The organism is Streptomyces sp. NPDC056061, from assembly GCF_042266885.1.
In the GTDB taxonomy this organism is placed as follows: Bacteria; Actinomycetota; Actinomycetes; order Streptomycetales; family Streptomycetaceae; genus Streptomyces.
This window is the reverse complement of record NZ_JBHJWQ010000016.1, coordinates 1-55,239: the sequence shown is the minus strand read 5'-3', so window position 1 is coordinate 55,239 and position 55,239 is coordinate 1. Positions and strand designations below refer to the sequence as shown.

Annotated in this window: 55 protein-coding genes, 1 tRNA gene, 2 pseudogenes and 1 riboswitch (1 of these 59 only partly in view); of the genes and pseudogenes, 26 read left to right on the top strand and 32 right to left on the bottom strand. The window is 69.9% G+C overall.

The window, feature by feature from the left end; all coding sequences use genetic code 11:
- Window positions 1-442 carry the 5' end (the start) of an ABC transporter ATP-binding protein gene (locus tag ACFC79_RS22350; RefSeq protein ID WP_376242689.1) on the bottom strand. It extends 500 nt beyond the left edge of the window, so 442 of the gene's 942 nt are visible here — the first part of the coding sequence; it begins with the start codon at window positions 440-442; its stop codon lies off the left edge, out of view.
- A gap of 107 nt (window positions 443-549) precedes the next feature.
- On the opposite strand from ACFC79_RS22350, the gene ACFC79_RS22345 reads away from it, so the two are divergent.
- A complete protein-coding gene (locus ACFC79_RS22345) occupies window positions 550-1,764 on the top strand; it encodes a sensor histidine kinase (protein WP_376242687.1) in 1,215 nt (404 codons plus the stop codon).
- Between the two features lie 115 nt (window positions 1,765-1,879).
- Window positions 1,880-2,542, top strand: coding sequence for a response regulator (locus ACFC79_RS22340; RefSeq protein WP_376242685.1), 663 nt, complete (start codon window positions 1,880-1,882; stop codon window positions 2,540-2,542).
- Window positions 2,543-2,742: 200 nt separating this feature from the next.
- On the opposite strand, the gene ACFC79_RS22335 is transcribed toward ACFC79_RS22340, so the two are convergent.
- The 9 genes and pseudogenes from ACFC79_RS22335 to ACFC79_RS22295 all read right to left on the bottom strand — a co-directional run bounded on the left by ACFC79_RS22335 (window position 2,743) and on the right by ACFC79_RS22295 (window position 11,198).
- Window positions 2,743-3,459 (bottom strand): class F sortase, encoded by a 717-nt coding sequence (locus ACFC79_RS22335; protein ID WP_376242683.1) that lies wholly within the window; start codon window positions 3,457-3,459, stop codon window positions 2,743-2,745.
- Between the two features lies 1 nt (window position 3,460).
- Window positions 3,461-4,066 (bottom strand): hypothetical protein, encoded by a 606-nt coding sequence (locus ACFC79_RS22330; RefSeq protein ID WP_376242681.1) that lies wholly within the window; start codon window positions 4,064-4,066, stop codon window positions 3,461-3,463.
- Between the two features lie 110 nt (window positions 4,067-4,176).
- Entirely contained in the window at window positions 4,177-4,965 is a 789-nt protein-coding gene (locus tag ACFC79_RS22325; protein WP_376242679.1) for an HAD-IIA family hydrolase, read from the bottom strand.
- A 313-nt stretch (window positions 4,966-5,278) separates the two neighbouring features.
- A complete protein-coding gene (locus tag ACFC79_RS22320) occupies window positions 5,279-6,340 on the bottom strand; it encodes a 2-aminoethylphosphonate ABC transporter substrate-binding protein (protein WP_376242677.1) in 1,062 nt (353 codons plus the stop codon).
- Window positions 6,341-6,521: 181 nt separating this feature from the next.
- Window positions 6,522-7,310 (bottom strand): ABC transporter permease, encoded by a 789-nt coding sequence (locus ACFC79_RS22315; RefSeq protein WP_376242676.1) that lies wholly within the window; start codon window positions 7,308-7,310, stop codon window positions 6,522-6,524.
- Window positions 7,297-8,247: a 2-aminoethylphosphonate ABC transporter permease subunit gene (locus tag ACFC79_RS22310; protein ID WP_376242674.1), complete on the bottom strand. Its 951-nt coding sequence runs from the start codon at window positions 8,245-8,247 to the stop codon at window positions 7,297-7,299. Before ACFC79_RS22310 ends, ACFC79_RS22315 begins: the two co-directional genes overlap by 14 nt.
- A pseudogene (locus ACFC79_RS22305) lies at window positions 8,240-8,635 on the bottom strand (TOBE domain-containing protein); the annotation flags it as partial. The gene ACFC79_RS22310 and the pseudogene ACFC79_RS22305, both read right to left, overlap by 8 nt.
- Before the next feature lie 266 nt (window positions 8,636-8,901).
- Complete coding sequence (locus ACFC79_RS22300; RefSeq protein ID WP_376242672.1) at window positions 8,902-9,672, bottom strand: GntR family transcriptional regulator; 771 nt, start codon at window positions 9,670-9,672, stop codon at window positions 8,902-8,904.
- Between the two features lie 134 nt (window positions 9,673-9,806).
- Window positions 9,807-11,198 (bottom strand): hypothetical protein, encoded by a 1,392-nt coding sequence (locus ACFC79_RS22295; RefSeq protein ID WP_376242670.1) that lies wholly within the window; start codon window positions 11,196-11,198, stop codon window positions 9,807-9,809.
- A gap of 139 nt (window positions 11,199-11,337) precedes the next feature.
- On the opposite strand from ACFC79_RS22295, the gene ACFC79_RS22290 reads away from it, so the two are divergent.
- Complete coding sequence (locus ACFC79_RS22290; RefSeq protein WP_376242668.1) at window positions 11,338-11,475, top strand: hypothetical protein; 138 nt, start codon at window positions 11,338-11,340, stop codon at window positions 11,473-11,475.
- A 223-nt stretch (window positions 11,476-11,698) separates the two neighbouring features.
- The gene (locus ACFC79_RS22285) at window positions 11,699-12,913 is read left to right on the top strand and encodes a Gfo/Idh/MocA family oxidoreductase (RefSeq protein ID WP_376242666.1); all 1,215 of its coding nucleotides are present in this window, start codon (window positions 11,699-11,701) and stop codon (window positions 12,911-12,913) included.
- Window positions 12,914-13,098: 185 nt separating this feature from the next.
- Here ACFC79_RS22285 and ACFC79_RS22280 read toward each other — a convergent pair whose 3' ends face one another.
- From ACFC79_RS22280 to ACFC79_RS22260, 5 genes are all read right to left on the bottom strand, one after another.
- Window positions 13,099-13,869, bottom strand: a complete 771-nt coding sequence (locus ACFC79_RS22280; RefSeq protein WP_376242664.1) for a YidC/Oxa1 family membrane protein insertase — start codon at window positions 13,867-13,869, stop codon at window positions 13,099-13,101.
- 311 nt (window positions 13,870-14,180) lie between these two features.
- The gene (locus tag ACFC79_RS22275; RefSeq protein ID WP_376242662.1) at window positions 14,181-14,525 is read right to left on the bottom strand and encodes a DUF6412 domain-containing protein; all 345 of its coding nucleotides are present in this window, start codon (window positions 14,523-14,525) and stop codon (window positions 14,181-14,183) included.
- A gap of 122 nt (window positions 14,526-14,647) precedes the next feature.
- A complete protein-coding gene (locus tag ACFC79_RS22270) occupies window positions 14,648-16,351 on the bottom strand; it encodes a sodium:solute symporter (protein ID WP_376242661.1) in 1,704 nt (567 codons plus the stop codon).
- Window positions 16,348-16,506 (bottom strand): DUF3311 domain-containing protein, encoded by a 159-nt coding sequence (locus ACFC79_RS22265; RefSeq protein ID WP_376242905.1) that lies wholly within the window; start codon window positions 16,504-16,506, stop codon window positions 16,348-16,350. The genes ACFC79_RS22270 and ACFC79_RS22265 overlap by 4 nt, the downstream gene beginning before the upstream one ends.
- Before the next feature lie 138 nt (window positions 16,507-16,644).
- Window positions 16,645-17,445: a class E sortase gene (locus ACFC79_RS22260; protein ID WP_376242903.1), complete on the bottom strand. Its 801-nt coding sequence runs from the start codon at window positions 17,443-17,445 to the stop codon at window positions 16,645-16,647.
- Between the two features lie 93 nt (window positions 17,446-17,538).
- Between ACFC79_RS22260 and ACFC79_RS22255 the strand changes: the two genes are divergently transcribed.
- From ACFC79_RS22255 to ACFC79_RS22235, 5 genes are all read left to right on the top strand, one after another.
- Window positions 17,539-18,540 (top strand): SEC-C metal-binding domain-containing protein, encoded by a 1,002-nt coding sequence (locus ACFC79_RS22255; protein ID WP_376242659.1) that lies wholly within the window; start codon window positions 17,539-17,541, stop codon window positions 18,538-18,540.
- Window positions 18,541-18,736: 196 nt separating this feature from the next.
- A complete protein-coding gene (locus ACFC79_RS22250) occupies window positions 18,737-19,240 on the top strand; it encodes a GNAT family N-acetyltransferase (protein WP_376242657.1) in 504 nt (167 codons plus the stop codon).
- A gap of 57 nt (window positions 19,241-19,297) precedes the next feature.
- A complete protein-coding gene (locus ACFC79_RS22245) occupies window positions 19,298-20,251 on the top strand; it encodes a NaeI family type II restriction endonuclease (RefSeq protein ID WP_376242655.1) in 954 nt (317 codons plus the stop codon).
- Window positions 20,252-20,508: 257 nt separating this feature from the next.
- The gene (locus tag ACFC79_RS22240) at window positions 20,509-20,706 is read left to right on the top strand and encodes a hypothetical protein (RefSeq protein WP_376242653.1); all 198 of its coding nucleotides are present in this window, start codon (window positions 20,509-20,511) and stop codon (window positions 20,704-20,706) included.
- A gap of 149 nt (window positions 20,707-20,855) precedes the next feature.
- Complete coding sequence (locus tag ACFC79_RS22235; RefSeq protein ID WP_376242901.1) at window positions 20,856-21,287, top strand: very short patch repair endonuclease; 432 nt, start codon at window positions 20,856-20,858, stop codon at window positions 21,285-21,287.
- On the opposite strand, the gene ACFC79_RS22230 is transcribed toward ACFC79_RS22235, so the two are convergent.
- Window positions 21,222-22,433, bottom strand: coding sequence for a DNA cytosine methyltransferase (locus ACFC79_RS22230; protein ID WP_376242652.1), 1,212 nt, complete (start codon window positions 22,431-22,433; stop codon window positions 21,222-21,224). The two genes, ACFC79_RS22235 and ACFC79_RS22230, sit on opposite strands and share 66 nt — an antisense overlap.
- Before the next feature lie 158 nt (window positions 22,434-22,591).
- Here ACFC79_RS22230 and ACFC79_RS22225 point away from each other — a divergent pair, with 158 nt between their 5' ends.
- From ACFC79_RS22225 to ACFC79_RS22200, 6 genes are all read left to right on the top strand, one after another.
- On the top strand, window positions 22,592-23,356 hold the full coding sequence (locus tag ACFC79_RS22225) for an HNH endonuclease (protein WP_376242650.1): 765 nt from the start codon (window positions 22,592-22,594) through the stop codon (window positions 23,354-23,356).
- A 279-nt stretch (window positions 23,357-23,635) separates the two neighbouring features.
- Window positions 23,636-23,947 carry an ArsR/SmtB family transcription factor gene (locus ACFC79_RS22220; protein ID WP_376242648.1) on the top strand — a complete coding sequence of 104 codons (312 nt, stop codon included), beginning with the start codon at window positions 23,636-23,638 and terminating at the stop codon, window positions 23,945-23,947.
- Window positions 23,948-24,082: 135 nt separating this feature from the next.
- Entirely contained in the window at window positions 24,083-25,270 is a 1,188-nt protein-coding gene (locus tag ACFC79_RS22215) for an MFS transporter (RefSeq protein ID WP_376242646.1), read from the top strand.
- Window positions 25,271-25,306: 36 nt separating this feature from the next.
- Complete coding sequence (locus ACFC79_RS22210) at window positions 25,307-25,915, top strand: DinB family protein (protein ID WP_376242645.1); 609 nt, start codon at window positions 25,307-25,309, stop codon at window positions 25,913-25,915.
- Window positions 25,916-26,525: 610 nt separating this feature from the next.
- Window positions 26,526-27,593: a hypothetical protein gene (locus ACFC79_RS22205; RefSeq protein WP_376242643.1), complete on the top strand. Its 1,068-nt coding sequence runs from the start codon at window positions 26,526-26,528 to the stop codon at window positions 27,591-27,593.
- A gap of 630 nt (window positions 27,594-28,223) precedes the next feature.
- Window positions 28,224-28,778, top strand: coding sequence for an NADPH-dependent FMN reductase (locus ACFC79_RS22200; protein WP_376242641.1), 555 nt, complete (start codon window positions 28,224-28,226; stop codon window positions 28,776-28,778).
- Window positions 28,779-29,011: 233 nt separating this feature from the next.
- Here ACFC79_RS22200 and ACFC79_RS22195 read toward each other — a convergent pair whose 3' ends face one another.
- On the bottom strand, window positions 29,012-29,818 hold the full coding sequence (locus tag ACFC79_RS22195) for an alpha/beta fold hydrolase (protein WP_376242640.1): 807 nt from the start codon (window positions 29,816-29,818) through the stop codon (window positions 29,012-29,014).
- A gap of 369 nt (window positions 29,819-30,187) precedes the next feature.
- Here ACFC79_RS22195 and ACFC79_RS22190 point away from each other — a divergent pair, with 369 nt between their 5' ends.
- Entirely contained in the window at window positions 30,188-30,772 is a 585-nt protein-coding gene (locus ACFC79_RS22190; RefSeq protein WP_376242638.1) for a MepB family protein, read from the top strand.
- Between the two features lie 78 nt (window positions 30,773-30,850).
- On the opposite strand, the gene ACFC79_RS22185 is transcribed toward ACFC79_RS22190, so the two are convergent.
- The 3 genes from ACFC79_RS22185 to ACFC79_RS22175 all read right to left on the bottom strand — a co-directional run bounded on the left by ACFC79_RS22185 (window position 30,851) and on the right by ACFC79_RS22175 (window position 33,886).
- Complete coding sequence (locus tag ACFC79_RS22185; protein WP_376242637.1) at window positions 30,851-31,402, bottom strand: hypothetical protein; 552 nt, start codon at window positions 31,400-31,402, stop codon at window positions 30,851-30,853.
- A gap of 76 nt (window positions 31,403-31,478) precedes the next feature.
- Complete coding sequence (locus tag ACFC79_RS22180) at window positions 31,479-32,249, bottom strand: TetR family transcriptional regulator (RefSeq protein WP_376242635.1); 771 nt, start codon at window positions 32,247-32,249, stop codon at window positions 31,479-31,481.
- Between the two features lie 14 nt (window positions 32,250-32,263).
- Entirely contained in the window at window positions 32,264-33,886 is a 1,623-nt protein-coding gene (locus ACFC79_RS22175) for an MFS transporter (RefSeq protein WP_376242633.1), read from the bottom strand.
- A 210-nt stretch (window positions 33,887-34,096) separates the two neighbouring features.
- Between ACFC79_RS22175 and ACFC79_RS22170 the strand changes: the two genes are divergently transcribed.
- Window positions 34,097-34,399 (top strand): hypothetical protein, encoded by a 303-nt coding sequence (locus ACFC79_RS22170; RefSeq protein ID WP_376242631.1) that lies wholly within the window; start codon window positions 34,097-34,099, stop codon window positions 34,397-34,399.
- A gap of 245 nt (window positions 34,400-34,644) precedes the next feature.
- On the opposite strand, the gene ACFC79_RS22165 is transcribed toward ACFC79_RS22170, so the two are convergent.
- The gene (locus ACFC79_RS22165; RefSeq protein WP_376242629.1) at window positions 34,645-36,102 is read right to left on the bottom strand and encodes a DUF445 domain-containing protein; all 1,458 of its coding nucleotides are present in this window, start codon (window positions 36,100-36,102) and stop codon (window positions 34,645-34,647) included.
- A gap of 150 nt (window positions 36,103-36,252) precedes the next feature.
- On the opposite strand from ACFC79_RS22165, the gene ACFC79_RS22160 reads away from it, so the two are divergent.
- Window positions 36,253-37,587 carry a GDSL-type esterase/lipase family protein gene (locus ACFC79_RS22160; protein ID WP_376242627.1) on the top strand — a complete coding sequence of 445 codons (1,335 nt, stop codon included), beginning with the start codon at window positions 36,253-36,255 and terminating at the stop codon, window positions 37,585-37,587.
- A 99-nt stretch (window positions 37,588-37,686) separates the two neighbouring features.
- Here the strand turns inward: ACFC79_RS22160 and ACFC79_RS22155 are convergent, their stop codons facing one another.
- From ACFC79_RS22155 to ACFC79_RS22140, 4 genes are all read right to left on the bottom strand, one after another.
- Entirely contained in the window at window positions 37,687-38,400 is a 714-nt protein-coding gene (locus tag ACFC79_RS22155) for a DUF1707 domain-containing protein (RefSeq protein ID WP_376242899.1), read from the bottom strand.
- A gap of 53 nt (window positions 38,401-38,453) precedes the next feature.
- Complete coding sequence (locus ACFC79_RS22150) at window positions 38,454-39,641, bottom strand: ATP-binding cassette domain-containing protein (protein WP_376242625.1); 1,188 nt, start codon at window positions 39,639-39,641, stop codon at window positions 38,454-38,456.
- 122 nt (window positions 39,642-39,763) lie between these two features.
- On the bottom strand, window positions 39,764-40,678 hold the full coding sequence (locus tag ACFC79_RS22145) for an ABC transporter permease (RefSeq protein ID WP_376242623.1): 915 nt from the start codon (window positions 40,676-40,678) through the stop codon (window positions 39,764-39,766).
- Window positions 40,671-41,471: an ABC transporter permease gene (locus ACFC79_RS22140; RefSeq protein WP_376242621.1), complete on the bottom strand. Its 801-nt coding sequence runs from the start codon at window positions 41,469-41,471 to the stop codon at window positions 40,671-40,673. Before ACFC79_RS22140 ends, ACFC79_RS22145 begins: the two co-directional genes overlap by 8 nt.
- Window positions 41,472-41,641: 170 nt before the next feature.
- On the opposite strand from ACFC79_RS22140, the gene ACFC79_RS22135 reads away from it, so the two are divergent.
- Window positions 41,642-44,152, top strand: coding sequence for a transglycosylase domain-containing protein (locus tag ACFC79_RS22135; protein WP_376242620.1), 2,511 nt, complete (start codon window positions 41,642-41,644; stop codon window positions 44,150-44,152).
- Window positions 44,153-44,162: 10 nt separating this feature from the next.
- Here ACFC79_RS22135 and ACFC79_RS22130 read toward each other — a convergent pair whose 3' ends face one another.
- The 3 genes from ACFC79_RS22130 to ACFC79_RS22120 form a co-directional block, all read right to left on the bottom strand.
- Entirely contained in the window at window positions 44,163-44,483 is a 321-nt protein-coding gene (locus ACFC79_RS22130) for a DMT family transporter (RefSeq protein ID WP_376242618.1), read from the bottom strand.
- 39 nt (window positions 44,484-44,522) lie between these two features.
- Window positions 44,523-44,586: riboswitch (guanidine-III (ykkC-III) riboswitch) on the bottom strand.
- A 213-nt stretch (window positions 44,587-44,799) separates the two neighbouring features.
- Entirely contained in the window at window positions 44,800-45,138 is a 339-nt protein-coding gene (locus ACFC79_RS22125) for a co-chaperone GroES (protein ID WP_189545184.1), read from the bottom strand.
- A gap of 61 nt (window positions 45,139-45,199) precedes the next feature.
- Entirely contained in the window at window positions 45,200-45,520 is a 321-nt protein-coding gene (locus ACFC79_RS22120; RefSeq protein ID WP_376242616.1) for a DUF3618 domain-containing protein, read from the bottom strand.
- Between the two features lie 128 nt (window positions 45,521-45,648).
- On the opposite strand from ACFC79_RS22120, the gene bcp reads away from it, so the two are divergent.
- The 5 genes and pseudogenes from bcp (at window position 45,649) to ACFC79_RS22095 (ending at window position 49,506) form a co-directional block, all read left to right on the top strand.
- Complete coding sequence (bcp, locus tag ACFC79_RS22115; protein WP_376242614.1) at window positions 45,649-46,116, top strand: thioredoxin-dependent thiol peroxidase; 468 nt, start codon at window positions 45,649-45,651, stop codon at window positions 46,114-46,116.
- 281 nt (window positions 46,117-46,397) lie between these two features.
- Window positions 46,398-47,894 carry a glycine betaine/L-proline transporter ProP gene (gene proP, locus ACFC79_RS22110; protein ID WP_376242612.1) on the top strand — a complete coding sequence of 499 codons (1,497 nt, stop codon included), beginning with the start codon at window positions 46,398-46,400 and terminating at the stop codon, window positions 47,892-47,894.
- A 162-nt stretch (window positions 47,895-48,056) separates the two neighbouring features.
- Window positions 48,057-48,712: pseudogene (locus ACFC79_RS22105) on the top strand (HNH endonuclease).
- The gene (locus tag ACFC79_RS22100; RefSeq protein ID WP_376242610.1) at window positions 48,709-49,374 is read left to right on the top strand and encodes an HNH endonuclease signature motif containing protein; all 666 of its coding nucleotides are present in this window, start codon (window positions 48,709-48,711) and stop codon (window positions 49,372-49,374) included. The pseudogene ACFC79_RS22105 and the gene ACFC79_RS22100 overlap by 4 nt, the downstream one beginning before the upstream one ends.
- A gap of 49 nt (window positions 49,375-49,423) precedes the next feature.
- Window positions 49,424-49,506 (top strand) — tRNA-Leu (locus ACFC79_RS22095).
- A 44-nt stretch (window positions 49,507-49,550) separates the two neighbouring features.
- Here the strand turns inward: ACFC79_RS22095 and rdgB are convergent.
- The 4 genes from rdgB to ACFC79_RS22075 all read right to left on the bottom strand — a co-directional run bounded on the left by rdgB (window position 49,551) and on the right by ACFC79_RS22075 (window position 52,099).
- Window positions 49,551-50,153, bottom strand: coding sequence for an RdgB/HAM1 family non-canonical purine NTP pyrophosphatase (gene rdgB / locus ACFC79_RS22090; protein ID WP_376242609.1), 603 nt, complete (start codon window positions 50,151-50,153; stop codon window positions 49,551-49,553).
- 70 nt (window positions 50,154-50,223) lie between these two features.
- On the bottom strand, window positions 50,224-50,625 hold the full coding sequence (locus ACFC79_RS22085; RefSeq protein WP_376242607.1) for a hypothetical protein: 402 nt from the start codon (window positions 50,623-50,625) through the stop codon (window positions 50,224-50,226).
- A 172-nt stretch (window positions 50,626-50,797) separates the two neighbouring features.
- Entirely contained in the window at window positions 50,798-51,535 is a 738-nt protein-coding gene (gene rph, locus ACFC79_RS22080; RefSeq protein ID WP_376242605.1) for a ribonuclease PH, read from the bottom strand.
- A gap of 330 nt (window positions 51,536-51,865) precedes the next feature.
- Complete coding sequence (locus tag ACFC79_RS22075; protein WP_014046255.1) at window positions 51,866-52,099, bottom strand: glucose PTS transporter subunit EIIB; 234 nt, start codon at window positions 52,097-52,099, stop codon at window positions 51,866-51,868.
- 221 nt (window positions 52,100-52,320) lie between these two features.
- On the opposite strand from ACFC79_RS22075, the gene ACFC79_RS22070 reads away from it, so the two are divergent.
- Both ACFC79_RS22070 and ACFC79_RS22065 read left to right on the top strand, forming a co-directional pair.
- Window positions 52,321-53,637, top strand: coding sequence for a PTS transporter subunit EIIC (locus ACFC79_RS22070; RefSeq protein ID WP_376242603.1), 1,317 nt, complete (start codon window positions 52,321-52,323; stop codon window positions 53,635-53,637).
- A gap of 264 nt (window positions 53,638-53,901) precedes the next feature.
- Window positions 53,902-55,167, top strand: coding sequence for a PTS transporter subunit EIIC (locus tag ACFC79_RS22065; RefSeq protein WP_376242601.1), 1,266 nt, complete (start codon window positions 53,902-53,904; stop codon window positions 55,165-55,167).
- Window positions 55,168-55,239: the final 72 nt, after the last annotated feature.

Sequence of the window (55,239 nt, the reverse complement as noted above, 5' to 3'; positions counted from 1 at the left end):
GATCCCCGAGCAGCGCAGTGGCGATGCCGAGCCGCTGGCGCATGCCGAGCGAGAAGGTCTTGATGCGGCGGTGTGCGACGGCGGTGAGGCCGGTCTCCTGGAGGACGTCGTCCACGCGGCGTGCCGGGAGGCGGTTGCTGACGGCGAGGAAGCGCAGATGGTCACGGGCGGTGCGGGAACCATGGGCCGCCTGCGCGTCCAGGAGGGCGCCGACCGTCCGCAGGGGCTCGTCCAGTGTCGCGTAGGGGCGGCCGCCGAGCGTGGCGGTGCCGGAGGTGGGGCGGTCGAGGCCGAGGACGAGTCGCATGGTGGTGGACTTGCCGGCGCCGTTGGGGCCGAGGAAACCGGTGACCCGGCCCGGTTCGACGCTGCACGTCAGGCGGTCGACGGCCCGGGTGTCGCGGTACTCCTTGGTGAGCTCTTTGACGTCGATGCTGGTCATGGACTCAGCGTGGCCGGGAGAACGCGGGCGGACATCCCCCGGCCGAGGAGAGCGTCTCCCCCGCACGGGGGAGACGGCCGTCCCCGCCGTTCTGGCACGATGACGGCATGCCGGGCATCCTGCTGCCGCTGACACGTGCAGTGACCTACACCCGCTGGCTGCACCTGCTGGTGGGGGCGATCGTGCCGCTCGCCTGCGCCATGGTCCATCCGGGGCTGAGCGACACGTCGCCGCGCGACTGGTTGCTGATCGCGGCGCTTCCCGTCACTCTGGCCCCGGTCGCCGCCCTGGTGCCGTCGGTCCGTCATGCGGAGGGGCTCCAGGCGCGGTTGATGCTGTTTCCCGGGCCGCACGCACGTGTGAGGAACGCCGAGGACCCCGGCATCTCCACCGTTTTCTCCGGCTCGTGGACCGACTGGGGCAGGACCGGTGCCTGGCTGGTGCTGCGTATGGAAGCGGGGCTCGCCGTCGCGCTGGTGACCAACGGGTTGATGGCGCTCGCGCTGTCGCTCGCCGGGGCGGCCGTCGGGGATCCCGGCGTCGCCGACTCGTTCATGCCGGTCACGGGTTCGGGCTGGGCGTACGGCCTGTTGGTACCGGTACCCCTGCTGGTGCTGGTCATGGTGGCCGCCGGCGCGGGTGCGCTCATGGCCCGTGCCGCTCGCCGGCTCCTCGGGCCGTCGGTCGAGGAACGGCTTGCCGAATTGGAGAAGCGCACCGAGCAACTGCTGGAACGCAACCACATCGCACGGGAGTTGCACGACACCCTCGGCCACGCACTCACCCTGGCCGTGGTGCAGGCGGGTGCCGCCCGGGCGGCGGGCGACCCGGATTTCACCGACCGAGCGCTGGAGGCCATCGAGGAGACGGGGCGGGCCGCACTGGAGGACCTGGACCGGGTCCTGCTCGTACTGCGCGAGACGGGGCAGCCGGTCGGTGCGCGTCCGGCTCTCGACGAGGCGGACCGTCTGCTGGATTCCGCGCGGTCCTCGGGTGCGCAGGTCGACGCCGAGGTGACCGGACCGTTGGAGCACCTTCCGGGGCCGATCTCCCGCGAGGCCTACCGGATGCTCCAGGAGGCCCTCACCAACGTGCTGCGGCACGCGGGTCCCGTCCGCATCGGCGTGCGCATCGCCGTCGAGGAGGCGCGGCTGCGGCTGGAGGTGCACAACCCGCTGCCCGCGCAGGCACCGATGGCCGACATGGGCGGTGGCAGAGGGCTGCGCGGAATCCGTGAGCGTGCCGCGCTGCTCGGCGGAAGCGCCCGGGCGGGCCGGGACGACGGCCACTGGCTGCTGCAAGTCGATCTGCCGCTGCGGTGATCCGAGGGGCGGGCAGCAGGCGCCCGTCGAGGAGCGGCGTGGGATGCGTGCTGCGGGACAGCCCGTGAGCGCCCGTGCCGGTCAGGGGCTGCGGAACGGGCCGTAGGCTGACCGGGTGCCACTCACTGTTCTCCTTGTCGACGACGAGCCGCTCGTGAGGGCGGGGCTGCGCGCCGTGCTGGGGGCTCAACCGGACATCGACGTGGTGGGCGAGGCCGCCGACGGGGCCGCCGTGATCCCCTTGGTGCGGCAACTGCGCCCCGATGTCGTCGTCATGGACGTGCGCATGCCGCTGATGGATGGCATCGAGGCCACCCGGACGGTGCTGCGCACGGTGGCGGACCCGCCGAAGATCGTGGTGGTGACCACCTTCGAGAACGACGAGTACGTGTACGGGGCGTTGCGCGCGGGCGCCGACGGTTTCCTGCTCAAGCGGGCGCGTCCGGCGGAGATCGTGCACGCCGTACGGCTGGTGGCCGAGGGCGACTCCCTGCTGTTCCCGGCGGCGGTGCGGCAGTTGGCGTCCTCCTACGGCCGGGACCACGGCAACGCCGCGGCCCGGACCGCCATGGAGCGTGCCGCGCTGACCGAACGCGAGGGCGAGGTGCTGCGTCTCATGACGCGAGGTCTGTCGAACGCGGAGATCGCCGCCCGCATGGTGGTGGGGACCGAGACCGTCAAGTCGCACGTGAGCTCCGTACTGGCGAAACTCGGCGCACGGGACCGCACCCAGGCGGTCATCGCGGCATACGAGTCCGGCTTCGTCTCTCCGGGCTGAGGGCCGGGTGGTGAGCGGCGCGACGGCCTGTGGACCGTCCACCGCCGCCCACCGCGCGGCCGCGTCCGGGTCCGCATCGTGCCCGGCGACCGCATCCGGTGTGCCGTAGGGCGCCTCCGCCTCCGGCCGACGCGCCCCGCCGTCGGCAGGGCGGTCCGCCGCGGCTCCGGCGCCCGGGAACGGGGACGGCGCCGACGGAGTCAGGATCTGCCGTGCGTCCCGGACCGCTCGCCGGTCAGATAGGCGGAGACGATCACATTGGCGTCGTAGGAGTGGGACGCCCGGTCGTAGGTGCCGCCGCAGGTGATCAGGCGGAGTTCCGCGCGACCGTTCCTGCGGGGGCCGTATGCCTTGTCGGCGTCGAAGCGTTGCCGGGTGAGGACCTGGACGTCGTCGACGGTGAACTCGACGACGCTGCCGTCGGTCCGGGTCACCTCGACCCTGGCACCGGGGCGGGTCGCACTCAGCCCGTAGAAGACGGCCGGTCTGGTCTCGGTGTCGACGTGGCCGACGAGGAGGGCGGGGCCCTTGGCGCCGGGCCGGGTGCCGCCGCCGTACCAGCCGACGGTCCGGGGCTCGTCGAAGGGCAGCGGCTCGACCGCCCCGTCCGTGTCCAGGCCGCGGGCGACCACGGGTGCCTCGACGCCGATCGACGGGATCTCGATCCGCTGCGGCGCGACGCCCTCGACCGGGGCGTGCGGCGGCGGCAGGGGAACGCCCAGGGGGCGGCCCACTGCCGCGATGTCACCGGTCGTGGGGGCGGAGCCGACGCCGGTGCCGTCGGCGATGTCCCGGCCCCAGAGCCACAGGCCCAGCAGCAGGACGGCCCAGGCCACCCCGGCGAGCAGCCGGCCGTGCCCCGGGGAGGGCGGTGGAGCCGGTGCCGCGGCGCCCGTGGGGCGGTCGGGGGCGGGCACGTCAGTCCGCCGCCGGGCGGCGGCGTCGCGCGGCGCCGCGGAACGCGACGGCGACGACCGCGACGGCGGCCAGGGCCAGGCCGATCACGGCGTGCACGGCACCGGGGCCGCTCTGCCGGGTCTCCTGGTCGGTGAGGACGGAGGTGCCGCCGCCGCCCGCACGGACCGGGGCGAGCGGGGTTGCCGCGTCGCGGTCGACGACCGTGACCGTGCCGGAGATCCCGGCAGCGGTGTCGTCGCTGCAGACGATGCGGATCTCGTGGTCGCCCGGCGAGGCGTCGGGGCCGATCCGGGCGTGTGCGACGAGGCCGCCGCCGTCGGCGGCGGGCGCGAAACGCGCCTCGGAGGCGAGGGCGTCGGAACTGCCAGTGGCCTCCTCGCCCTCGCAACCGTCCAGCCCCAGGGCGATCTCGCCCCCCGGGGCCGCGGAGGACGGAGTGACGGAGAGGGAACCGCGGGAGTCCGCCCCCCGGCCGGAATCGGTTCCGGTTCCGGTTCCGGTTCTGGAACCGGTACCGGGGCCGGATTCGGCAAGGGCGGCGGGGGCCGGTGTCAGAGTCGCCGCGACGACCGCGACGGAACAGAGCGTGAGGGATGTGGAACGCATCGTGAACCTCCTCGGATGAAAGGTTCGCGCGTGCTCCGGCGTTCCGCATCCGCAGCGGGGGCCGGGAGGGGCTCCGGGCGGTGCCCCTCCCGGCCGGTGTCCCGCCGGGTTCAGGCCTTGTCGACGAGGTCGACGAGATCGGCGATGGAGTCGACGACCGTGGACGGCCGGAAGGGGTACTTGTCGATATCGGCCACCGTGGTGAGTCCGGTGAGGACCAGGAAGGTCTGCATGCCCGCCTCCAGACCGGCCAGTACGTCGGTGTCCATCCGGTCGCCGATCATGGCGCTGGACTCGGAGTGGGCGCCGATCGCGTTCAGCCCGGTGCGCATCATCAGCGGGTTGGGCTTGCCCGCGAAGTACGGGGCCTTGCCGGTCGCCTTGGTGATCAGGGCGGCCACGGACCCGGTGGCGGGCAGCGGCCCCTCGGCGGACGGGCCGGTCTCGTCCGGGTTGGTGCAGATGAACCGGGCGCCGCCGTTGATCAGCCGGATCGCCTTGGTCAGCGCCTCGAAGCTGTAGGTGCGGGTCTCGCCGAGGACCACGTAGTCGGGCTCGTGGTCGGTGAGGACGTAGCCGATGTCGTGCAGGGCGGTGGTGAGCCCGGCCTCGCCGATGACGTACGCCGTGCCGCCGGGCCGCTGGTCGTCCAGGAACTGGGCGGTGGCCAGGGCGGAGGTCCAGATGTTCTGCACGGGCACGTCGAGGCCCATGCGGTCGAGGCGGGCGTGCAGGTCACGGGCGGTGTAGATCGAATTGTTCGTGAGGACCAGGAAGGGCATCCCCGAGTCCCGCAACCGCTTGATGAAGGCGTCCGCCCCGGGGATCGGGGTCCCCTCGTGGATCAGGACTCCGTCCATGTCGGTGAGCCAGGATGAGATCGGCTTGCGCTCTGCCATGTGTGGAACTCCTGCCGTACGCCGTGTGCGGGGACGCCGGCGGCACCGCGTTGTGCAGCGCCGACGCCCCCGATTTTAGAGCGTGTGTTCCGGCGCTCCGGTTTCGTCCCGCACTGCGGGCGGGCGCCGCCCGACCTGCCACCACCCGGCCACCACCCGACCGGCGAACGACCGGCGAGCGACCGGGCGAGCGGACGACCGGACGGGCAGCCGGCCGGGCGGACGGACGGCTGGGCGGACGGACGGCTGGGCGGACGGACGGCTGGGCGGACGGACGGCTGGGCAGTGGCCGGGCCGGTGTCAGCTGCCGGTGTCAGCTGCCGGTGGCCGACTTCCAGGCGCCGACGTAGGTGTCCAGGTTGGTGCCGATGTCCGACCAGTCGGGCCGGAAGACCTCCACCCCCTGCGTCAGCTTGGCGAGCTCGACGGCATTGGCGTCGGTGGCCTCCACGTCCTTGCGGGCGGCGAAACCGCCGCCGACCGCGCTGACGTCCTTCTGGGCCTGCTCGGAGAGCATGAAGTCGAGCAGCTTCTTGCCGTTGTCGCTGTGCGGGGCCTTGTCGACGAGGCCGGCCGCGTACGGCAGGGCGAACGTGGTGGGCTTGCCGCCCTGCTTCGCCGGGAACCAGATGCCGAGGTTCGGCATCTCCTTGGACTGGGCGAAGTTCATCTGCACGTCACCGTTGGCGATGTGCAGCTCGCCCTTGTCGACCTTGGGCGCGAGCTTGCCGGTGGACGCGGACGGACCGACGTTGTTGGCCTGGAGCTTCTTCAGGTACTCCATCGCCGGCTCCTTGCCGCCGAAGTCGTGCATGGCCTCGATGAGCACGGCCGTGCCGTCGCCGGCGACCCCGGGGGTGGAGTACTGGATCTTGTTCTTGAACTTTCCGTCGAGCAGCTCCTCCCAGGTGGTGGGCGCCGACTTCAGTTCCTTCTTGTTGTAGATGAAGCCGAAGTAGTTGTTGACGACCGAGGTCCACTTGGAGTCGGCGGCCTTGTCGGCCCCGTCGACCTGGTCCGAGCCCTTCGGCGCGTACGCGGCCAGCAGGCCCTTGTCGTCGGCCTGCTGGATGAACGGCGGCAGCGTGATCAGCACGTCGGCCTGGGTGTTGGACTTCTCGCGGACGGCGCGCTGGACCATCTCGCCGGAGCCGCCCTCCACGTACTTGACCTCGATGCCGGTCTTCTTCTCGAAGTCCTTGAAGACCTTGTCGTACCAGCCGTCGCCGTTCTCGCCCTTGAGGCCGTCGGCACTGTAGACGGTGACCACCTTCTCGTCGGAGGCGGCCGAGGAGCCGCCGCACGCGGAGAGGGTGGCGGCGAGGGCGAGCGCACCGGTGACGGCGGCTATCGGCTTGAGGTGGCTCTTGCGCATGGCAGTCGGATCTCCTGGAAGTCGGCCGGGGAGCCGGCCGGAGTCGATACGGGGGTGTCGGTATGGATCGGGGGTGCCGACCGTGCGGCGCGGGGCCGGTGGTGCGACGGGGGACGCCGATGCCGGTGACGGGGATTCCGGCTGTGCGGCAAGGGGTGCCAACGGACGCGACGGAAGTACGTCAGCGGTACGAGGCCCTGGTCCGGATGCGGGAGACGCCGAGCAGCACGAGCAGCGTCGTTCCCATCAGGACCACGGCGACGGCCGCCCCGGTGAAGAGCGAACCGCGGTCGGTGGCCGCGAAAATCTGCACCGGAAGGGGCGTCCAGTCCGGCGGGTAGAGCATCATCGTGGCGCTCAACTCACCCATGGACAGCGCGAAACAGAGTCCCGCGGACGCCGTGAGGGACGGCAGCAGGAGCGGCAGCTTGACGCGCCACAGGACGTACGAGGGACGGGCGCCGAGACTGGCCGCCGCCTGTTCGTACATCGGGTCGAGACGCACTATTGCCGCCGAAACCGACGAATAGGCAAACGCCGTGACAAGAATGGTGTGCGCCAGGATCACGATCCAGCGCGTCCCGTTCAGCAGCATCGGCGGCTTGCTGAACGCCACAAGTACGGCGAGGCCCACGACGACGGACGGCACGGCGACCGGCAGCATGAACAGCGCGTCCAGCAGTCTCCTGCCCCGGCTGCGCAGCGAGGCGGCGGCGAGCGCGGCCCACGATCCGATGGTCAGGGCGAGCAGGCTGGCGGTGACTGCGGTGACCAGGCTGGTGGTCAGGGCCTGGAGGGAGTCGCCGCTGGTCGCCGCCGCGTAGTGGTGGCCGGTCGGTCCCGAGGGGAAGGCGCCGGACCAGTTGATGGCGAACGATGCGGCGAGGATGACCAGCAGCGGCAGCGCGAACAGCGGGACGAAGAACACGGCCCAGGTGGCCCACCTGCCCGTACGGCTATGCACCAACACGGCGGCTCACCATCCGATACAGACTGTAGAGACCCACGGAAATCGCGATGTTGACGACGGCGACGACGCAGGCGGCCGGGTAGTCGGACTCCAGGATCGCCTTGCTGTAGACGAGCATCGGCAGCGTCGTGACGCCCTTCGCGCCGGTGAACAGCACGATGCCGAACTCGTTCAGGCACATCACGAGAACGAGGCTGCCGCCCGCGGCGAGCGCCGGAAGCGCCTCGGGGAGGATCACCTGCCGCACGATCCGGGCCGGCTTCGCGCCCAGCGAGGACGCCACCTCCAGTTGCGCGCTGTCCAGTTGCGAGAACGCGGCGAGCAGCGGGCGCATGACGAACGGGGTGAAGTACGTGATCTCGGCGAGCAGCACGCCCCACGGGGTGGTGAGGAAGTCGAAGGGACCGCTCGACGCCCCGGTCACGTCCGTCCACACGCCGTTGGCCATGCCGACACTGCCGTAGATGAACAGCAGGGCGAGCGTGATCAGGAAGGACGGGAAGGAGAGGAAGACGTCGATGAACCTGGCGACCGCCCTGCCGCCGGGGAACGGCACGAACGCGATGACCACGGCCAGGACGAAGCCCAGCACCAGGCATCCGGCCGTCGAGGCGACCGCCAGCCAGACGGTGGTCGTCAGCGCCGAGCGGAACGACTCGGAGGCGAACACGTCGCCGTACGGGGCGAGCGAGGTGCCGCCCGTGTCCGGGCTGACGGACTGCTGGACGACGAGGGCCAGCGGGTAGAGGAAGACGAGGGCGAGCACGGCCACCGGCGGCAACGCCCAGACGAAGCGGGGGATGCCCCGCGCTCCGGTGCCGCGCCGGTCCTTGTCGACGTCGCCGTGCCCGGGTCGGCCCGTCCCGGATTCGGTGCGCCGGTCGTCGGTGGACGCGGCGGGTCCGGTACGCAGGGCCGTGGTCGTCGCGCTAGCCATGGGTCCCTCCCGCGGTTCCCGGGGCCGTTCCCGCGGGCAGCAGCACCGCGTCCTCGGGGGCGAAGTGCAGGGTGACCTTGTCGCCGAGCGCGGGGGTCTCGCGCAGTTCGCGCAGGTCGGCCTTGATCCGGTGCCCGTCGACGTCGACGTACAGGCGGTGGGTGGAACCGCGCCACTGGACCTCGACGATGGTGCCGTGCAGCGCGTTGGGTCCGTCGCCGAGCCCGACCAGGTGCGGGCGGACGCACAGGGTGGCGGTGGCACCGCGGGTCGCGTCGCCGGTCGCCACGTCGAGGACCCGGCCCGCGAAGTCGACGCCGCCGGTACCCGTGCCGGTGCCGGTGCCGGTGCCGGTACACGTGCCGTCGGTGACGGTGACCGGCAGCAAACGCTCCTCGGAGTCGGTGACCCGCAAGGATCGGCTCGGCAACGGGATGGTGAACCGGATCCCAAACTCGGCCTAGACCCGTTATGTTTTCGTTACCTTGCGGACGGAGTGGCCGACCGCCGTCCCGGCAGCCCGCCTGCCCGTGCGGGACCGTGGCCCCTGTGCCGTCGTCCGGGCGCCGTGACCCGAGCGTCATGACCCGAGTGCCGTGACCCGAGTGCCGTGACCCGGTCGTCGTCCGCGTGCCGTCGTCCGGACGCGTCGCGTCAGTGTCCGGCCTGGGGGCCGAGGCGCGTGGTGAAGGAGAAGCGGTCCCCGCGGAAGAGCGTGCGTACGCGTTCCAGCGGCGCCCCGGCCGTGTCGCGCGAGATCCGGTGCATCAGCAGCATGGGCAGGGCGGGCGGCGTACCGATGAGCAGCGCCTCGCGCGGCGTCGCGAGTACGGTTTCGATCCGCTCGTCCGCGTCACCGAAGGCGATCCCGAGCCGGTCTCGCAGATAGGCGTAGAAGGACGAGTCGGGGTCGAATTCCACGTCCAGGCGCGGCAGTCGGGCGACGGACACATAGGTGCTCTCCAGGCCGACCCGGTCGTCGTCGGCGAGCAGCACGCGTTCCAGGTGCCAGACCGGTTCGCCGCGCCCCACCCCGATATCGGCGGCCAGTGCCTCGGGGCAGGGAAACCGCTCCAGCCCGATGAGGTGACGGCCGGGAGTACGGCCCTGACGCCGCACCCCCTCCGTGTAGCTGGCCAGCGAGAGCGGCTGTTCCAGCTTGGGACCCGCGACGACGGTGCCGCGCCCCTGCCGGGCGAGCCGCCCTTCCAGCAGGAGTTCACGCAGCGCCTGGCGCACCGTCTCGCGCGAGACCTCGTAGCGCTCGGCGAGATCGCGTTCGGTGGGCAGCATGCCCCCCTCTCCCAACTCCTCTATGAGGAGGGATACACGGGCCTTGACCGCGTAGTACTTGGGAATACGGCCGTGCTCCGGGATGCCGGAGCGGATGGGGGCGCCAGGTGTCTGGTCGTGCGGGTAGTCCACGCCTGGATGGTGACAGACGGACATGAACACTCGCGGACGAACATGAACACCCGGGAACGGGCACCGCCCGATCTGGGGACGGACGCCTCCCGGTCGGGGACGGAAACCCCCGGATCGAGGACGAGTGCCCCGGGTCAGGAGCGCGGACGCCGGGCGCGACGTGACCAGACCACCGCAGCCCCTCCACCGAGCAGGAACCCGGCAACGGTGACGCCGGGATACGGCAGGCCGGCCGGCCCGGTGGTGGCCAGCTCGGGAACGGCATGCCCCGACTCCGGCGCCGATTCGGGCTCCGGCACCCGCTCGGGCGCCGCTTTCGTTTCCGGCGCCATTTCCTTTTTCGGCGCCGCAGTGCGGCCAGGCACGACCGGACGCACGGTGTCGCCGGTGACCGCGGGGGCACTGGGGCGGACGGAGTCGGTACGGGGCCGATCCGGAGACGGGCGGTCCTGAGACGGGCGGCCCGGAGACGGGTAATCCGAGGGCGAACGGTCCGAGGACGAACGGTCCGGAGACGGAAGCGGACGGGCGGCCCGGTCTGCACCACCGGCATCACCGCTATCCCCGGTACCCCCGGTATCACCAGTGCCACCGCCCTCCGCCGCGTCCGCCCTGCCCACCGCGTCCGCCGCATCCGCCTCACCGGCTCCGGTCCCACCCGTTCCGGTCCCACCCGTTCCGGTCTCGCCGCCGTCGCTCTCGCCGTCCCCGACGATGGCGAACACGTAGTCGTCGGAGTCCCCGACCCAGGCCCCGTCGTCCGCGCCCTTCCCGCCGTCGGACGTCGACAACCGCTGGACGATCGCCGCCCCGGCGGTGACCCTCCCCGGTCCGGTGTCGGAGGTGAAGGCCATCCGGATCCGGACGGTGACGGTACGGCCCGCGGGAACGGTGAAGCCGTCGAAGGAGTCGGCGTCACCGTCGAAGACACCGATGTGCTCGTCCTGATCCGTGGTCTCCCAGGCGACACGGTGCTCCATGTCGGGCCGACTGTCCTCGGAGAACACCAGCTGGATCTGTTCGTCGGTCAGCTTCCGTGCCTCGTCGACGAGAACGAGCACCGGGTGGATGGCCCGGCAGGTCTCGTCCGTGGTGTTGGTCAGGTCCAGGAACCAGGTCCCGTAGCCGCCGCCGGACGCATAGGTGTCCGGACCTCCGTGGATACGGGTCCTGATCGGGAATTCGTTCGCCTTCGCATCACCGCAGTCGGCTTGCCGGCCGGTGCTGGGGATGCCCGGTTCCGCGGCCGCGGCGGCCGACGACGCGTCGACGGCACGGGCGGCGGACGCACCGCCGAGGACGGCGGGCACCACACTCGCGGCCACCAGTCCCAGCGCCAACCCGTGCCGCTTCCGCCCGGCGTGCGGGGCCGCGTGCAGGGCCGCGTGCGCAGGCTCGGGAAGGGGCGGCGGCGAGGAAGGGCGCGCGGAGGCACCGGCCGCTCGGCCCCGTCCGGAACCGACAAGAAATCCGTACGCGAAGGGGGTGGCGGAAGGCTCGGCGGACGGGTACGGCGTGTGGGACATACGGGGTTCACCTTCGTTGAGCGCCGGACGGCCGACGTCCCCGCCGACCGCCCGGCGCTCCGGGCCGAGCGCTCCCACGGGAAGTCCGGGCCCCGACCGGAGGGCCGGGCCCCGACCGGCCGGGCGAACGTTGAAGACCTTGGCCGGACCTGGAACGGCGGCCGGCACGTACAGCTACAAGGCGCCGGAGATGTGCGCGTCGGCAGCCGTGGGCCCGGCCAAGGTCTTCAGCACCCGCCCGGCCTGTGCGCCGGAGTTCGCCGGTTCTGAGCCGTGACGTTGCCACGCACGCGCGAGACGACGGGCATCGGCATGCCACGGGTGCACCCGGTCGGCCGCCGGAACCGCCCGATCGGCCCAGCCACGTGCCGTCGTTCCCCCGCTCCCCTCCCCCGTCCACGGCTCGGCCTTCCCCGGTCTCCTCCGGCCCGCGTCGCCCGTCCGTCGTATCGCCCGCCCCGCCCTCGCGCGTCGGCGACGCCGTTGTTTAAGTGGCGTCCATGACTGGCCATACGACCCACGACGCGCCTTCGACATCCGAGAGCTTCCCGCCCACCCCGGCCGCCCGGACCGGTCTGCGCACCCCCGCCGCCGCCGCGCACGACCGGACCGGCCTGCGGGTCGGTCTCGTCGGCTACGGCCTGGCGGGGTCCGTCTTCCACGCCCCGCTGATCGCCGCGACCGAGGGCCTCGTCCTCGACACGGTCGTCACCTCGAACCAGGAGCGGCGGGCGCAGGCGCACGCCGAGTTTCCCGCCGTGCGGTTCGCCGCGTCGCCGCAGGAGCTGTGGGCGCGGGCGGACGAACTCGATCTGATCGTGATCGCGTCGCCGAACAGGACCCACGTCCCGCTCGCCACCGCGGCGATCGAGGCCGGGCTGCCGGTCGTCGTGGACAAGCCCCTCGCCGGGACGGCAGCCGAGGCGCGACAACTCGCGGCGCTCGCGCGCGACCGCGGAGTGCTGCTCTCGGTCTTCCAGAACCGCCGCTGGGACAACGACTTCCTCACTCTCGCCCGGCTGATCGAGGGCGGCGAACTGGGCACCGTACAGCGCTTCGAGTCCCGTTTCGAGCGGTGGCGACCGCAGCCGAAGGGCGGCTGGCGTGAATCGGGTGATCCGCAGGAGATCGGCGGGCTGCTGTACGACCTGGGCAGCCACGTCGTCGATCAGGCGCTGGTGCTGTTCGGACCGGTGGTACGGGTGTACGCGGAGTCCGATGTGCGCCGTCCGGGTGCCGCCGCCGACGACGACACGTTTCTCGCGCTCACCCATGCGAACGGGGTCCGCTCGCACCTGTACGTCAGCGCCACCACGGCCCAGCTCGGCCCGCGTTTCCGGGTGCTCGGCTCGGCCGCGGGCTATGTGAAGTACGGCCTCGACCCGCAGGAGGCCGCCCTGCGCGCGGGTGTGCGCCCGGCGGACAGCGGTGACCGGCCGTGGGGCGAGGAGCCGCCGGAGCTTTGGGGCCGGATCGGTTCCGGCGAGTCTCCGCTGACGGGCGGCGGCGCCCCGGTACCCACCGTGCCCGGTGACTACCGCGCGTACTACGCGGCAGTCACCGCCGCGCTGCGCGGCCGGGGCGACAATCCGGTGACCGCTCTCCAGGCCGCTGCGGCCCTGGACGTTCTGGAGGCCGCCCGGCGTTCGGCACGCGAGGGCGTCACCGTGACCCTGCCCGCCGCGGCCCCGGCAACCTCCCCCGGCACCGAGTAGTGCGCGGACGATCGCAGCACGAGCCCTCGAAGCAGCTCATGACGAACCTCGACGACCCGGAACGGCCCTCGGGGCGGGTCTGACACATACGCGGAAGGGGTGGGGTGCCGCACCCGCACCACCACCGGACCGCGTGCCCCGAACCGGCCGCACGCCCCGTCGCGTGCCCCGTCGTCGGGCCGACGTCACACGGACGTGGCCGCGGCGGCACCCGCGACGGGCATGTCGCGGTAGAGAACGGCACGCTCGACCGCGGTCCAGGTGGTGCTGGTGACGACGTACAGGGCTGCGGCGAGCGGCACGACGGACACGGTGAAGAGGGTGGCGAACGACATCAGCGGCATCAGCTTCGTCATCGCCCCCATGCCCGGAACCGGTTGGCCGTCGAGGCCGGTGGCCGGGGTTACGGGGTTGGCGGCCATCTGCCGCTTCGTACGCCGGAAGTTGAACGTGGCCACGGCGGCGACGATCGCGAACAGTCCGAGGTAGACCAGTCCCTGCGCCCCGAACAGCCCGCCGTGCGCGAGCGCGTCGTACCAGCGCTCGCCGAGCGGGGCGTCGAACAGTCGGTGGCCGAGCAGTTCGTTGGGTCCGTCGCCGATCGTTTGGCTGGAGAAAAGGTGGTAGAGGAGGAAGAAGGCGGGCATCTGGAGCAGGCTCGGCAGGCAGCCGGAGAGCGGCGACACCTTCTCCTCCTTGTGCAGGTCCATCAGCGCACGCTGCATGCGCTCGGGGTCCTTGCCATGTTTCCTGCGCAGTTCGGCGATCTGCGGCTGAAGCCGGGTGCGGGCCTTCTGCCCACGCGCCGCGGCCCGCGACAAGGGGTGCACGGCGAGCCGTACGAGTGCCGTGAACAGCACGATCGCGGCGGCGGCGGAAGCGGTCTGGAAGAGCGGGTGCAGTACATCGGCCAGCGCGCCGACCAGGGCGGCGAACGCGGACATGACAGCGGACATCGGTGAGCCCTCCGAGGGTTCTCGTCGTGCCAGGAGTGAGGAACGAACTCGGCATGACGAACCGCGAGGGGCAACCACTGCTCGGGGGCACGCATCTGCCGCGCACCCCGGCGACACCTGTCACACACCTGTCGCGCACACGCACACAACACACATGCACGCACGGGACTCGCACACGGAACCAACGGGCTCACGAAGCGCACAGAACGCACGGAGCGCATGGATCGCACAGAACGCATGGAACGCGCGGGGCGTACGGAGCGCACGGAGCACACGAGTCGGGACAGGGCGGAACGGACGAGGACGGGCCCCTAGACGGTCGTCGGCAGGGCGTGACCGGGCGCTCGGGGGCGTCTGCGGCCCTTGGCGTCCGGGTCCCGCTGTGGAAGGAACGCTGTGCGTCTCTCCCGGTCGCGTATCGCCGTACGGACGCGGGTACGGGGCACCGGGGTCGCGCACCGGGCGCTGATGACCGCGGCGACGACCAGCGCGGAGCCCGCCGCCGCGGTCGCGGCGAGGGCGACGGCCGCGGAGAAGCTGCCGCCCTCGGCGAGCTGGATCTCGGCGAGGAGCTCGATGACGACGAAGAGCAGCAGCCCGACGGGGCGGAGCAGCCAGGAGAGACCGTCACGCAGACGGCGTGTGTCACCGCTCATCGGCCCCTCCCTCTTCACCGCACGGTCGGATGGTGTCCGCGGGCCGACCTCGCACGACGGGCCCACGAACGACGTACGCGTCCACAACACTCGCACACACGCACGTTTCACTGCTCCAGCCGTTATACACGACGGCTCCGACAGTGCCACCGTTCCCGGTCACCGATCACGGACGAGCAGCGGCTCGGCCGCCCGCCTTCTCCCGCGGTCCGCCCGGCCCCACCGCCCGACTCCGCGGCCCCGGACCCCGCCCCCGCACGGGACGCCGCACCCGCACCGGATTCCCTATCCGCACCCGCACCCGCGCCCGTATCCGCACCCGCACCCGCATCCGCACCCGGCCCATCGATCTCGTCCCGGGCGAGCACCTCGTCGTCGGGCCGGTCGTCGTGCTCGCGCGGTCCCGCGTACGTGACGGCGAGCGCGACGAGGAGATTGGCGCCCAGCGCCACGATGCCCGCGTTCACCCCCCACACCGGATCGTTCTCCGTGAACACGAACCCGCACACCGTGCCCACCCCCACGACCAGCCCGCTCAGCGCCCCGGCCAACGACAACCGCCGCCACACCAACCCCAGCAGCACCATGGGAAGCAGTTGCGCCATCCCCTCGTACGAGATGAGGGAGAGCCGCACCAGAGTGTTGGGCGCGGTGTACGTGAGCACCAGGGCCAGGGTTCCCGCGACCACGACCACCACCTGCGCGGCGCCCTTCTGCCGCCGCTCCCACCGGGGCACCAGGGACAGCACACTACGCCCCCACATCGTGCCGATGACCAGCATGAACACGGCCATCGGCACGATCGACGACAGTGCCGCCGCCACCCCGATGACCCCGACCGCCCAGGCCGGCAGCGAGTCCACGACGAGCTTGAAGAGCGCCAGGTTGGAATCGGCACCGACCAGCCCCGGCACGACGAAGAGGGCCGCCATGCCGAGCAGCATCGGCACGAAGAGCAACACGTTGTAGGCCGGCAGCAGCATCGCGTTCCGGCGCAGCACATCCGCGTTCTTCGCCCCGAGGTAACCGGCGACGGTCGTCGGGAAGATCACCACGGTGAGCGAGTTGAGGAACGACGTGGTGATGAACCACGCCTGGCCGAGCCCGCTGTCCCCGTGTCCGGGGAAGGTCAGCCACTCGCTCTTCTCGGTGACGAGCCGGTCCAGGAACGGCCCGTAACCGTCGAAGTAGTGCAGCGGCACGTAGAACGCGAGGAAACCGAGCGTGGCGATCACCAGCACGTCCTTGAGCACGGACACCCACGCGCTGCCGCGCAGCCCGCTCACCACGACGAATCCGGTGGTGACGGCGAAGGCGATGAAATAGGCCCAGTTCAGACCGATCGCGCCGTAGGAGATGGTGGAGACGACCACACCCATGCCGGTGATCTGGAGCTGGATGTAGGGCAACAGGAAGACCGTCGCCAGGACGGCGACCAGTGCGCCGAGCCAGGGCCTGCCGAAACGGTGCGCCACCATGTCGGTGATCCCGACGAGCCCGTGTCTGCGCGCGTACGCCCAGAGCATCGGCCCGACGACGTAGCCGAGGGCGTACCCGCAGGACATGTATGCCACCACGTAGAGCACGGGCGCCCCGTAGTTGTACCCCCATCCCGCGGCGCCCAGGTAACTGAAGCTGGTGTAGCCCTCGCCGGCCATCAGCACCCAGATGAACACGGTACCGAGGCTGCGCCCGCCCACGGACCACTCCGCGAGCCCGCCGCCCTCCCCGCGCCCGGTGCGCCGTCCGCGCATCGCGAGCAGCCCGAGGGCGACAGTGATCACCATGAAGACCCCGAAGACGGAGGTCGCCACCGCGGCGTTCATCGACGGTCACCTCGCCTGGTCAGCCATACGGCGACGGGGGTCAGCAGGGTGGCCCCGAGCAGCCACACGAAGAGCAACGGCAACCCCAGCACCACCGGGTGGACCCGGTTCACCCACGGCAGCACCCCCAGGTACAGCACGTAGGGAACCAGCAACCACAACAACTGCGGACGTCGTCTCAGCACGTCAGCGAACCCTAGTGCGGCCGACGCACCGGAGGTACCTCGTCACCGCACCCGCACCGGTCGCCGGGCCCACGCCCGCGCCCGCGCCTGTCACCGTGCCCACCCCCGTCACCGCGCCCGCACCGCGGTGAGCCTGCCCCACACCACGAGCCGGTACCGGGAGGTGAACTCGGGCGTGCACGTGGTCAGCGTCACGTATGCGTCGGCCGCGGTGTACCCGGCGGAGGGCCGTACCTCGCTGCGCGGCACCGCCGCGATGACACCACTGTCGCGGGCGCCGGTCTGCGGGAGCGTCCGGTCGACGGTGTACGTGTACACGGCGTCCCGGGTCTCGATGCCGATCCGGTCGCCGCGGCGCAGCCGGTTGATGTACCGGAAGGGTTCGCCGTGGGTGTTGCGGTGCCCGGCGAGCGCGAAGTTGCCCACCCGGCCGGGCTGCACGGTGTCCGGGTAGTGGCCGACGTACCCCTTGTCGAGGACGCCGCGCTTGTCGATCCCCTGGGCCACGGGGGCTACCAGCCCGATCCGGGGAATCCGGATGACGGCGTACGCCCGGTCCCGGCGGGGCTCGCCGGACCCGGTACCGCCCGCGGCCGCACGCCCGTCGGCAGCCGCACCGGCCCCACCCCCCTCTCCGCCTTCCTCTCCTGTCCCTTCTCCTCGCCCGTCCACCGGCTCTGCCCCGTCCCGCCCCTCCGACTCCTGCCACGTCTTCCGCAGGGCCCGCACCTGGTGCCCGGCATCGGTGCGCGCCTGGCGGTTGGTCCACCACAGCTGATGAACAACGAGCAACAACAGGACGACGCCGAGGGTCACCACCACCTCGGCGCCCGTCCACAGAGCGCGCGCGAGGGCCCTGCGTCCACGCGCGTCCCGCTGCACCACCACCGGAATGACCGGTCTCCGCATCCGCACGGCCCGCACGATAGGGCCGCGCCCCCCAACTCTCCAGAGCCGGAGCGACTCTCCGTCCATGTCACGCACGGCAGTACCGTGTGGTGCATGCGTCCCGACACGCCTGCCGACCACACCACCGAAGCCGAACGCCTGTTGCGCACCGCGGAGCGCTACCCCGAGGACCGCGAGCCGCTCCTCCTCCGGGCCGCGGCCCATCTGGAACTCGCCGACGACCGCGCCCGTGCCACCACGCTCTACGACGACCTGCTCGGCTCCCCCGGTCTCGACCACCCGCACCTGGTCAAGGCCCTGAACGCGGCCAACCTGTGGGAGTACGGTCACGAGGCCGAGGCCCGCGCGATCCTCGACGGCATCCGTGCCGCGAGCCCGCTCGATCCCGCGCCCTGGGAGATCGTGGCGGAGACCTTCGAGGCCCACGACGAACTGGACACGGCCCACGACACCTTCACGGCCGCCCTGACCCTCCTGCTGACGCCGGGCGAGGAAGTCCCCTACGCCGCGCAGTCGCTGCTGATCGGCCGCCACCGCGTCCGCAGGCTGCTGGGCACCGACCACGACGCCTGGGACGAACTCGCCGACGCCGTCCACACGGCAGCCGTCCCGCTGGACGAACTGCACGACCCGAAGCGCCTGTGGGCACTGGGCTCCTCCGACCCGGGCGAGCTCCGGGCCGAGATCACCCGCCTCCGCGCCGAACTGGGCACCTACCGCTCGGCGCTGTCCCGCCCGTTCCCGGTGGCGGTGCTGCACTGGACGGCTCCGGAACTCGACGAGCTCCTCGCCGCCTACCCGAACCTGCGCAACGAGTACCCCTCCCACCCCGACCACCTGGCCCGCCTGGAGGCCGCCCTCCGCGACCTCCACCAAGCCGGCACCCCGAACCTGGGCATCGTGACGGGCACCGTCCCCTCCTACGAGGCGTTCGCCGCCTCGGAGGCCGCCTCCCCGGCCGACCCGGACCTGCTGCCCCAGTACGCCACGACCCTCGCCGCCCGCGGTCGCGCCGTCCCCTGGCCCCCGGCCCGCACCGCCCCCTGCTGGTGCGGCTCGGACCGGACCTACCGCGAGTGCCACGGCGCGGACTGACCCCCTGCACGCGAGGACGGGCCCGCCCGCACGCCTCTTCGGCCGCCACCCCCGGGCCCGTCCCTCCGCACCCTCGCCCCATACCCCCATCCCCACCCGTCCCCTGCCCGTCCCCGCCCGTCGCCGGCCCTCTCAGCGCCCCTTCCGCCGCCTCAATCCTTGTGACGTCCCCTCCCCCGTTCCGTAGGGTTTCGCCATGCCCGAACTCCAACGCCTCCGCGCCGACCACGCCCCCGCCCTCCGCGCGTTCGAGCGGGAGAACCGCACCTTCTTCGCCGCGTCGGTACCGGACCGCGGCGACGACTACTTCATCCACTTCGAGGCCCGCCACGCGGCCCTGCTCGCCGAACAGTCCACCGGCCTCGGCCACTTCCACCTCCTCGTGGACGCCGACGGCGCAATACTCGGCCGCTTCAACCTGGTCGATGTCGCGAACGGCTCCGCCGAACTGGGCTACCGCGTCGCCGAGAAGGCCACCGGCCGCGGCCTCGCCACGACCACCGTCCGCCGCCTCTGCACCCTGGCCGCCGAGGAGTACGGCCTGACCACCCTCCGCGCGGCCACCACCCTCGACAATCCGGCCTCCCGAACCGTCCTCGCCCGCGCCGGCTTCGTCCCCACCGGCGAGGAACTCCTACTGAACATGCGGAGAATTATCCGGTATGAACGAATGATCCCAGGGGAGCTGACAGGCGCCTAACGGAGACGAAAAATGATCCAGCCGCCATACACCTGCCCTCCCACACTGGAGCCCTGAATGACCTTGTTCGACATGCCAGGACCCGCAGCGGGCGTCTGCGACGACCCCGAACTCATGCTGGTCAGACAGCACCTTCTAAAACTCTCCCCCGACGGGGCGCGTTTCGGGCGCGTCCTGCGCAACACCATTGATCAGCTACTCAACGGAGAAATCACCGGAAGATACGACTGGAGCAGCCTGTACAAGACCGAGAAGACACATGCCGGAACGCTTGTCGAGATCAACCTGCAACGCGAATTTAAATTTACCGACGGAAGCCAGATGGACTACCTCATCGAAGGCATCGATGTGGACTGCAAGTATTCACAGCAATTCGGTGGATGGATGATTCCCCCCGAAGCCATTGGCCATCTATGCCTACTGGTCTGGGCAGATGACAAAAAGAGCCGCTGGAGCGCAGGAATTCTTCGCATAAAGCAAGAATTGCTCAACGGGGGCAATAATCGGGACATGAAGCTCACAATTAAAGCCGGGTTCCGAAAAAATATCACCTGGCTCTGGAAGGACACCGAGCTTCCCGAGAATTTGCTGCTTCACATGAGCGCATCAGACCGAGAGGCGGTCTTTTCCTGCACATCAGGACAAGCGCGCCTCAATGAGCTATTCCGGCGCGCACAAATGCGTCGCATCAATCGCAATGCCGTCCGGACAGTAGCACAGCAGAAGGACTATATGAAACGCGTACGAGGCAATGGCGGCTGCCGGTCCGCCCTCAGAAAAGAGGGAATCATCATCATGGGAGATTCTGGCAGCCACCGGGCTATCGCAAAAGGGTTAAACCTTCCGGAACCGCAAGAGGGAGAGTTCGTCAGTGCGCGCGTCACCCTGGCCGACCCACAGCATGAGCCCAAGCCACAAGTCTTTCTCGATGGTGCGCACTGGGTATTGGCATCTCACGATGACCCGCCAACCCAAGCCCCTCTTCTACCGAGTCGCAGTTTCACCCCATAAATAGAAGAAAATAAAATCGAATACCCCTAACTACCGGTGGACACAAGGTTCGAGCAGGCAAGCAAAACTCGGACATCAATTATATATATTCCTGCGGCAGCCAGGGCGTCCCGATCAGGCTATGGGACGCTTGGGAGAGGCTACGAAGGCCAGCGGTCGAGATGGCCCCGGCACCGGGCGCCCTGTAAGCCCGGTGCCCAGCGGTGGCCAGCGGTGGCCAGCGGTGGCCAGCCAGGATGAACTACCACATATTTGGTATGGAGGCCATCTTCGATGCAGCTTTTCTCGCCATCACCTCAAGTCGGCACCGGAGCTTGGCCGAAGCTACTGAAATCCTGATTCAGTACGTACCTCAAGGCAAGGGCCGTGAGGTGATGGAGTCGGCGAGGAAGCTGCTCAGCAGAGAACAGCGCCTCTCCGTCAAAATCCTGTACGGCTTGGTACTAAATGGCTGACGGCCCCCGTCGGCTGTACGCACAGGCTGCAATACTTCGCCTGCAACGAACCACGGAAGCACGCTCCACCGTTCACTCCAAGATGAAGGTGGCGCAGACTGAGATTTCCTACACGAAGGCATCCAGTGCAAAACGACGAATGCCAGCCCCTGCCATCCGGCTCTTGGGCGTCATCGGCCGCCCGGCGGCGAAACATGCAGTCGATCAAAAGCCGGGACACCAAACCGGAACTACTGATCCGGCGGCTTCTGCACGCCCAGGGACTGCGCTATCGGGTAGCAGCCAAACCACTTCCCGAGCTTCGCAGGACAGCGGACATTGTCTTCCGTCCTGCGAAACTGGCTGTTTTTATCGATGGCTGCTACTGGCACGGCTGCCCAGAACACTACGTCTCGCCAAAAACCAATCCCGGCTACTGGTCAGACAAGGTGGCCCGGAACATAACCCGTGACCGGGACACGGACGATCGTCTCCGCGCAGCGGGATGGACCGTGCTCAGATTCTGGGAACATGAGTCACCCAACGACTGCGCCCTCACGATCGCCTCTACGGTCAACGGCCTCCGGAATGACAGGCGCTGAAAGGTCAGCCAGCCTGAACAACAACTCACTGTCGCGTTCCGTAGCCAGGGCGCGCTCTTTGCCCACCGATGCCACCACCCCGGCCTCACGAGCTTCCTTGAGAGCAGCGATGATTTGTTCTCCCACTGCCTGAGCGACTGGAGGAGGGAAGGCGTTGCCTACTTGCCGGTATGCAGCAGTCTTCTTCCCAGAGAACTCCCAGGTATCCGGGAAGCCCTGGATAATGGCCGCCTGCGTCACTGTGAGCTTCGGCCCGTCCTTAGCAAAGAGATCACGGTCTTGACTCTTCAAGCGGACCATGTCTTTGTGATCATTCGCGACTCCGAGCCCACACACACCGAGCGCGGCCCACGCCTTCTTGGCCCGGGTCGGACCAAGGTCAGCACCACCGTGCTTCTTTGAACCGCCAACAAGCGTCGGCGCAACCCCCTTCGACGCCATGTCCAACCATTCCTGAAACCGCTCACCAGCCCGAGGGTCATCGACGTCTCCGTAGCGCTTAGCCATGGAATCCTTCAACGCCTCGCCTACTGTAACAAATGGCCGCTTCAAGGGTTTCGTGGCGGCAAAGAAAGGGATGTACGCCTTCTTCATTGCCACGAGAATAGCGCGTGGCCGAAGTTGCGGAACTCCATAATTCTTGGCTTCCAGAACTTCCCAGTAGCACTTCTCGTAACCCATGGATTCAAGACGCTCAAGAAGCTCTTCCCGATACCCCTGAAACTTCTCCCTTGGTTCGAGAAGCCCTCGGACGTTCTCGATCATTACAGCCTTAGGCTCAAGCTCATCGACGAGGTCGAGCATGGTCGGGAAAAGATCCCTTTCGTCATCCTTACCCAATTGCTTTCCTGCGACCGAGAAAGGCGGGCACGGCACGCCGCCAGCGAGCAGATCCAAGTCACCCGCTTCGAGCCCTAGTTCCAACCTCAAATCCAATGGATTGAGCTTCGTCAAGTCAGCCTGTTTGACCGCACACCCCTCCCACTCCGCTTTCCCCTCCACGTTTTTTTTGAGGGTGGCCACTGCATTCGGATCGATTTCAATCAACGCAAGGTGCCTGAACATTGCGTTGTGCAGACCCAGCGCCTGCCCACCCGCCCCGGCGCAGATCTCCACCGAGGTGTACTCCCTCTTGGTGCTGGCCATGCACCCTCCTTCCAGACTTGCCCAGCTGACACCGATTGTCGCCAGCCATCACAGAGGGTGACAGACCCCACTGACAATGCCGCACCCAAGTGTGCGTCACACAGCATTACGCCCCGACCGACCCACACGTGAGAGAGGACACTCGTACGATATGACCTATGCCGAGAAGCCCTGCGTGGACCCACGACGAGCTGCTGCTGGCCTGCGCTCTTGTGGTCGAAAACGGTTGGGATGAACTCCGCGAGGGAGACCTTCGCGTGCTCGATCTCTCCGAACTGCTCCGATCTCTGCCCATCCACGGAGATGCCGCACAGACCGTCCCAAAGTTCAGATCCATCGGCAGTGTCAGCCGCAAGACTTCCGACCTGGCCTCGAACCACCCCGCCTACAACGGCACCCCGACCAAGGGCAGCCGGCTGGACCGGGAGATGATCGCCGCCTTTATCGCGCGGCCTTCCGAGATGCTCGCGGCTGCCGCCGCGCTGCGCCAGGGGATCAGTACGGGCGAACTGCACAGGATCCCGGAAGACCCAGATGAGCTCGACGAACATGGACGCTCCGCAGTTGAGGGTCGCCTGCTCGTGCGCTGGACGCTGCACCGCGAACGTGACCGAGGCCTCCGGGCCCGCAAGATCGCACAAGCGGAAAAACTGGGACATCCTCTGCAGTGCGAAGTCTGCACCTTTGATTTTGGCCGTTCCTACGGGCCCCTTGGCGAGGGTTACGTCGAGGTTCACCATCGACTGCCCCTCCACGTTTCCGGGCCCCGTGAAACCAGACTTGATGACCTGGCATTGCTGTGCGCCAACTGCCACCGCATGTGCCACAGGAGCAACTCTGGGACATCCTGGCGCACTCCTAGCGCTCTGCGGGCAGAGATCGCGCAGATCCCTTCCAGCCCTTGGCCCGACACCCCGCCCTGACCGGGCAGTTGCACGGACGCTCCCAGTTCAGCTTTGTAACGCTGCTGAACGCAGTTAACCAGTCAACGACACGGCACGTCGCCAGTCAGGGTCGCCGCCGGTCCACTTGCGGGACCTGCCTCCTGGAAGGCCGTTGCCTTGATGATGGAGCCGCACCTGCCACTTCATGCAGTAGCGAGGGGATTCATCCGCAGCGTCAGGTTAGGCAGCTTGACTTATCCCTACGTATCGCGAAAACTCGATTGATACATTGAGCCGCACGGAACGGAGAGGTGAACGATGGACCCCCTGACCGTGCACAAGGCGCTCGCCAATCCTGCGCGCCTGCAGTTCATGGAGTGGCTCAAGGAGCCGGAGAAGCACTTCGACGAGTCCTCGTACCGGCAACAGGGGTTGGGGTTTCACATCGGGGTGTGCGTCGGCGACATCCAGAAGCGGGCCGGGCTGGCGCAGTCGGTGGTGTCGGGCTACCTGCAGACCCTGAAGGATGCCGGGCTGCTCACCTCGGAACGCATCGGCAAGTGGACGTACTACCGACGGAACGAGGCCGTGATCGCCGAGTTCGCGGCATACGTGCGCGACACGCTGTAGCCGTCCGGGGAGATCCACACCGCGGCATCACGTCGCCGTGCCGTCATGCGTTCACGCCTCCACGCCTCCATGAGGCGCCGGTCGCCTTCGCATGGCAGAACATATCTACTTTTCTAGATTTCATGAAGGGTTTCGATGAGCAAGACCTCTGGCACCGTCCTGGTGCTCGCGCTGGGCGTGTTCGGGATCATCACCACAGAGATGGGGATGGTCGGCGTGCTCCCCCAGGTCTCGGCCGAACTCGGCATCGCGCCGTCTGCGGCAGGGTGGCTGGTCGGGGTGTTCGCCCTGGTCATCGCGGTGTCCGGGCCGTTCACAACACTGCTGGCCTCGGGCATCGACCGCAAGAAGGTGCTCGCCGGGGCGATCGCGGTGTTCGCGGTGTCGAACGCCGTCTACGCAGTCACCACGCAGTACGAGGTGATGCTGGCCTTCCGTGTCGTTCCGGCTCTCTTCCATCCGGTGTTCTTCGCGGTAGCGCTCGCGACCGCCGCGCGGCTGGTGCCCGCCGAGGATGCGACCCGGGCCACGACGACCGTGTTCGGCGGGGTGACCGTCGGATTCGCCTTCGGGGTGCCGTTGACCTCGTATCTCGCGGAGCATGTGTCGCTGTCGTCGGCGTTCTGGTTCGGTGCGCTGGTGAACCTGGCCGCCTTCCTCGGCATCCTGCGGTTTCTTCCGGCCATGCCCGTCGGCCGGCGCATGTCGTACGGGGCGCAGTTGGGCATCCTCAAGCGGGCGCGGACGTGGTTGAGCATCGTGTCCGTCGTGCTCGTGTTCGCGGCGATGTTCTCGGTCTACGGCTACTTCGCCGAGTTCCTGGGGCAGGTCACGCACATGGACGGCACGTGGGTCAGCGCCATGCTGATGGCGTTCGGCATCGTGATGATCGTCGGGAACTTCGCCTTCGGCGCTCTGCTGCGGCGCAGCATCATAGGTACCGCGGTCGCCTATCCGGTGTTGTGTCTGGCCGTCTATGTGCTTCTGTACCTGGTCGGTCCGTTCTTCGCGCCGATGCTCGTGGCCGTACTGGTCTGGGGTGCGGTGCATTCGGGCGGCCTGGTGGTCAGCCAGAGCTGGCTGGGACGGGACGCCGCGGACGCTCCGGAGTTCGGCAACAGCCTCTTCATCTCGTTCTCCAACCTCGGCATCACCGTGGGGACCACGGTCGGCGGATGGATCCTGAACGATCACGGAACGCGTCAGCTCGCCTGGGCAGGGGCCGGGTTCGCGGTGGCTGCCCTGCTCGTCATGGGGCTGCGTCTGGGCTGGGACCGGATCGATGCGTCGAAGGTGCGGGCGGTGGCAGGGGAAAACTCCTAGCCTGAGTGTCCGGGAATCGACTGAGAGGGATGTTCGATGAGCGCGACGGCTGATGCCCACGGCACCCACGTTACGCACGGTGGGGAACGGGAGGATCTGTTGGCGATCGTTTCCGACCAACGCACCAATTTCCTCTACACCGTTGCGGACATCGGCGAGGAACAGGCCCGGCTCGCCACCACGGTCAGCGAGTTGACGCTCGGCGGCCTGGTCAAACACCTCGGCGAGGTGCAGCGGTCCTGGCTCGCGGTGATCGACGGTACGGCGCCGACGAAGGTTGACTGGGCCGATCTCGATCCCGACGGCAATCGGATGACCGATGGGGAGACGTTGGAGGGCCTGCTCGACTCGTTCCGTGCGATGGCCGCGGAGTTCGATCGCGCCGTGCAGGAGGAGCCCGATCTCGATCGGGTCGTGACGCTGCCGCAGTACCCGTGGTCGCCGCCGGAGCCGATCACGTGGACGGTTCGGCATGTGCTGCTGCATGTCTTCCGGGAGATCGCGCACCACTGCGGACACGCGGACATCATCCGCGAGGCGTTGGACGGTGCCAGCACCACGGCGCGCATGGCCGAGGCCGCCTCGCGTGACAGTGGGCACGGCGGTGCACATGGTGGTGGTGAAGCGGAGAACGACGGCGATTGACGGCAGGGGCCGGGGCTGTCCCCGGTCCGGGATCGCGGGGCGGCGCCGGGCAACCGCCCGGGACGGGGGGTGCTGCCCGAGCGGGGTGTGCTGCCCGGGCGGGGCACGGGGTGTGGGTGAGGGGCCGGGGCGGCGTGAGTCGAGGGGTGGAATGAGCTGTGGGGCGGGATGAGCTGTGGGGCGGGGTGGGCTGAGGGGCGGGTGAGAGGTCGGACGAGGGGTGGGCGTGGCGGGGCAGGTCGGGGCGGGGTTCATCGATTCGCTTGTGTCGGTGGTGCGTTGCGCCGGGGCGAGGCGTGTGTCGTGTCTGCCGTGAGGTCCGTCATGCCACCGCCGACCTCGACACCACCGCTGGTGCCGACGCCATCGTCGACGCCGGCACCAGCGTGCGGCCGTCGAGGCCGTTGGATTCGGGGAGTTGATGCGGCCGAACGAGTGGTGCGGGGTCGGCTCGGGGGCGCGAGACAGAAGAATTCAGGAGACTGGCCGTCAATGCGGAGGGCGGCGCTCGACGATGCATTTGGAACGTCGATTTCCGGCCACAACACAACGCCCCTTACGCTGCACCACATCAGTCACCACCGGTCGGCCGGGAGAGAAGGGCGACAACATGACCCCCGAGACCAGCACACTGAGCACCATCGAAGCCACAACCGCACAGTTGGAAGCGGAACTTCCACGCCTGGAGCAGCACCAGCACGCCCTGGAGAAGGAACTCGTGGCCGTCACCGGACGGCTGGAGTCGATGCGAACCGCATTGACGGCGCTGCGCGCGTTGTCCGGCGCTGCCGTTCCGTCCACGGAGACGGGCGCGGGTACGGACACCGTCGCGGGCACGGCACCGCGGGTTGCCGAGACGGCGGATGTCGTCGTGGCGGACGAAGGCGCGGAGGGCGCGAGGGGGACGGAGAACGCGCAGGATGCTGCCGCTCCTCTGATCCCTCAGCAGGCTCAGAGCTCCGTCGACGCCGTTGTTCCGGCACCGGCGCCGAAGGAGCAGGAAGCCGTCGCACAGGAGCAGGCCGCCTCCTCCGCCGAGCAGGCGGAAGCCGTGCAGGAGCAGGGCGAGCAGGCGAAGGCGGCATCCGCCGTCGCGCCGACGCGACGTACCGCCCGTAAGACGTCCGCTCCCAAGGGACGCAAGCAGGCCGCCGCCGCGAAGCCGAGGAGCACGCGCGCGCAGACCGGGAAGACCGAGGAGACCGGCGCCGGCAAGCCGGCCAAGGCCACCTCGTCCCGGGCCACGAAGGCGACCAAGGCCGCCGCCTCCGCCAAGGCCGCCGCCTCCGCCAAGGCCGCCGACTCCGCCAAGGGAACCGGGTCCGCCAAGGCGACCAAGGCGACCAAGGCCACGGGCTCCGCGAAGAGCACCGGTACGGCCACCAAGGCAACCGGATCCGCCAAGGCCGCCGCAAAGCCGGCGAAGGCCAAGACGTCGAAGAAGGCGGCCGCTTCCGCATCGGCCTCCGACGACAACGCCGGCCTCACCGAGATGACCATCAAGGTGCTGTCCACGTTCGGTGACACCCCCGTTCGCGCCCGTGACGTCACGAAGGCCCTGGGCCGTTCCCTCACCCCGAACGGCATCAACACGGTGCGCAGCACGCTCGACCGGCTCGTCGCCACCTCTCGTGCCCACCGCGCGGGCCGGGGTCTCTACCAGGCCGTCGTCAACTGACGTACCGCATTGCCTGTTTCGTAGGAACTCCCGCGCCCCCGTCACGAACCCGTGGTCGTGACGGGGGCGCGCGGGCACAGGGCACCGAGCGACACGGGGACACAGCCGTCCGGCAGATGGTGGAGTGTGGCCTGAACCGGCCAATTCTGAACGGATGTTCTCGGATGAGTCCCGGCACGCTCTGCACCTTGCCGACCTGTCTGCCGCATGTTCTTCTGCGCGGCCTCCGTGTTGATGGGTTTCCGGCCGGACGAACTCAGGGGCCGGACGAACAGGGGCCGGACGAACTCAGGGGCTGGTGGGACTCGCAGGCGCGGCAGCGGCTCGTCGCACCCTGTCGATCGGCGTCTTCCCTCCACCGGCGCCACTGCCACCAGCGCCACTGCCTCGGCGTCACTGCAACCGGGGCCACCGCATCCGGAGCCACTGCCCTTGGCACGCTCGCGCTCGTCATGGCGGTCACGCCGCCGACCGGTTGAAGCCGCTCTCCGTCGCCTTCGGTCGACCACCCGTCCACCCGATTCGTCGTGGCCTCGGGCAGGAATCGGGCTCGCCGTGGTGACCGCCGGGCGGTGCCGCGGCTGTCACCGGACCAGGAATAGGGGGCGAATCTCCGTCGGTTGAGCGGACATGTCGACGACGCGAACAATCCTCCTGCTGTCCGGAAGCCTGCGCAGTGGTTCCTCCAACGAGACCGTGCTGCGCACCGCCGGGGCCGTGACGCCGCCGGGCGTGCGAACGGTGCGCTACGAAGGCCTCGGGGCGCTTCCGCATTTCAATCCCGATGACGATGTCGAACCGTTGCCGGAGCCGGTGTCGGCGTTGCGCGCGGCGATCGACGCGGCGGACGCCGTTCTGGTCTGCACGCCGGAGTATGCGGGCACACTGCCGGGGACGTTCAAAAACCTGCTGGACTGGACGGTCGGCGGCATCGAGATCTGCGACAAGCCGACCGCCTGGGTGAACGCCGCCGCCCCGGGCCGGGGCGGCGGCGCGGAGGCCACGCTGCGCACGGTACTCGGCTACACCGGCGCGGACATCGTGGAGCCCGCCTGCGTGCGGATCACTGTGGACCGGAACGCTGTCGACGCGGACGGCCTGATCACCGATCCGGACGCCCGCGAACGGCTCCGGCAGGTGCTCGGTCTGTTGGCGGGGCGGACCGCGGAGACCGCACGGGGGTAGCCGACGGGTGGGGGCCCGGTGGTGAGGGTCCGGTGGTGGAGATCCGGTGGTGGAGATCCGGCCGGGGTGAGGTGGGGTTCGGGGCATTGCGGGAGGCCGTACGGCCATGGTGGTTCCGCCACCTCACCCGTACCACCACCGTGTCGGCTCCACCATGCCGACGTCACCGGCCCGCCGTCGCTGTCGCCGTCACAGGACCGCCGTCATCGTCACCGTCACCGTCACCGTCACCGTCACCGGACCAGCGTCTTGCGCAGTGCCTCGGCGAACTCCTCGGGCTGCCCCAGGAAGCCTCCGTGGTCCCCGGGAAACACCACCGGTTCCGAACCGAGGAGGCCGGCCAACGCGACGGAGGTGCGGTGTGTGATCAGGCCGCCGGACTCGGCACCGATACCGACGACGACCCGGGCCGGGGCGGCCTTCAGCGCGGCGGTGTCGGGCACGTGGCGGGCGGTGCCCCGCAACTCGTGGCCGAAGAAGCGGACGCTGTTCGCGATGTCCTGGGGCGTGGGCTCTCCCACCGGTGTGGGGGCACCGCCCTCGCCCAGGTCGAACCCGGCGACGGTCATGAACCTCATCCATGCCGCGCCCACTCCTTCCCGATGGAATGCCTCGACGATGCTGTCCATCGCGGCACGCTGCTCCTCGGCGTCGGGAAGGATCTCCGTGATAGGGGGTTCGTGCGCCACGAGCGTCCGCACCCGGTTCGGGTGGCGCGCGACGAGCGCGAGGCCGGTCACCGCGCCGCCGCTGCTGCCGAACACGTCGGCGGTATCAGCCCCGAGTGCGTCCAGGATGGCCGCCACGTCGTCGGCACGCAGTTCGGGCGTGGATTCCTGTTCCGGATCGACGAGGGTACTGCCCGAGATGCCACGCGGATCATGAGTGACAACGGTGTGGTCGACGGCGAGCACGTCGGCCAGCGGCGCGAAGGCACCGGCGTCCATCGGTGACCCCATCACCAGAAGCAGCGGTCCCGTTCCTCGGACCTCGTAGTGCAGGCGGGCGCCGGGAACGTCGAGGGTGTGGTGGGTGGTCATGCCGGTGGTCCTTCCTCAGGTGAACCGCCGCAACTGCGGCGACAGAGGTAGGACTCCGGTCAGCGAGAAAAGTCATCGCTCATTCGTTCGAATCTTTGCCCGTCGCAGAAAAGTCTCGCGGAAAAGTCTCGCGGATTGCCTGGCCGGAAACCGCGTGGAAGCCCTTTGTGAAAGGTCTTGTGGGAGGACGTGCGGAGGGTCCCCGCCGGGGGCCTGCGAGAGACCCCTGCGGGAAGCGGGCACGGAAGGAGAGGACGGGAGGAGAGGGCGGGAGGAGGTCGCGCCCGACGCCTTCCCTTCGATGACAGAATGGTACGAATGGCGACGTTTTTTGGGCCCTCATCCACGGCGGATACCGGACTCCGGCCGATGCCGCGCCACGAGTCCTGGTCGAGCGGCGAGCCGCTGCACTCCGACCTTCTCGCCGCGAAGGAGCTGGTCTACGACCCGTGCGGTTTCGCCTGCTCCCGACCGGAGCCCGAGGCGGAGAGCACGGAGTACGGCGCGCATGTGTTCACCGTGGACGGCTCCACCGTCAGGTTCCGGGTGGCCAGGACGACCCCGACGAAGACCGGCCAGTTCGTGACCGTGTGGAAGCGGTCGGCCGGTGGACCGATTCAGCCCTACGACTCCGAGGACCCCGTCGATCTCTTCGTCATCAGCAGCCGTGACGCCGACGGGCGCTTCGGACAGTTCGTGTTCCCCCGGGACGTGCTCTGCGAGCGGGGCATCGTGGCACGGAACGGCTCAGGCGGGAAACGCGCCTTCCGCGTCTATCCGCCGTGGGCGGCGACGACCAGCCGTCAGGCGGGCCGCACGCAGGAATGGCAGACGGCCTATTTCCTGCACGTGAGCACAACGGCGGACGCGGTCGACGGCGACGAGGACCGGGGCCGGGCGGACGGGGTCGCGGCGGTCGACCCGGTCCGGTGCCGGGCGCTCTACCACCCATGATCAACGTCATCACCGTGATCCCCCGTGACCGGCACGGCAGCCGTCCGATGTGCGTGGTGCCGCACCGGGCACCGGGTGTCAGCGGTAGTCCTCCGGATGGTTCTGCATCCACGTGTTGATGCGGTCACGGGTGCCGAGCAGCTCGGTGCGATGCTTCTCCGGATTCGCCGTGGAGACGTCACCGTTCAGCGCCGCGTGCAGGGAGCCGATCCGGGCCGGCGGCTCCTCGAAATGGCCCGGCCCCTGGGCGTCCGCCTTCATCGCCTTCTCCAGGCGCGTGAGTTCGTCGTTGACGCGGCCCAGGAAATAGGCGCAGTTCGCCGATCCCGGAGTACAGGTCTCGGCAGTTGTGGCCTGGAGGCCCGCGAAGGCGTCCCGTACCGCCTCCGGTCTGTTCCGATCGGCCTCGGTGGCTGCGGCGGCCTCCGTGTCCGCACTCGCCGCGTCCTCGGCCTCCTTCGCCGCTGCGGCCGCGTCGGCCGCCCTGTCCGCCGCGGCGGCGTTCACGGACGGTGCCACATAGGGCACGCCACCGCCCGGCCCCTGCGAGGCGTCCGCACCGGCGGCGCAACCCGTCAGGAACGCCCCGAGGACTGTGGCGGTGGCCACGGCCGTCGCAGTGGTACGCATGCGCGTACTCGTGCGGAGATGCATGCGGGTGCGTGTACGGCTGAACATGAGGCCCCTCGCCCGGTTGGCCCGCACCCTATACGTCCGGTCTGCCGTCTCCGGTCGTCCGTCCGGTGATGAGGGCCTGGAGCGCGGGCGCGTACAGGTCCGCGAGGTGCTCGGGCGTCGCCCGTGATCCGGCGCCCTCGGGGTGAAGGCTGAGCGTGGCACCGAGGCCGAGGAGGTGACCGGCGACGAGTTCGGCGCGCAGGACGGCTTCCGGCCCGGCGAGGCGAGCGGCCAGGACTCCGGTGACCTGCTGGTGGAAACGGTCGCGCAACAGGGACCGTTCGTCGCGGTTGCCGAGCGAGAAGACGACGCGCAGCAGGGGGTCGGACTTCAGCTCGCGGCGGCGGTTCACCAGGGTCACCACCAGGTGGCGGCCCAGCCGGTCGAGTGGTGCGTCGAAGAGTTCGGCCGCCGCGGGGGCGAAGTCGGCGACGGTGTTGAAGAGTTCCTCCTTGCGGCCGAAGTGCTTGACGACCAGGGACGCGCTCACCCCGGCGTCGGCCGCGATCCCTCTGATGGTCACGTCGGCGTACGGGCGCTGCGTGAACGCACGGCGGGCGGCGCGCAGGATCGCGTCCCGTCCGCTGCCCGGATCGGCCGCGGACGGAACTGCAGCGGATGAATCGGCGGCGGACGCATCGACGGCAGACGGACCTACGGCGGACGGAACGGCCGCGGACGTGTCGACGGCAGACGGAACGGCGGCGGACGGATCCACGGGAGACGGATCCACGGGAGACGGATCGGCGGGGGTCGGGGCGGCTGCCGAGGCCGGTGCGGTGGCGTGGCCGCTGGTCATGCGCCCTCCTGGATCTACTGGGTCTCCTGGGTCTCGTGGACCGACGTCGTCCGCGCGCCGTCCTTCCGGGCGCCCGCGGTGTCGCCGCCGCTTTCGACCGTACCCGCCGCGGCCGTACGGCCGCCCGGCAGGCACAGGGTGACCAGCAGCGCCGCGAGCGCCGCGCCCCCCGCGATCAGGAAGACCACTTGGTAGGCGTGGAGCGTCGGGGCCACCAGGCCCCCGCCCACCCTGAACGTGAGCCCGGACAGGACGGCGGCCACCGTGGCACTGCAGCACGCCTGCCCAATCGACCGCATGAGGGTGTTGAGCCCGTTGGCCGCGCCGGTCTCGCCGACCGGGACGCCCCGCATGACGAGCGCGGGCAGCGCCGAGTACGCGAGGGCCGTTCCCGAGGCCACGACCGTCGCCCCGGCGATGATCAGCCAGAGGCTGTGGCTGGTGAAGTACCGCACCACGTATCCCACCGCGATCACACCGCCCGCCAGCGCCAGGCTGACCTTCGGCCCGTACGCCCTGGAGATCCGGGCCGAGACCGGTGAGAGCGCCACCATCATCACGCCGCCCGGCAGCAGACACAGCCCGCTGACCACGAGCGACGCCCCGAGCCCGTAGCCCGTCTCCTTCGGCTCCTGCACCATCTGCGCGGTGACCAGGGAGTTCGCGTAGAAGGCGAAGCCGATCAGCAGGGCGGCGACGTTGGTGAGCAGGACTGCCGGACGGGCCGAGACCCGCAGGTCGACCATGGGCGTCGGGACGCGGAGCTCGTACGCACCCCAGGCCGATGCCACGACGAAGGCTGCCACCAGCAGACCGATCGTCCGGCCCGAGGTCCAGCCCCAGTCGGAGCCCTGGGTGACGGCGAGCAGCAGGCAGACCAGGGCGCCGGACAGCCCCAGGGCGCCGACGGCGTCGAAACGGCCGCGGGTGCGCAGCGGGGACTCCGGTACACACCGCAGCACCAGCAGGATGTCGATGACACCGATGGCTCCCGAGACCCAGAACATCGTGTGCCAGTCGAAGTTCTCCACGACGAGCGCCGCCACCGGCAGGCCGATCGCGGCGCCGATGCCGAGCGTCGAGCTCATCAGCGCCACCGCGGACAGCACCCGCTCAGGCGGGAGTTCGTCGCGCAGGATGCTGATGCCCAGCGGTACCACGGCGATCGCCGCACCCTGGAGGGCGCGGCCGGTGATCAGTACTCCGATGTGGGAGCTGATCGCGCACAGCACCGAACCGAGCACCAGCACCATGAGCGAGGCGACGAGTACCCGCCTCTTCCCGTACATGTCGCCGACCCGGCCCAGGACGGGCGTGAAGACGGCGCCGGTGAGCAGCGTGACGGTGACCAGCCAGCTGGCGGCGGCGGGGGTGGCGCCGGTGAGCTTCGGGATGTGCGGCAGCAGCGGCACGACGATCGTCTGCATGACCGCGACCACGACCCCGCAGAAGGCCAGCACCCCGACGGCGAAGCGGGGGTTCCGGGCGGGGGTCGGGGCGGAAGTCGGGGCGGAAGTCGGGGCGGTGTTCGCGACAGCGGTCGGAACGAGGTCTGCGGCAGCCGTCGGAACGGGGTCCGGGGCGGAGGTCGGAACGGGGTCCGGCACGAGGTCCGGGGCGGGTATGTCCGCGGGCATGGCTCTCCGTACTGGTCGGCGGCGGGCTTCACTGGGCGTCGGCGGCAGGGCCTCGCCCCGGGGCACACAAAGCCCTGGGGTGCACAGGCGTTCACCCCAGGGTAAACGCCTGTGCACCCCCTCCGCGACGGGAACGACGGGCATCGCGTTAGCCTCGAAGTCCCGGGCCCCGGCCCGGACCACGAAGACGAGAAGGCGGAGGTGGCTGCGATGGTGAAGGTTCCGGCAGCGGCAGTGGCGGCGAGCGGGCTGGTCGGCGGGTACGCGGTCGCGCGGTGGACCGGGAAGCGCCCGCTGGGCGGGGTCGCCCTCGCAGCCGCCGGTGGTGTCGCCGCGTACGAGTGGAACCGGCAGGCCGGGCCGCGCGCGGCCGCCGGGCTGGCCGCCGCGTACGTGGCCGCGTTCGCCGGTTCGCACCCGCTGGCCAAGAAGGTCGGCGCCTGGCCCGCCGTGTTCGCGGTGGCGGGCGGCATGGCCGCCGCGTCGTGGGCGGTCACGCGCTGCCCCCACTGAGAGCCCACCGGGGGGGCCGCCTGCCCGGCCCCGGTGACCGTCGGCCTGTCCCGTTCGGCCGGTCGGCGGTCACCCGACAGGCTCCGGGCTCGACGCGGTCAGCGGCCCCTGCCCCATCCACGGCCCGATACCCGGCGCCGGCCCCGGCCCCGTCCCTGTCCCCGTTCACAGCCCGATACCCGACCCCGGCCGCGGTCCGATCCGCGGCCCGGCCCGATCCCCGGCCACGGCGGAAGAGGCCGGCGCTACGCCCCCAGCGCCCAGGTCACGGTATGGATGAGCAGGCCCGCCAGCGCGCCCACAACCGTGCCGTTGATCCGGATGAACTGGAGGTCACGGCCGATGTGCGCCTCGATCTTCTTCGACGTCTGCTCCGCGTCCCAGCTCGCGACCGTGTCACTGATCAGCGAGGTGATCTCCGCGCGGTACGTCGTCACCACGTACACCGCCGCGTCCTCCAGCCAGCCCTCCAGCTTGGCCTGCATGCGTCCGTCCGTCGCCAGTCGCGCGCCGAGCGTCAGCAGTGAGGCGCGCGCCCGTCGGCGCAGCTCGCTCTGCTCGTCGTCCGCCGCGTTGATGATCATCGTCCGGACCGACGACCAGGCCGAGGCGATGACCTCCTGGACCTCGCCGCGCCCCAGGATCTCCGACTTCAGCCGCTCCACCCGCGCCCGGGTGTCCGGGTCCGTCTGCAGGTCGGCCGCGAAGTCGGTGAGGAAGGTGTCGATCGAGGCGCGCGCCGGGTGTCCGGGCATGTCCCGCATCTCCGTGACGAACCGCAGCAGTTCCTTGTAGACCCGCTCCCCCACCCGTTTGTCGACGAACCGCGGCGTCCAGCCCGGCGCCCCGCCCTGCACCGCGTTCATCACCGAATCGCCGTGCAGCACCAGCCAGTCATGGGCCCGTACGCAGATCAGGTCCACCACTCGGCGGTGGCCGCCGTCGGCGACGACCTTCTCCAGCATCTTGCCGAGACCGGGCGCGATCTCCGCCGCGTTGGCCCGCCGGGTGATCGCCTCCCCCACCACGGCCTGCACGTCCGAGTCCCGCAGCACCGTCAGTGCGCCGCGGAGCGCGGTCGACAGCTCGGCGGTGACCCGGTCGGCGTGGGCCGGCTCGGCCAGCCAGGCCCCGAGCCTGCCCCCGATACCGAGGGCATGTATACGGCCGCGCACCACATCGCCGGAGAGGAAGTTCTCGCCGACGAAGGAACCCAGGGACTGTCCGAGCTGGTCCTTCTTGGTGGGGATGATGGCGGTGTGCGGGATCGGCAGGCCCAGTGGATGCTTGAACAGCGCGGTGACGGCGAACCAGTCGGCGAGCGCACCCACCATGCCCGCCTCGGCGGCTGCGGCGACGAAGCCCGGCCAGCCGCCCACACCCGCGTTCCCCGCCCAGGTGGCGAGCCCGTACACGAGCGCGACCAGCAGCAGGAGGCCCGTGGCCGTGGTCTTCATCCGGCGCACACCGCGCCGTTTCTCCTCGTCGGCCTCGGTGTACGCGAACGCGGCGAGGGGCATCGGCCGCCTTCCCGGGCCGGGACGGGCCGCGCCCGCCGCCCGCTCCACTGCGGGCTTCGTCTCTCCCGCGCCCGCTCTCTCCGAACCCGGTTCTCCCGCGCCCGCTCTCTCCGAACCCGGTTCTCCCGCGCCGGCTCTCTCCGAACCCGGCTCCCCGAGCCCGGCCCCGTCGTTCCGTTCCATCCGCTCCGCTCCACCTGTCCGCGTACGCATCACCCCGGGTGTTCCGTACGCATTGTGCCTACCTGGCCTACTCCCGTGCCGCACGTCGAGTTCCCGACGCCCTGCCCCATCATGGGACCGACCCGACAACCACGAGGAGAAACACCGTTCATGCCCAGGCGTCAGGGACACGCCCCGCTCATCGCCCTCGTGGCTGTCACCGCCGTACTCGCCGCCGCGGCGGCGCCCGTCGGCCCGCTGCTGTTCTCCGGCTCCCCGTCACGTTCCGCTTACGGTTCGGATTCCGCTTCCGGCTCCGGTGCGGGTTCGGGCACGTACCCGTCGGGGGGCGGCGTCCCCGCCCCGTGGTCCGTGGCCCACACACCCGTCGCACCGGCCCCCACGGTCGTACCGGTCGCGCCCGCCCGGTCCGCCGGACTCTGGGTCGGCACCTGGTCCGCGGCCCCCACGGCGGGGGTGACGGAGGAGTCACGGAGCGGCGGCGGTCCGTCCCGGCGTACCGTCCACAACATCGTGCACACCAGCATCGGTGGCGACGCCGCCCGCATCACCCTGTCCAACGCCTTCGGCACGCACCCGCTGCTCGTGGACCATGCCGCGGTCGACACCCGGCCCGTGACGTTCCGCGGCGCCGCCGCCGTGACGATCGCCGCGGGCGGCCGGGTCGTCAGCGATCCGGTCGTGGTCCCGGTCGCCGCCGACGCCGATCTCGTCGTCACCCTGCGCACCCCGGCGGCGGAGGGCCCGGTGACGGGCCACCCGCGCAGCCACCAGACGTCGTACCTGGAGGACGAGCGGGGCACCCGGCCCACCACCGACTGGCGCTACCTCACCGCCGTCGACGTCCACCAGGCGAACGCCGCCGGAACGATCGCGGTGATCGGTGACTCCCTCACCGCGGGCACCGGCTCCACCCTCGACACGAACAGCCGCTGGCCCGACGTGCTCGCCGATCGCCTGCGGAACCGGTACGGAGTCGTCAACGCCGGCATCGCGGGCAACCGCGTCCTGCGCGACGGCACCGGCCCGCGGGCGAGCAACCGCTTCGATCACGACGCCCTCGACATCGCCGGGGCCCGGACGGTCGTCATCGCACTCGGCATCAACGACGTGCAGAAACGCCCGCGGGAGACCGACCCGCAACGCATCACGGACGCGTTGCGTTCCCTGGTTCTGCGCGCCCACGCCCGCGGGCTGCGCGCCGTCGGGGCGACCCTGATGCCGTACGAGGGGTACCGCACCTGGTCGCCCGCGCAGAACGCCGTACGGGAGCGGGTCAACGAACGCATCCGGGCGGGCGGGATCTTCGACGCGTTCATCGACTTCGACAGGGCAGCCCGCGACCCGCACCACCCGACCCGGCTGCTGCCCGTCTACGACTCCGGCGACCATCTCCACCTGAACGACTCGGGCTATCGGCGGCTGGGCTCGCTGATCGACCCGGCGGTTCTGGAGCAACGACCGCCCACCGACGGACGGTTCTGACGCCGGGGCCCGGGGCCGACCTCGGGGCGACGCCGCCCCGATGCCGGCCCCCTCGGCAGCCCCCAGCGGCTCGGCAGCCTGGGCAGCCCCCAGCGGCTCTCAACGGCCGTCGCCGCCCCCGCCCCCGCCCTTCTCCAGCCGCCCGCGTGCGCGCTCGCCGTCCAGCTCCCGCTCCCGCGCCCGCTCGGCCTCCTTCAGCCGCTGCTCCTCCGCCTTGCTGTGCTTGCGCTCCACGCCGACGCCGCCCATCAGCGCGAAGCCGGTGATCCGGACCCGGGGCGCGTCGGGCGACACGACACCCTCGTTCTTGGTGCTCTCGCCGAAGCCCCCCATGATGCCGATCCCCCTGACCTCGGCGTGCAGATCCGGCGGAAGAGTCACATGCATGCCGCCCATGACCGCGAAGCAGCGGATGACCACCTCGCGGTCCTCGAAGTCGGCCTCGCGCAGATCGATCTCGCCGCCGCCCCAGAACGCGAACGCGGTGAACTTCCGGCCCACCGTCCACTTCCCGTGGCGCCGGAAGCCGCCCCAGAACGCGAACGCGCCGCCCGACGTGGCGGGCTTGCCGATCCGGTCCGCCCAACGCACCGCCGAACCGGTGCCCGTCCGTGCCGGGGCCGTGCCGGCCGGGGTCACCGTCGTGCCCGGGGCCGGGAGGTCCCGGACGATCGGCTCCAGCTCCCCGTGTGTACGCGCCCGGTAGGTCGCTTCGAGACGCTGCTCGAACTCCTCCAAGTCGAGCCGGCCCTCGGCCACCGCCTCACGCAGGGTCTCGGCGACTCGCTCGCGCTCGGCATCGGAAGCACGCATCTCCGGGAGATCACTTGTCATACCGCGAAGCCTATTGAACGCGCACGCTTCCGTCACCGATCCCCATGCGCCCGCACATCGCCGGCCGAGGCGTACATCTTCGCGATCACGGCCTCGATGTCCGGTTCCCGGACCGAAAGATCGGCCAGTGGATAGTCCGCGGCGATCCGGGCGACCAGCGGGGCGGCCGACTCCGAGGCCGGGAACGACAGCCACTGGCGCGGCCCCTCCACCTTCACCGTACGGACGGACGGCACCGACTCGATGCGGATGGGCGGAAGTTGGCGCTCCAGGTCGACCACCAGCATCCGCTCGCTCCCGCCCACCTCGTGGAGTCCGGCGAGCGAGCCGTCGTACATCAGCCTGCCGTGGTCGATCACCATCACCCGTCGGCAGAGCTGCTCGATGTCCGTCAGATCGTGCGTGGTCAGCAGCACCGTCGTGCCGCGCTCGGTGTTCAGGTCCCGCAGGAAGCCGCGGACCTTGGCCTTGGAGACCACGTCGAGGCCGATCGTCGGCTCGTCCAGATACAGCACCTCGGGATCGTGCAGCAGCGCCGCGGCGATGTCGCCGCGCATCCGCTGCCCCAGCGACAGCTGTCGTACGGGTACCTCCAACAGCTCGCCCAGTTCCAGGAGTTCGACGCACCGGTCGAGGTTCTCCCGGAAGCGGGCATCGGGAATCCGGTACATCCGGTGCATCAGCCGGTACGAGTCGCGCAACGGCAGGTCCCACCACAGCGTGGTGCGCTGTCCGAACACCACGCCGATCCGGTGCGCCAGCCTCGTACGCTCCCTGGACGGGTCGACGCCCGCCACCCGCAAGCGGCCGCCGCTCGGGGTGAGAATGCCGGTCAGCATCTTGATCGTTGTCGACTTCCCCGCGCCGTTGGGGCCGATGTAGCCGACCATCTCGCCGCGCGGGACACGGAAGCTGAGCGAATCGACCGCGCGGACCCGACGACGCTCCCGGCGCATGAAGCCGGTCTTGCGGCGCACGTCGAAGACCTTCTCGACGTTTTCCAGCACGATGAAGTCATCGTTGTTTCCGTGGTCGTCGGCGTTCCCGCGGTCGTCCGCGGTGGTGGTGGTGTCCACGGCGGTGGCGGTGTCTGCGGCGACGTGCGGGACGGTGCCGGTCCACCTTCCCGAAGGGGTGTCGATCCGCCGTCCCGAACGCGTGTCGGTCCGCTTACCCGAACGGGCGCCGGCCCCTGCCACCGCTTCTGATTCCGCGTCCATGTCCGATGCCCCTCTGTCCTGTCCTCGCGCCTGCATGTGTCCCCGTACCGATCCGGGCCCGTACGACCACCGAGCCCGTACGGCCACCGGGGCTCCGGCCCCGACGGCCCGGACCGCCCCGGTCAATTGCCCGTGCTGCGGTACGCCCGCAGGCCCTTGCGCCAGGCCAGGCCCGCGAGCAGCCAGCACAGGGCGGCCACCGCCGGGGGCAGGAACGCCACCCACTGCGGCAGCCCCAGCGGGTACTCCCGGCCCAGCACATACAGCGCGGGCAGCCAGTTCACGAAGGCCAGCGGCACCACGAACGTCACCCCGCGCACCAGGTCCTTCGCGAAGATCGACGGCGGGTACTGGAGCAGCGTGGTCCCGCCGTAGGTGAAGGAGTTCTGCACCTCCGAGGCGTCCTGTGCGACGAACTGGAACGCCGCCCCGGCCACGAACACCGCCGAGAAGATCGCCGCCCCGCACAGCAGCATCAACGGAATCATGGCCGCCTTCAGCAGCGTCCACTCGATGTCCAGCACCACCAGCGCGTACCCGAGGACCAGCGCCCCCTGGGTGATCCGCCCCAGCCTGCGCAGCGCGAACCGGTCCGCCGCCACCTGCGCCAGCACCGGCACCGGCCGTACCAGCAGGGTGTCCAGCGTGCCGTCGCGCACCCGCCGCCCCAGCCGGTCCGTCGACCCCATCACCAGGTCGGCGAGGCCGAACGCCGTGCCCGAGAGCCCGTACAGCAGGGCGATCTCCGGCAGCGAGTACCCGCCCAGCGCGTCGACGTGCGCGAACATCAGCAGGATGGTGACGAAGTCGAAGGCGGTCACCGCGAAGTTCCCGAACGCGGTCATCGCGAACGAGGCCCGGTACGTCATCGTCGACCGCAGCCACATCGTCGCGATCAGCCCGTACGCCCGAACCCCCTCGACGAGCCGCGACCGCTCGACGTACACCGTCGCGGGCGTGCCCGAGGTCCGGCCGTCACCGGCGCCCCCGTCCCCCGCGGCCCCGGCCGTCTCCACCGCACCGGCCGTCTCAGCCACCCTGGACCACCACCCTCCGCGTCGCCACCGTCTGCACCAATCGGCCCACCAGCAGCAACGCGAGCGCCCAGCCGCCCTGGAACGCGTACACCTCCACCAGGCCCCACCCCGTGTACTTGCCGAGGAACACATCGGCGGGCACCTGGAGCAGCGACGACCACGGCAGCACCCGCGCCACCTCTCCCAACGCCCCCGGGAACAGCGTCAGCGGCAGCAGCATCCCGGAGAAGAACAGCCCGGCCAGGGACGTGATCTGCGAGACCCCGGCCCCGTCCAGCAGCCAGAACGCGGACAGCGCCACCAGGTAGCGGATCGCGAAACTGACCACGACACCGAGCGCCACCGAGACGAGGAAGGCCATCCAGATCCCCGGCGAGGTGGGCAGCGCGAGTTCGAAGGCGAGCGATCCCAGCAGCATGGGCGCCACCCCGCGGCCCAGCAGATGGAACGCCGCCCGGCCCAGATCGCCCGCCAGCCACCACAGTTGGAGGTCCGCGGGCCGGTAGAGGTCGACCGCCACGTCACCGGTGCGGATCCGTTCGATGAGTTCGTCCTCGAAGCCGCCGCCCATCATGGCGCAGGTCATCAGCAGCGCCTGTCCCAGCCACACATAGGTGAGTGCCTGGGGCATGTCGTAGCCGCCGAGCTGCGGGCGCTCGTCCCACAGCGCGATGTAGGTGTAGGCCATGATGAATCCGAAGACGGTGTTGGTGAACACCCCCGCCGCCGTCGCGGTCCGGTAGGTGGCGTAGCGCCGGAACCCGCCCGCCGCCACCACCGCGTACAACCGCACCGCACCTCTCCCCTCGTCCGGGTACCCCGAGGCCGCCGGGCACCAAAGCGCACGACCTTAGCCCGGTGGGGGCAACCGCCGCGACCGCTTTTCCAGGGTCGATCCGGTGTTTATTCCCCGGAAAAGTGCACTATGGGGGAACTGACCGCGCGCGAGGAGTCTGCACAGACATGAGCGACGAGCCACAGCAGCCGGGCGGAGGACACGAGCACCGAGGCCGGCCCCCCGGGGACCGGTGGTCCGCCCGGGAGAACGGCGGCGCCGGAGGCGGCACGGCCGCCTTCGGCCACCAGGACGGCGGACACCAGGACGGCGGACAGCAGGACGGCGGAGGGGGCGAAGGCGACGCCGGCACGGCGAAGAAGCGCGGGCGCCCCGCCCGGACCGGCTGGCGCCGCGCCGTCCCCAGCTGGCGGATGGCCCTGGGCGGCGTGTTCCTCCTGGCCGTGCTCCTGATCGGCGGCCTCGTCGCCGGGTACGAACTCGTCGAGATCCCGGCCGCCAACGCCAGTGCCACCGCGCAGTCCAACGTCTACCTCTACAAGGACGGCAGCGTCATCGCCCGCTCCGGTGACATCAACCGGGAGAACGTCGAGCTTGCCCAGATCCCCCTCACCGTCCAGCGCGCGGTCCTTGCCGCCGAGGACCGCGACTTCTACTCCGAACGGGCCGTCGACCTCATGGCCATGGTCCGTGCCGCCTGGAACACCGTCTCCGGAAAGGGAACCCAGGGCGGCTCGACCATCACCCAGCAGTACGTCAAGAACTACTACCTCGGCCAGGAACAGACCATCACCCGGAAGATCAAGGAGTTCTTCATCGCGGTCAAGCTCAACCGCGAGCAGTCCAAGAACCAGATCCTCCAGGGCTACCTCAACACCAGCTACTTCGGCCGCAACGCCTACGGCATCCAGGCCGCCGCCCAGGCCTACTACAACAAGGACATCGGCGAGATCACCACCGCCCAGGGCGCCTACCTAGCCTCGCTCCTCAACGCCCCCAGCGCCTACGACGTCGTCGTCCACCCGGAGAACAGGGCCGCAGCCCTCGGCCGCTGGAACTACGTGCTCGACGGCATGGTCAAGGAGAAGTGGATCGGCGCCGCCGAACGCGCCGCCATGGAATTCCCCGTCCCCGGCAAGGTCAAGCCGCCCACCGGGCTGTCCGGACAGCGCGGCTACATCGTCCAGGCCGTCGACGACTACCTCACCTCCCACGGCGTCGTCGACGAGAACACCCTGGCCACCGGCGGCTACCGGATCACCACCACGCTGGAGAAGAAGAAGCAGAACGCGCTCGTGAAGGCCGTCGACGACAACGTCATGTCCCAGACGAGCGGCGAACGGGCCGTCGACCGCTACGTCCGCGTCGGCGGCGCCTCCATCGACCCCGCCACCGGCCGGGTCGTGGCCATGTACGGCGGCGTCGACTACACCAAGCAGTACGTGAACAACGCGACCCGCCGCGACTACCAGGTCGGCTCCACCTTCAAACCGTTCGTCTTCACCTCCGCCGTCGACAACGACTCCATCAACGAGCGCGGCCGTCACATCACGCCCGGCACCTACTACGACGGCGAGAACAAACGCATGGTCCAGGGCCCCAACGGGCCCACCGGCTACGCCCCCGCCAACGAGGACGACCGCAGCTACGGCTACATCACCGTGAGCACCGCCACCGACCGCTCCGTCAACACCGTGTACGCCCAGATGGCCGAGGACGTCGGCCCCGACCGGGTCAAGCGGACCGCCGTCGCCCTCGGCATCCCCGCGAGCACCCCGGACCTCACCCCGTCCCCGTCCATCGCGCTCGGGGTCGCCACCGCGAGCGTCCTCGACATGACCGAGGCGTACGCCACCCTCGCCGACCACGGCAGGCACCACGCGCGCGTCCTCGTCGACAAGGTCAGCAAGGGCGGCGAGGAGCTGACGCTCCCCGACCGGAGCACCCGGCAGGCCGTCGGCCGCACGGCCGCCGACACCACCACCTCGATCCTCCAGAGCGTCGTCGAGGGCGGCACCGGTACCGCCGCCCAGTCCGCAGGCCGTCCCGCCGCCGGCAAGACCGGCACCGCCGAGGACGACAAGGCCGCCTGGTTCGCCGGATACACCCCCGGCCTCGCCACCGTCGTCGCGGTCATGGGCCAGGACCCGAAGACCGGCACCCAGAAGTCGCTCTACGGAGCTCTGGGGCTGTCCCGGATGAGCGGTGGCGGACCGCCCGCCCAGATCTGGGGCCAGTACACCGAAGCGGCACTGCGCACCACCGCGGTCAAGGACTTCGATCTCGAACTTGAGGACGGAGCCGACGAGTTCGCCCCGCCCACCGGTACCGACACCGGCGCGACACCGTCGCAGGGCCCGTCCGGCACGCCGCCACAGCTCCCGGGAACCATCCCTCCCGGCAGCCCGCAGAGCCCCGGTGGAAACGAACCCGCCACCGGCAGCACGAGCACCGGGAACACGGACGGCACCGGGGGCGCCAACACCGGCAACCCACCCGGCGGCGGACCGGCCACCGGGGGCGGACCCGCAAACGGAGGCGGACCGGCGAACGGAGGCGGGACCATCGGAGCGGGGGGCGACCGGGGCGGGGTCGGCGACGGCCCCGGCGGCCAGGACCTCCGCCCGGGCGCCCCGGGGACTCCGGCTCCCCACGGCACCCCGACGCCCCATCAGTGAGGCCGACCGGTCAGTGACCCGAGGTCGCCTTCAGCCCCACGACGGCCACCAGCAACAGGCAGACGAAGAATATCCGGGCGGCGGTGGCCGGCTCGTTCAGCACCACCATGCCGACCACCGCCGCCCCGGCCGCACCGATGCCGACCCACACCCCGTACGCCGTGCCGATCGGCAGTGATTTCGCGGCATGGGAGAGCAGCACCATGCTCGCCACGATCCCGAAACCGGTGAACACGCTCGGCCACAGCCGGGTGAACCCCTCGGTGTACTTCATACCGATCGACCAGGCCACTTCCAGCAGACCGGCGATGACCAGCAGAACCCATGCCATGACAGCACCTCCGACGAGAGAGAACATGCGAACAATCCGGGTGCGTCGTCTTTGCGAATCCCGGTACGGCGCGTCTCGTCGGGTCGTCACACCGTAGCAAAAAATAGGAAAAGGACCTGGTGACGCCGGTCACCAGGCCCATGCGGATCGCCACGGCCCCTCGGCCACACACCGAGGTGCATCCGTCGGGGGCACCGACGGGCGGCGGGCGGCGGACACCGCCTGCCGACGGCTGACGGCCGACTGCCGCCCGCCGATGACGATTCGACCGCGACGGCACATCCCGCCGACGGCACAAGCCGACTACAGATGCCGACTACAAATAGAGTCCGGTGGAGTCCACCGAGCCCTCGAACCGGTCCGCCGCCACCGCGTGCAGATCCCGCTCGCGCATCAGCACGTAGGCCACGCCGCGCACCTCGACCTCCGCGCGGTCCTCGGGGTCGTACAGCACCCGGTCGCCGGGCTCCACCGTCCGCACATTCTGGCCCACGGCGACCACGACGGCCCAGGACAGCCGACGGCCCACCGCGGCCGTCGCCGGAATCAGGATGCCGCCGCCCGAGCGCCGCTCGCCCTCCGGCGTATCGGACCGGACCAGCACACGGTCGTGCAACATGCGGATGGGCAGCTTGTCGTCGGTGTTCTCGCTCACGACCCGCAACCTACCTGCCCCGCACCGCTCCGCACCCCTCCGGGGTGCGCGGACCGCAGCATCACTTCTTCCGGCGCCGCTTCGCCGACGCGATCAGGCCCACCACGCCGACCGCGAGCAGCGCGACCGGGATCACCCGCTCCAGGCGCGGTGCGCCGTCCTCGTCCACGAACTGCGCCTTCACGTCCGACACCGTCCGGTTCACCGCGACGTAGGCACGCCCGGCCGTCCGGTCCACGGCCTCGGCCGCCCTGGCCTTCGCATCATCCATGATCGTCTTCGGGTGCACCCGCACCCCGATCTCGTCGAGCACCACGGCAAGCTGCTCGCGCCTGCTGATGATGTCCGCCTCGATCTGCGCAGGGGTCCTGGCATCCGACACCGCGCCGCCTCCGTGGTACTCGTCCGGTAGATCCTCATCGACAGTCTGTCAGCTCGACCGCCCACGCACCCGGCGGCACCCCTATTACGCTCGGTCCCGTACATCCCACGTGCCACCTGAGGAGAACCATGAGCGAGCGACTCCAGCCCGGCGACACCGCCCCCGCCTTCACCCTCCCCGACGCCGACGGCAACGAGATCTCGCTCGCCGACCACAAGGGCCGCAAGGTCATCGTCTACTTCTACCCGGCCGCCCTGACTCCCGGATGCACCAAGCAGGCCTGCGACTTCACCGACAACCTGGAGCTGCTCGCCGACGCCGGCTACGACGTCATCGGCGTCTCACCGGACAAGCCGGAGAAGCTCGCGAAGTTCCGCGAGAAGGAGAACCTCAAGGTCACCCTGGTCGGCGACCCCTCCAAGGAGACCCTCACCGCGTACGGCGCCTTCGGCGAGAAGAAGCTCTACGGCAAAACGGTGACCGGGGTCATCCGCTCCACCGTCGTGGTGGACGAGGAGGGCAAGGTGGAACGAGCCCTGTACAACGTCAAGGCCACCGGCCACGTGGCCAAGATCATCAAGGACCTCGGCATCTGACCCACGGCATCCGATCCCCGGCGGCCGGCCCCGGCCCCGGTTCCCCGCCCACCCGGCTCCCGGCTCCCGGCTCCCGGCTCCCGGCTCCCGGCTCCCGGCTCCCGGCTCCCGGCTCCCGGCCAGGATCACCCCGAACGGCCCGACGCGGATGACGAACACCCACATGCCACGGGCAAGCATCCGCGTATGAGGGACGTCACATTCGGCCGCCGCACCGGTTTGGGGCCGCCACGACCGCGCAGAAGCCCTTCCTGGAACGCCCCCGAGGAAAGGACCCGGTCATGGCGGCCCCCGACCCCCCTCAGGCCGCCGATCCGGATGCGGTGAAACGCCACCCCACCCTCTTCCGCGCGATCCAGCAGCGGAAGAACCCGAAGCTGCGCCGGACGGACATCACCGTCACCGACGAACGGGCCGTCCGACGTGCCGTGAAGGCCGCATCGCTCGGCAACGCCATGGAGTGGTTCGACTTCGGGATCTACTCCTACCTCGCCGTCACACTGGGCCATGTCTTCTTCCCGTCCGGGAACGACACCACCCAGCTCCTCTCCTCCTTCGCCACCTTCGCCGTCGCCTTCCTGGTGCGGCCCCTCGGCGGCATGTTCTTCGGCCCCATGGGCGACAGGATCGGCCGCAAGAAGGTCCTCGCCCTCACCATGATCATGATGGCGGTCGGCACCTTCGCGATCGGCGTGATTCCCTCCCACGCCACCATCGGTCTCTGGGCCCCCGTCCTGCTGATCTTCTTCCGCCTGGTCCAGGGGTTCTCCACCGGCGGCGAGTACGGCGGCGCCTCGACCTTCATCGCCGAGTACGCCCCCGACAAGCGCCGCGGCTACTTCGGCAGCTTCCTCGAATTCGGCACCCTGGCCGGCTACGTCGGCGCTGCCGGACTCGTCACCGCCCTCACCGCGCTGCTCGACTCCGCCCGGATGGAGGCGTGGGGCTGGCGCATCCCGTTCCTCGTCGCGGGCCCCCTCGGCCTGGTCGGCCTCTACCTGCGGCTGCGCCTGGACGAAACGCCCGCGTTCCAGAAGCTGGAGGGCGGGACCGTCCACGCCACCGAGGCCGCCGACGGGGTCGAGACCACCACCAAGGGCGACCTCGCCACCATCTTCCGGCAGTACTGGCCGACGCTGATCCTCTGCATCTGCCTGGTCGGCGCGTACAACATCACCGACTACATGCTGCTGTCGTACATGCCGACGTACCTCTCCGACGAACTCGGCTACAGCGAGACGCACGGCCTGCTCGTCCTGCTCGCCGTGATGGTCTTCCTGATGCTGGTCATCAGCCGGGTCGGCAGGCTGTCCGACCGTTTCGGGCGCAAGCCGCTCCTGACGACCGGCATGCTCGGGTTCTTCTTCCTCTCCCTGCCGGCGTTCCTGCTCATCCGCCAGGGCGGCGTCCTCGCCATCACGACCGGCATGCTGATGCTGGGGCTCTCCCTGGTCTGCATGCTCGGCACCATGTCCGCCGCCCTCCCCGCCCTCTTCCCCACCCAGGTCCGCTACGGCTCCCTGTCCGTGGGCTACAACCTCTCGGCCTCGCTGTTCGGCGGGACGACCCCGCTGGTGATCACGGCCCTGATCAGCTGGAGCGGCAGCCAGCTGATGCCCGCCTACTACGCGATGGCCGCCGCCCTGGTCGGCGTGATCGCCGTGGCCTGCATGAAGGAGACCGCCCGACGCCCCCTGGCCGGCTCCCCACCGTCGGTGGCGACCCCCGAGGAGGCGGCGGGGCTCGCCGCCTCGCAGACACCGGACCCGAAGTTCTGATCCGAGCACTCCCACTCACCGGAATACCCTTCGCCGCTTCGGCTTCGCTTGAAACGGTGCAGGTCATTCCACATTTTGTCGGATATCGGACGTGACGCTCCGATAGGCGGCTCGTTGATCCGTACGGGGACGCGAACACGCGGCCGGACACGGAGGGGAAGCATGGGGGCAAGTCCGTACACGCGAGAACGGCTCGCCGAGGCGGCCGCATCCTCGCGGACGTTGTCGGAGGCGTTGGCACGGCTCGGAGTGGACCCGAGAAGCCCGACGAGGCATTACGTCCGCGAGCGCATGAGGAAGATGGGCGTGGACACCAAGCACTTCGAGCGCGAAGGCTCCCGCTGGACGAGGGAGGTCCTCGAACCCGTGGTCGCGGCCTCGACCAGCGTGCACGAGGTGCTTCGGCGCCTCGGCGTCGAGCCGGTCGGCGGCCACCACACCAACATCAGCCGTCGCATCAAGTCGTACGGCCTGGACACCACCCACTTCACCCGGCCGACGAGAACGGGGAAGAAGCAGCGTCGCCGCACGACCCGACAACTGCTCGTCGAGGACGCTCACCGCATGCCCGCCGCGTTCCCGGAGCTCGCCTCAAGTCCGCCATGACTGCACTCGGCGTTGCTCAACGGTGCGCGACCTGCGGAACGGAACCCGTATGGCGGGGCCGACCGCTGCCCCTTGAGGTGGATCACGTCAACGGCGAGTGGTGGGACAACCGCCTGGAGAACCTGCGGCTGCTGTGTCCCAACTGCCACTCGGTGACCGACACCTATCGCGGTCGCGCCAGGAGCCGTCGAGCCCGGGCCGGTATGCCATGAGCCGGAGCCGCACATACACATACGAGCTGCTGCTCCAGGCAGCGAAGCAGTGTTCCGACATCGACGAGGTCGTCGCCTTCTTCGGGACGCGTCCGTACAACAAGCTGAAGAAGTACCTGCTCCATCGCTTCGCCCACTTCGCCATCGACATCTCCCACTTCCGTCATGCCGGCCCCGCCCGTACCAGGGTTCGTCCGGCAGGCAGCACACTGCGCGAGGCGGTGGAGAACTCTCGTTCCTTCGCCGATCTGCTGCGCAGGCTCGGCCGCCCCGACAGCCAGTACCAACGGAGCCTGCTGCGACGGTGGATCGGTGAAGAAGGGCTTTCGACCGCGCACTTTCTGGGCCAAGCGCACCAACGGGGCCTGCCTGGCCCCACTCCCGCCAAGCGCCCTGAAGAGGTACTGGTGAAACGCGAGGGTTCTCATCGCACCAGGACCACACTGCTGCGTCGGGCACTCACCGAGATCGGCGTGCCCGAGAGATGCGCCGAGTGCGGCACCAGTCCGTGCTGGCAGGGCAAACCCCTGACGTTGGAGATCGACCACATCAACGGCGACTGGAGCGACGACCGAGCCGAGAACCTGCGGCTTCTGTGTCCGAACTGCCACGCCATCACGGACACCTGGTGTCGCGGAGGCCGTCGCCGAAGTACACATTGACAAACCCACTCTCGTACTCAGCGCCCTGCCCGATACGATGAGTCGGCGGGCGGCCGTGTCGGAATGGCAGACGAGCGGCGCTTAGAACGCCGTGGGAGAAATCCCGTGTGGGTTCGAGTCCCACCGGCCGCACATGCCAATGGGCCGCCCGGTCTCGGGCGGCCCATTGGCATGCCTCACCCCACCAACTCCCGCACCACCGGCACCAGGGCCCGGAATGCCTTGCCGCGGTGGCTGATCGCGTTCTTCTCCGCCGGGGTCAGTTCCGCACAGGTACGGTTCTCGCCGTCGGGCTGGAGGATCGGGTCGTAGCCGAAGCCGTTGGTGCCGGACGGGGTGTGGCGCAGGGTGCCGGTGAGACGGCCCTCGACCACGCGTTCGGTCCCGTCGGGGAGGGCCAGGGCCGCCGCACAGGCGAAGTGGGCGCCGCGGTGGGAGGCGTCGATGTCGGAGAGCTGGGCCAGCAGCAGGTCCAGGTTGGCCTTGTCGTCGCCGTGGGTGCCGGCCCAGCGGGCGGAGAAGATGCCGGGGGCGCCGCCGAGTACGTCCACGCAGAGGCCGGAGTCGTCGGCAATGGCGGGGTGGCCGGTGACCGCGGCGAGGGCGTGGGCCTTGAGGAGGGCGTTCTCGGCGAAGGTGACGCCGGTCTCCTTGACGTCGGGGACCTCGGGGTACGCGTCCGCGCCGACGAGTTCGTGGTCGAGGCCGGCGTCGGCGAGGATCGCGTGGAGTTCGGTGATCTTCCCGGCGTTGCGGGTGGCGAGGATGAGGCGGGTCATGTCCCCCAGTATCGGGGACGGGTCATCGGCGCAGGTCGGCGCATGGCTCCGGTCGGAACGCGGTCCCGGTTCAGGGGGTGCAGATCTTGCCGATCTCCTTGGCGGCGTCGGCGACCGGGGTGGCGTCGAGGCTGTTGTCGCCCTTGTCGATGGCATCGCGGACGTTGGAGACGGCGGTGGTGAGGTGATCGACGGCCTTGCCGAGGTCGGCGTCGTCGGTCCGGTCACCGAGGTCGCCGAGTTCCTTCTCGATGTCGTCGAGGGCCTCGGACGCCTGAGTGGGATCGTTCGTGGCGTTGGATACGGCCTGTTGGAGGTTGTCGACGCTGCTCGCGATGGCGTCGGCGGTGCGGACGCAGTCGAGCGCCTTGTCGACGGCACCGCAGCCGGTCGCCGCGGTGACGGCGAGGCCGAGGCCGACGAGGGTCAGTGCGGTGGCGGTGGTGCGGCGGCGGGTGGTGGTGTCGGCCATGGTGCGGTTCCTCCCCTGGTGCGGACACGCGGACGGGCGCACGGTTCGACCCGTGCGCCCGTGTGCGTGATGACGCGTGCGGTGCGTGCTCGGTTGCCTCGGTGCCGGAGGGGGTCCGCGTGGTGGCGCGGGAGGCTGCGGTGGCGCGGGGGCTACCGCGTCGCCCGGTCCGTCACGCGTCGAGGGTGCGGGCGAGGGCCTCGTGCTGGAGGGCGGTGAGGTCGGCGCAGCCGGCGGTGGCGAGGTCGAGGAGGGCGCCGAGTTCCTTGCGGTCGAAGGGGGCGGCCTCGGCGGTGCCCTGGACCTCGACGAAGCGTCCGTCGCCGGTGCAGACGACGTTCATGTCGGTCTCCGCGCGGACGTCCTCCTCGTAGCAGAGGTCGAGGAGGGGGGTGCCGTCGACGATGCCGACGCTGACGGCGGCGACGGTGTCGGTCAGCGGTTTGCGGCCGTGCTTGACGAGCTTCTTGCGCTGGGCCCAGGCGACGGCGTCGGCGAGGGCGACGTAGGCGCCGGTGATGGCGGCGGTACGGGTGCCGCCGTCGGCCTGGAGGACGTCGCAGTCCAGGACGATGGTGTTCTCGCCGAGGGCCTTGTAGTCGATGACGGCGCGAAGTGAACGGCCGATGAGTCGGCTGATCTCGTGGGTGCGGCCGCCGATCTTGCCGCGGACGGACTCGCGGTCGCCGCGGGTGTTGGTGGAGCGGGGCAGCATGGAGTACTCGGCGGTGACCCAGCCCTCGCCGCTGCCCTTGCGCCAGCGGGGGACGCCCTCGGTGACGGAGGCGGTGCAGAAGACCTTGGTGTCGCCGAAGGCGATGAGTACGGAGCCTTCGGCGTGCTTGCTCCAACCGCGTTCGATGGTGACGGGGCGGAGCTGTTCGGGGGTGCGGCCGTCGATGCGAGACATGGCGTCGACCCTATCGGGTGCCGGGGCGGCGGCCGTTCGGGTGCGGGGCGGGGGCCGGTCGGGTGGGACGGGGCCGGATGTACTGCAGGGCCGGGCAGATGGAGCGGGGCCGGTGGGACCGGTGCGGTGCGGGCCGACGGTGGGCGGTGGCGCGGGCCGTCCGGTGTCCGCCGTCCGGTGTCCTACGGCGACAGGCCCCGTCCTGAGGGGCGGGGCCTGTGGGGGGGCCGGGGCGGCCGGACCGTCGGGCAGTCGGGCGGTCGGGCGGTCCGGCTCAGCCGACAGACCGTCGACGGGTTCCACCGGGGTTCTGGCGGGAGGTCCGGCCGGTCACATCATGTCTTCGATGTCGGCGGCGATCGGGTCGGCGTCGGTGCCGATGACGACCTGGATCGCGGTGCCCATCTTGACGACGCCGTGGGCCCCGGCGGCCTTGAGCGCGGCCTCGTCGACCTTGCTCGGGTCGTGGACCTCGGTGCGGAGGCGCGTGATGCAGCCCTCGATCTCGTCGATGTTGTCGATACCGCCGAGCCCGGCGACGATCTTCTCGGCCTTGCTGGCCATGGCGTTCTCCCTGCTTGTTCACATGCGTGCGACGGCCCACCCTGGGTCCGTTTCGTCACCGTAACGCACGTTTGGCCCAGCTTCGCGAGCGGGCGACTGAACCGTCCTCAAAGATGACGATCACCGATCCTCGTCTTCCAGGCGGGTTACGCCCCGTACCCCAAGTGGTCTACACCAGTTTGCAACGACCGCCGACCGCCCCGTGTTCCGGGAGGACGCCGATGAGCTCCAGCAGTGCCGCCGCCGCAGCGCCGCGCAAGACGTGGTGGAACAGCTTCTTCCAGGGCCTCCAGAAGATGGGCCGCAGCCTCCAGCTCCCGATCGCGGTGCTGCCCGCGGCGGGCATCCTCAACCGGCTGGGCCAGCCCGACGTGTTCGGCGCCGACGGCCTCGGCTGGACGAACGTCGCCAAGGTGTTCGCGGCCGCGGGCGGCGCACTGCTCGACTCGGGGCTCGGCCTGCCACTGCTGTTCTGCATCGGCGTCGCGATCGGCATGGCGAAGAAGTCGGACGGTTCGACCGCGCTCGCCGCGGTGACCGGCTTCCTCGTCTACTACGCGGTGCTGCACGCCTTCCCGGTGGACTGCGCGCCGGGCTCGACGTTCACGTCGAGCGGCACCTGGTTCGGCACCTGCGTCACCGAGAACGCGAAGGTGACGGCGGCCGAGTACCAGAACCCGGGGGTGTTCGGCGGAATCGTGATGGGGCTGCTGTCCGCCTGGTTCTGGCAGCGCTACCACCGGGTGAAGCTGGTGGACTGGCTGGGCTTCTTCAACGGCCGTCGGCTCGTGCCGATCATCATGGCCTTCGTCGGCCTGCTCTTCGCCGCCCTGTGCGCCTGGCTCTGGCAGCCGGTCGGGGACGGCCTGACCAGCTTCTCCAAGTGGCTGGCGGATCTGGACTGGCTGGGTTCCGGCATCTTCGGCATCGCCAACCGGGCCCTGCTGGTCATCGGCCTCCACCAGTTCCTGAACACCTTCGTCTGGTTCCAGTTCGGCGACTTCACCAAGCCGGACGGAACCGTCGTGCATGGTGACATCAACCGGTTCCTGGCGGGCGACCCGACGGCCGGGCAGTTCACCTCGGGCTTCTTCCCGATCATGATGTTCGCCCTGCCGGCCGCGGCACTGGCGATCTACCACTGCGCCAAGCCGCATCGCCGCAAGGCGGTCGGCGGCATGATGCTCTCGGTCGGCCTCACCTCGTTCGTGACCGGCATCACCGAGCCGATCGAGTACTCGTTCCTCTTCGTCGCGCCATTGCTGTACGGGTTCCACGCCGTGCTCACCGGTGTATCGATGGCGGTGACGTGGGCGCTCGGCGTGAAGGCCGGCTTCAGCTTCTCCGCCGGGCTGATCGACTACGTCATCGACTGGAGCCTGGCCACCAAACCGTGGCTGATCATCCCGATCGGCCTGGTCTTCGCCGCCGCGTACTATGCGATCTTCCGGTTCGCGATCATTGCCTTCAACCTCCAGACACCGGGGCGGGAACCCGACGAACTGGAGGCGGAGATCGAGCGAGATCTCACGAAGTAGCACGTCACACGGGCCTTTCGGCCCAGTCGGCGAAGGCCCTCGGACCCTGTTGTCCGGGGGCCTTCGCCGCGTCACCGAGGGTGGGCGATCACTCATGCGAAGCAGTCGGAATGCGAAGGTTCCTTATCCAACCCACACCGTGCTACAACTGGTCTAAACCACCGAGTGGTCCAGACCACGTGGCGCTCTGCCGCGTTTCTTCGAGTCACCGCCTCCCCCCCTCGTCACCGACCTGGGCGGTGCCTTGCCCCCATGGAGGAATTGATGTCCACGGCAGACGCCGCGTCCGCGGCCACGAAGAAGAGGGGCGCCGGCGCGATGGCCGTCATGCAGCGCATCGGCCGCAGCCTCATGCTGCCCGTCGCGGTGCTGCCCGCGGCCGCGCTGCTGGTCCGTCTCGGCAACGACGACATGCTCGGCAGGGATTCCTTCCCGGCCTTCATCACCAAGATCGCGTCCTTCATGGCCGCGGGCGGCAACGCGATCCTCGACAACATGGCGCTGCTGTTCGCCGTCGGCATCGCGATCGGCTTCGCCAAGAAGTCGGACGGTTCGACGGCGCTCGCGGCCGTCACCGGCTACCTGGTCTTCCAGAAGGTGCTGGCCACCTTCACGGACAGCAACCTCCCGCAGGTCGCCACGGTCGTCGACGGCAAGGTCGTCATGACGGACGCCCCGGTGGACGCGAAGGTCCTCGGCGGTGTGGTGATGGGCATCGTGGTCGCGCTGCTCTACCAGCGGTTCTACCGGACGAAGCTGCCGTCCTGGGCGGGCTTCTTCGGCGGGCGCCGCCTGGTCCCGATCCTCTCCGCGTTCGCCGGTCTGGTCATCGGCATCGTCTTCGGCTACATCTGGCCGGTGCTCGGCACCGGGCTGCACAACTTCGGCGAGTGGCTCGTCGGTTCGGGCGCGGTCGGCGCGGGCATCTTCGGTGTCGCCAACCGTGCGCTGATCCCGGTCGGCATGCACCACCTGCTGAACTCGTTCCCGTGGTTCCAGGCCGGTGAGTTCCAGGGCAAGAGCGGCGACATCAACCGCTTCCTGGCCGGTGACCCGACGGCCGGACAGTTCATGACCGGCTTCTTCCCGATCATGATGTTCGCCCTTCCGGCGGCCTGCCTCGCGATCGTGCACTGTGCCCGCCCGGAGCGCCGCAAGGTGGTCGGCGGCATGATGTTCTCCCTCGCGCTCACCGCCTTCGTGACCGGTGTCACCGAGCCGATCGAGTTCACGTTCATGTTCATCGCCCCGGCGCTCTACGCGGTGCACGCGGTGCTGACCGGTGTCTCGATGGCCCTCACCTGGGCGCTCGGCATGAAGGACGGCTTCGGCTTCTCGGCAGGTGCCGTCGACTTCCTGCTGAACCTCGGAATCGCGAGCAAGCCGTGGCTGTTGATGCTCGTCGGCCTCTGTTTCGCGGCGGTCTACTACGTGGTCTTCCGCTTCGCGATCACCAAGTTCAACCTGCCGACGCCGGGCCGCGAGTCCGACGAGGAGCTCGCCGAGCTCCTCAAGGCCGAGGCGAAGTAGGCCCCAGGCTCCAGGCCCCGGCCCCGGCCCCGTACGGCGGAGGCCCGCCCCTTCCCCGGATCTGCCCGGGGA

Bases quoted from the DNA above. Each gene is read 5' to 3' on its own strand.
- ACFC79_RS22135 (WP_376242620.1), top strand. From the start codon at position 41,642: ATGAGCGACGAGCCACAGCAGCCGGGCGGAGGACACGAGCACCGAGGC.
- ACFC79_RS22225 (WP_376242650.1), top strand. From the start codon at position 22,592: ATGCCGAGAAGCCCTGCGTGGACCCACGACGAGCTGCTGCTGGCCTGC.
- ACFC79_RS22320 (WP_376242677.1), bottom strand. From the start codon at position 6,340: ATGCGCAAGAGCCACCTCAAGCCGATAGCCGCCGTCACCGGTGCGCTC.
- rph (WP_376242605.1), bottom strand. From the start codon at position 51,535: ATGTCTCGCATCGACGGCCGCACCCCCGAACAGCTCCGCCCCGTCACC.
- ACFC79_RS22295 (WP_376242670.1), bottom strand. From the start codon at position 11,198: ATGTCCCACACGCCGTACCCGTCCGCCGAGCCTTCCGCCACCCCCTTC.
- ACFC79_RS22210 (WP_376242645.1), top strand. From the start codon at position 25,307: ATGAGCGCGACGGCTGATGCCCACGGCACCCACGTTACGCACGGTGGG.
- ACFC79_RS22160 (WP_376242627.1), top strand. From the start codon at position 36,253: ATGCCCAGGCGTCAGGGACACGCCCCGCTCATCGCCCTCGTGGCTGTC.
- ACFC79_RS22330 (WP_376242681.1), bottom strand. From the start codon at position 4,066: ATGCGTTCCACATCCCTCACGCTCTGTTCCGTCGCGGTCGTCGCGGCG.
- rdgB (WP_376242609.1), bottom strand. From the start codon at position 50,153: ATGACCCGCCTCATCCTCGCCACCCGCAACGCCGGGAAGATCACCGAA.
- ACFC79_RS22175 (WP_376242633.1), bottom strand. From the start codon at position 33,886: ATGCCCGCGGACATACCCGCCCCGGACCTCGTGCCGGACCCCGTTCCG.
- ACFC79_RS22170 (WP_376242631.1), top strand. From the start codon at position 34,097: ATGGTGAAGGTTCCGGCAGCGGCAGTGGCGGCGAGCGGGCTGGTCGGC.
- ACFC79_RS22100 (WP_376242610.1), top strand. From the start codon at position 48,709: ATGAGCCGGAGCCGCACATACACATACGAGCTGCTGCTCCAGGCAGCG.
- ACFC79_RS22345 (WP_376242687.1), top strand. From the start codon at position 550: ATGCCGGGCATCCTGCTGCCGCTGACACGTGCAGTGACCTACACCCGC.
- ACFC79_RS22165 (WP_376242629.1), bottom strand. From the start codon at position 36,102: ATGGAACGGAACGACGGGGCCGGGCTCGGGGAGCCGGGTTCGGAGAGA.
- ACFC79_RS22280 (WP_376242664.1), bottom strand. From the start codon at position 13,869: ATGTCCGCTGTCATGTCCGCGTTCGCCGCCCTGGTCGGCGCGCTGGCC.
- ACFC79_RS22270 (WP_376242661.1), bottom strand. From the start codon at position 16,351: ATGAACGCCGCGGTGGCGACCTCCGTCTTCGGGGTCTTCATGGTGATC.
- proP (WP_376242612.1), top strand. From the start codon at position 46,398: ATGGCGGCCCCCGACCCCCCTCAGGCCGCCGATCCGGATGCGGTGAAA.
- ACFC79_RS22260 (WP_376242903.1), bottom strand. From the start codon at position 17,445: ATGCGGAGACCGGTCATTCCGGTGGTGGTGCAGCGGGACGCGCGTGGA.
- ACFC79_RS22190 (WP_376242638.1), top strand. From the start codon at position 30,188: ATGCCGCGCCACGAGTCCTGGTCGAGCGGCGAGCCGCTGCACTCCGAC.
- bcp (WP_376242614.1), top strand. From the start codon at position 45,649: ATGAGCGAGCGACTCCAGCCCGGCGACACCGCCCCCGCCTTCACCCTC.
- ACFC79_RS22200 (WP_376242641.1), top strand. From the start codon at position 28,224: ATGTCGACGACGCGAACAATCCTCCTGCTGTCCGGAAGCCTGCGCAGT.
- ACFC79_RS22245 (WP_376242655.1), top strand. From the start codon at position 19,298: ATGACCTTGTTCGACATGCCAGGACCCGCAGCGGGCGTCTGCGACGAC.
- ACFC79_RS22230 (WP_376242652.1), bottom strand. From the start codon at position 22,433: ATGGCCAGCACCAAGAGGGAGTACACCTCGGTGGAGATCTGCGCCGGG.
- ACFC79_RS22185 (WP_376242637.1), bottom strand. From the start codon at position 31,402: ATGCGTACCACTGCGACGGCCGTGGCCACCGCCACAGTCCTCGGGGCG.
- ACFC79_RS22150 (WP_376242625.1), bottom strand. From the start codon at position 39,641: ATGGACGCGGAATCAGAAGCGGTGGCAGGGGCCGGCGCCCGTTCGGGT.
- ACFC79_RS22250 (WP_376242657.1), top strand. From the start codon at position 18,737: ATGCCCGAACTCCAACGCCTCCGCGCCGACCACGCCCCCGCCCTCCGC.
- ACFC79_RS22075 (WP_014046255.1), bottom strand. From the start codon at position 52,099: ATGGCCAGCAAGGCCGAGAAGATCGTCGCCGGGCTCGGCGGTATCGAC.
- ACFC79_RS22325 (WP_376242679.1), bottom strand. From the start codon at position 4,965: ATGGCAGAGCGCAAGCCGATCTCATCCTGGCTCACCGACATGGACGGA.
- ACFC79_RS22205 (WP_376242643.1), top strand. From the start codon at position 26,526: ATGACCCCCGAGACCAGCACACTGAGCACCATCGAAGCCACAACCGCA.
- ACFC79_RS22215 (WP_376242646.1), top strand. From the start codon at position 24,083: ATGAGCAAGACCTCTGGCACCGTCCTGGTGCTCGCGCTGGGCGTGTTC.
- ACFC79_RS22130 (WP_376242618.1), bottom strand. From the start codon at position 44,483: ATGGCATGGGTTCTGCTGGTCATCGCCGGTCTGCTGGAAGTGGCCTGG.
- ACFC79_RS22070 (WP_376242603.1), top strand. From the start codon at position 52,321: ATGAGCTCCAGCAGTGCCGCCGCCGCAGCGCCGCGCAAGACGTGGTGG.
- ACFC79_RS22065 (WP_376242601.1), top strand. From the start codon at position 53,902: ATGTCCACGGCAGACGCCGCGTCCGCGGCCACGAAGAAGAGGGGCGCC.
- ACFC79_RS22275 (WP_376242662.1), bottom strand. From the start codon at position 14,525: ATGAGCGGTGACACACGCCGTCTGCGTGACGGTCTCTCCTGGCTGCTC.
- ACFC79_RS22220 (WP_376242648.1), top strand. From the start codon at position 23,636: ATGGACCCCCTGACCGTGCACAAGGCGCTCGCCAATCCTGCGCGCCTG.
- ACFC79_RS22255 (WP_376242659.1), top strand. From the start codon at position 17,539: ATGCGTCCCGACACGCCTGCCGACCACACCACCGAAGCCGAACGCCTG.
- ACFC79_RS22240 (WP_376242653.1), top strand. From the start codon at position 20,509: ATGGAGGCCATCTTCGATGCAGCTTTTCTCGCCATCACCTCAAGTCGG.
- ACFC79_RS22085 (WP_376242607.1), bottom strand. From the start codon at position 50,625: ATGGCCGACACCACCACCCGCCGCCGCACCACCGCCACCGCACTGACC.
- ACFC79_RS22180 (WP_376242635.1), bottom strand. From the start codon at position 32,249: ATGACCAGCGGCCACGCCACCGCACCGGCCTCGGCAGCCGCCCCGACC.
- ACFC79_RS22195 (WP_376242640.1), bottom strand. From the start codon at position 29,818: ATGACCACCCACCACACCCTCGACGTTCCCGGCGCCCGCCTGCACTAC.
- ACFC79_RS22310 (WP_376242674.1), bottom strand. From the start codon at position 8,247: ATGGCTAGCGCGACGACCACGGCCCTGCGTACCGGACCCGCCGCGTCC.
- ACFC79_RS22155 (WP_376242899.1), bottom strand. From the start codon at position 38,400: ATGCGTGCTTCCGATGCCGAGCGCGAGCGAGTCGCCGAGACCCTGCGT.
- ACFC79_RS22285 (WP_376242666.1), top strand. From the start codon at position 11,699: ATGACTGGCCATACGACCCACGACGCGCCTTCGACATCCGAGAGCTTC.